This window comes from Streptomyces sp. SKN60, assembly GCF_026236535.1.
Lineage (GTDB): Bacteria > Actinomycetota > Actinomycetes > Streptomycetales > Streptomycetaceae > Streptomyces.
The window spans coordinates 112,570-169,773 of sequence record NZ_JAHTMW010000014.1; the positions used below are offsets into that span (position 1 = coordinate 112,570).

A 57,204-nucleotide genomic window follows, 5' to 3' on the forward strand; every position below is an offset into this window, starting at 1 on the left:
GGCCTGTTCTTCTACGGCGCCTTCGCGTACGTCTACTGGTTCCGCTCCCGCGGTCTGCTGCACGGCCTGGCGACCGGCACCAACTGGGTGTTCCGCGACGAGACGATGCACATGAGCTTCGCCTTCGAGGTCGTGGACACCGTCCGCAAGGAGGAGCCGGAGCTCTTCGACGACGCGCTGCAGCAGCAGGTCACCGAGATGCTGAAGGAGGCCGTCGAGGCGGAGCTCCAGTTCGGCCGCGACCTGTGCGGCGAGGGTCTGCCGGGCATGAACACCGAGTCGATGCGCGAGTACCTCCAGTGCGTCGCCGACCAGCGCCTCACCCGCCTCGGCTTCGCCCCGGTGTACGGCTCGGAGAACCCCTTCTCCTTCATGGAGCTCCAGGGCGTCCAGGAGCTCACCAACTTCTTCGAGCGCCGCCCGTCCGCCTACCAGGTGGCGGTCGAGGGCTCGGTGGACCTGGACGAGGACTTCTAGATGCGCACCCGGCTCGGCACGCGGCTCGTCGCGTGCTGCGCCGCGCTGCTCACCGTCGCCGCGGGCCTGGGGATCAGGTCCGCGGCGTCGGGCGTGGTCGCCAAGTACGCGGGCGACGCGCTCTACACGCTGCTTGTCCTGGCCCTGGTGGTGCTGGTGGCACCCCGGGTGCGGCCGGCCGTGGCGGCCGGGGTCGCCCTCGGGTTCAGCTGCGCCGTGGAGCTGTCGCAGCTGACCGCCGTCCCGGCGGAGCTCGCCGCGCGCAGCACGCTCGCGCGGCTCGTGCTCGGCACGACGTTCAACGCGCCGGACCTGTTCTGGTACGCGATCGGCGCGGCGGTCGGCTGGGCCGTCCACCGCGCCGTGCGTGCGCGCAGGGGCGAGGGTCAGACGTTCGGGACGGTCTCGTAGCGCGGGGTGCCCTCTTCCATCTGGCGGAGGGCGTCCTTGCGGTCCCGCTTCGACAGCTTGTCGATGTAGAGGAAGCCGTAGAGGTGGTCCGTCTCGTGCTGGAGGCAGCGGGCGAAGTAGCCGGTGCCGCGGACCTTGATCGGGTTGCCGTGCATGTCCTGGCCGTTGACCTCGGCGTAGTCCGGGCGGGCCAGCTCGGCGTAGGCGGTGGGGACGGACAGGCAGCCCTCGTTGGAGTCGTCGAGGTGGCGCTGCTCGGCCGGCAGGTCGACGAGGACCGGGTTGATCACGTGACCGACGTGCCGCTTGCCCTCGTCGTCCATGCAGTCGTAGACGAAGACCTTGAGGTCGACGCCGATCTGGTTGGCGGCGAGGCCGACGCCCTCGGCGGTGCGCTGGCTGGTGAACATGTCGTCGATGAGCTGCGCCAGCTCGTCGTCGAACTCGGTGACGTCCTTGCACTCCCGGTGGAGCACGGGGTTGCCCACGACCGTGATGGGGCGCGAGGTGCCGCGCTCGCGGTGGGCGGTCTCGCGGGCCTCGGTGTCCTCGGTGTCGACGATGAAGCCGTCCTCGTCCACGGCGTACACGCCCGTCTGCTCCTGCTCAGTGCCCTGCTGCGACATGTCCGCCGTACGCCTTCTTCCTGAGATCCGAGGGATCCGTCGTAGATATGGGGTACAGCCTACGGGCAGCGGTCAGCAGACTTCCTCCAGATCACGCCATTCCCGGCTGTCCGGGCTGTCCGCCACCCAGCCGTCGAGCAGCCCGCGGACCAGGCCCGCCGGGGCCGCGATGCCGCACTCGCGCTCCGGCACCCACAGCTCGCCGGGCGAGCGGTGGCCCAGCGGACCGGGGTGGCCGGGCTCGCTGTGGTCGTGCGGGTCCAGGTGCTCGCCCTCGCCCTCGGCGCTCGGCATCGTCGACTCGGAGCAGGCGCGGCAGAGCAGCCGGACGGAGGACGACCAGTCCTCGGCGGCGAAGCCCGCGTCGGCGGCCAGCTGCTCCAGGGCGTCCCGGTCGGCCTCGGTGGCCGCCTCCAGGAGAACCACCCAGGTGGGGACCGGGGAGGGCGCCCACAGCTCGATCTCGTCGAAGACCGGGTAGGAGGGTCCGGCGCTGGTGGTGCGCTCGCCGTTGGGCACGCCGTCGTGCAGCACGACCTCGCCCCAGCGGCGGCCGGAGGACGGCAGCGGGATGGACAGCACCTCAATCCGGGCCGGGTCGAGCCGGCGGCCCCACACGACCTCGGCCTCGCCCTCCGGGGAGAGCCGCACGGCCGCGCTGCCCAGCTCCATGCCGGCCGGCTCGCCGGTGCCGGAGGCGGCTCCCGGGACCCGCAGTCCGTAGGCCTGCCAGGCGCGGCGGGCCAGCGGCCAGTCCTGCAGGGCGGTGGCGGCGATGCCCACGTTCCACCAGTCGGGGGCGCCGGTCTCCTTGTCGAGCAGGGCGACGGCGCGCAGGCCGGCGGCCCGGGCCTGCTCCCAGTCGTGCCGGAACTTGTGCAGGAGGGCCAGGTTGAACCAGGACTCGGAGAGCCAGGGCTCCAGGTCCGCCGCGCGGGTGAGAAGCGCGCCCGCGTCCTCGTACCGTCCGTCGCCGATCAGCGTGAACGCGCGGTCGGTGGCCTGCCGCCACGAGGCGGAGGGCCGATGCCGTACCTTCCCGAAGATCCTCACGATTCCCGCCTGCCGGTCGCTACACCCTCTTGTTCGCATCCAACCATGCCCGGTCGGACGCGCGCTCATTACCCATGGGTTACCCCGGAGGAGCTGGGGTGACGCCGCCTCGCGCGAGAACCCGGGCGAGGGACTCGACGACGTCGGGGTGGTAGTCGCGGGCGGTGCCGAGCCGGAGCCGTTCCAGGGCCCCGAGGGCGCCGCCCGCGCGGTCGCCGGCCAGGTCGTCGTAGGCGTTCACGGTCCGTACGATCCGGGCGGGCAGGGGCTGCTCGCGGTACGGGTCGGCCTGCTGCTCGACGATCCGGGCGACGGCCTCGTGGACCCCGGTCCGGCGCACCACGGCGGCGCCGAGCAGGGCGATCCGGCGCTGCTCCGCGGCGGGCAGCGGGGCGGTGGCGCCGCCGTCGACCGGGTCGACCAGGGACAGCTGTCCGATGTCGTGCATGAGCGCCGCGTATTCGAGGTCGGTCAGCGCGGGCCCGGAAAGGCCGAGCTCCCGGCCGACCGCCCGGCTGAGCGCGGCGACCCGGCGGGCGTGCCCGGGCGGGGTGCAGCCGGCGATCTCGGTGGCGCGGGCGAGGGAGGCGATGGTCTGCCGGTTGGTGGTGCGCACGGCGGCCCAGCGGCGCAGCGAGACCTGGGTGAGCAGCAGCGGTACGGCGAAGACGGGCAGCGCCCACAGGCCCGCGACGGCCACCCCGAGGGCCATCACGGCGCCGGTGGCGCACACGGCGGAGCCGATGCCGAGCAGGGCGCGCAGCTCGTCGCGGAGCAGCGGCCCGTAGGGGTGGTGCTGGCGGGCGCGGCGCAGCAGGGCGGCGACGACGGCGCCGCAGAGGGCGGTGAGGAGGAGCAGGAGCAGCAGGAAGAGGGCGTACCGCGGGCCCTCGCCGATCCGGGCGGTGAGGGTGCCCGCGTTGTAGAGGGGCTGGAAGCAGAGCGCGGCGAAGCCGACGGTGAGGACCCGGAGCGCGAGCTGGTCGCGGTCCGGGCCGTGGCCGCGGGCGATGTGCGGGACGCTGCCGACGAGGCCGGCGGCGACGACCACGGCGACGGTCTGGAGCACGCCGTGGGTGGTGGGCCGGCCGGCGCTCTCGCCGAGCAGCGCGTACGCGAGGGCGCCGGCGGCGGCCAGCGGCGCGGGCTCCCTCCCCCATAGCTCTTCGAGCATGGGAGGTACCCCCACGCGCCGGGCGCCCCGGCCGGTGAGCTCGCCGAGCGCGACGAGGACACCGAAGGCGAGGGCGTGACCGGGCTCGTCGAGTCCCTGCCAGAGGGTCCCGGCGAGGCCGCCGAGGGCGAGCAGCAGCGCGGCGCCGTGGACGAGCCCGATGGTGAGGCGCCCGCCGCTCAGGCGTCCGCCGCTCACGCGGGCTCCTGGAGCGCGGCTTCGGGAGCGGGCTCGGCCGGTCCGGGGGCCGTTTCGGGACCGCGTGGGGTGGGGACGGCCGGCTCGTCGGCGGTGACCTCGGTCTGCCAGCCGTGCCGGTGCAGGGCGCGGGCCAGGGCCTCGACCATCCGCGGGTCGAACTGGGTGCCGGCGCACCGCTCCAGCTCGGCGAGCGCGGTCCCGACCGGCCGGGCGCGGCTGTAGCAGCGGGTGGAGGTCATGGCGTCGAAGGCGTCGGCGACGGCGACCACCCGCGCGTACTCGGGGATCTCGTGGCCCTTGAGGCCGTACGGGTAGCCGGAGCCGTCCATGCGTTCGTGGTGGTGCAGGATCGCGGTGCGGGCCTCGCCGAGGAAGCCGATGCCGCGCACCATCTCGTGCCCGTACTCGGGGTGCAGTTCGATGATCCGGCGTTCCTCGGGGGTGAGCGGGCCGTCCTTGCGGAGCACCCGGGTGGGCACGCCGAGCTTGCCGATGTCGTGCAGGATGCCGGCGAACCGCACGACCTCCAGGCGGGGCTCGTCCATGCCGAGTTCGTGGGCGATCAGGACGGACGCGCGACCGACGCGTTCGCTGTGGCCGCGGGTGTAGCGGTCCTTGATGTCGACGGCGTGGACGAGGGCGCGGATGGTCGCCTGGTGGGCGGCGCGTTCGCGGTGGTACTGGGCGAAGCCCCAGCTGGACAGGTACATGGGCAGCAGCGCGAACAGGGCGGCCACCGGCCCGTATCCGCTGCGCCACAGCACCGCCATCATCAGTCCGGCGAGCCCGTGGACGGCGTGCGGGGCGAGGGCCCGGCCGAGCAGTCCGTGCCAGGCGGTGCGCGGCGGCTGCTGTTCGGCGGTGGCGCGGATGCCGCCGTCGAGGGCGGTGAGGACCAGGCAGAAGGTGAGGGCGGTCGCCCCGGCCGGAAGCAGCACGTAGGGGAAGTCGGGGGTCTGCGGGCCGAGCCCGAGGGACTCGTCGCAGCGCAGGGTGCGTCCGACGGCGGCCGCGGCCCCGACGGCGAGGGCGAGTTGGGCGGCCCGCCAGGCCCGGCGGAGGGCGGCGGGCGGCTGGTCGACCCGGGTGAGCACGGCGCCGGGCAGGGCGGTCAGCGCGGCGGCGGAGGGCGGAAGGAGCAGCGCGGCGGCGATGAGGACGGGATAGAAGGAGACGGGGCCCAGGGGCGCGGCTCCGCCGTCGTGGCCCGCCCGGCCGCCGAGGGCGCCGCCGGTGAGCCGGCAGCGGGCGGGCAGTTCGCACAGCGGGTAGAGCGCGGCGAGCAGCAGCACGGTCGGCCAGGGGGTGCCGGCGGCGGGGCGTAACGCGGGCAGGGTGACCGCGGCGGCGGCCAGCAGGGCGCAGCCGATGAACACACGTGCCGTTCGCGGGACCACCATCACGCCGGTCACGCTAGCGAGTTGGGGTCCCCGGGGCGGCCGGGCACGGGCGATTCGCACCATCGGGTGATACAAGCCGATGGGCCGATAGACAGACCGGGAGCCGGGCGAGGTGCTCGCCCGGCTCCCGGTACGCGTCCTGCGTCCTGCGGTCTACTGCTCCTGCGGGGTGGCGGGAGCGGCGGTGGTGGTGGCGTCCTGCTCGGGGAGCAGATGGCCCTCGCGGATCAGCTCGATCCGGCCCATCACCTTGGCGCGCAGATCGATCGGCACGTCATCGCTGCCGCAGCAGCGCTTGACCAGCTTCTTCACGGCCTGCTCGAGCCCGTACTTCTCCAGGCACGGGGAGCACTCCTCGAAGTGCACCTCGAACTTGGTGCAGTCGTTGTCCGGCATCTCGCGGTCGAGAAACTCGTAGAGATGGTCCAGGATCTCCGAGCAGTCCGTCTCGTGCGGATCTCCGCAGCTCATGAGCCCGAGCCTTTCAGATCGTGCGACGACTCACCGGCGCCCGCGGGTACCAGCCCGCGGTCGCGAGCGTAGTCCTCGAGCATGCCGCGCAGCTGGCGGCGGCCCCGGTGCAGTCGGGACATCACCGTACCGATGGGTGTACCCATGATGTCCGCGATCTCCTTGTACGCAAAGCCCTCTACATCCGCGAGATAGACGGCGATGCGGAACTCCTCGGGGATCGCCTGCAGCGCTTCCTTCACGTCGGAGTCCGGCAGGTGGTCGAGGGCCTGCGACTCGGCCGAACGCAGTCCGGTCGACATGTGCGACTCGGCGCGGGCGAGCTGCCAGTCCTCGATCTCCTCGGCAGCCGAGCGCTGGGGCTCACGCTGCTTCTTGCGGTACGAGTTGATGAACGTGTTGGTGAGGATGCGGTACAGCCACGCCTTGAGGTTCGTGCCCTCGCGGAACTGGTGGAAGGAGCCGTACGCCTTCGCGTAGGTCTCCTGCACCAGGTCCTCGGCGTCGGCCGGGTTGCGCGTCATGCGCAGCGCGGCCGAGTACATCTGGTCGAGGTAGCCGAGGGCGTCCCGCTCGAAGCGCGCGTTGCGCTCCGCGGTCGTCTCCTCGGGGCCGTCGTCGGTCCCTGTGTCGGTCCCAGTGACCGGACCCACCTCCTCCAGCGCTGCGGCGAACCCGAACGCGGACCCGCTCGCTTCGGAGGATAGACGAGGAACCGCTCCGCCCGCCGCCCGAACAGGGGCGACCCGCGCCGCGGGCAGCACGGTCCAGTCGAGCTCCGTGTGCTGCGGTCGCTCACGGCAGATGGCAGAACCCATGCGACGGACTCCCTCTTCCTTTGCTCCAAGCACCGATGTCCGTCACAACAGCACCGCCCCGCCCGGCATTCCCGGCCCCCGGCGGGCGGTCAGCGGAGTGACGCGAGCCACTCGGTGACGGCGCCCACCACGGTGTCCAGGGCCTCGTCCTGGGTGATCGGGGCGCGCTTGGGCACGGCGAGGCCGTGGTCGGCGTACGGCACCTCGGCGAGGGTGTGCGGGCCGGCCGGGAACTCCGCCGGTTTCCCGAAGGGGTCGTTGCCGCCCTGCACGACGAGGGTCGGCACACCGGCGCCCAGGAGTTCGTCAGCTCGGGAGCGTTCCGGCTTGCCCGGCGGGTGCAGCGGGAAGCTCAGGGCGAGGACGGCGGCGGCGCCGAGTTCGCCGGCGGTGCGGCAGGCGACCCGGGCGCCGGCGCTGCGGCCGCCGGCGATCACCGGCAGACCGGGTGCGGCGAGCGCGGGCCACAGTCCGCGCCAGCCGGTGTCGAGGGTCTTGGGCGCGGGGGCGACCTTCTTGCCGGCGACCCGCCAGGGCTGCTCGACCAGGGCGACGCTCACGCCCTCGGCGGGCAGCGCGGCGGCCAGGGCGACCAGGTCGCGGGCCTCGATGCCGCCGCCGGCGCCGTGGCTCACCGCGAGCACGGTCCACGGCTTGCGCGCCGGGTGCCAGGTGATCCGGGCGTCCCCGGCGTCGGTGGGAACGGTCTCGCTCTTCGTCACGTCCTTGGTCACCTCCCCATCCTGCCGCGCAGAGGCCGGGGAACGGCGGAGGCGTCAGAACAGGGTCGCCTCCTCCGGGCCCTCCAGCTCCTTCAACAGCTCGGGCCCGTTGTTGCGCACGTTGCTGACCGCCGTCGCCACCGGGTAGGCCCGCATCAGGCCCTCCGGCGGCGGGGCGAGCAGCCCGCCGAGCGCGCCGGGCGTGGTGCGGGCCGGGTCCAGCCAGGCGTCCCAGCGGTCCGGGGTGAGCATCAGCGGCATCCGGGGGTGGATGTCGGCGAGCGAGCGCGGGCCCTCGGCCGGGGGGACGCCGAGCGGCGCGGTCTCGGCCTCGGTGGTGACCACCGAGCAGGTCACCCACCAGGCCAGCGGGTGGGCGTCGGGCAGGGTCCGGTCGCGCCAGAACTCGTAGATCCCGGCCATCGCGAAGACCGAGCCGTCGGCCGGGGTCACGAAGTAGGGCTGCTTACGGGCCCGCTTCCGCTTCCCCTCGACCTCCAGGTCGCGCTCGTCGGCGCCGGTCACCCACTCGTAATAACCGTCGGCCGGCACGATGCAGCGGCGCCGGGCGAAGGCCTCCTTGAAGGACGGCTTCTCGTGCAGGGTCTCCGCGCGGGCGTTGATCATCCGGGCGGCGTTCTCCGGGCCCTGGACCCAGGACGGCACCAGGCCCCACTTCAGGACCCGCATCTGGCGAACCGGGCGCCGCGTTTCCGCGTCTTTGAGAGGACGCTCCAGGATCACGTGGACCTGCTTGGTCGGGGCCACGTTCCAGTCGGGCGCCAGCGTCTCCGCCGGCTCCCACTTCTCGACCCCGAAGGCCGCCGCCAGTTCCTCGGGGCTCCTGCTCGCCGCATACCGTCCGCACATGCGTGCCACACTGCCACGCAACCGTCACCCACCGAGGAGCCCGTCCCCACCATGACCGAATTCCTCGGCCTGTCCCTCGCCCTCGACACGACCGACGTCCTCGGCACCCAGAGCGCCCCCGAGCTGTGGATCGTGATCGTCACGGGGGTCGCCGCGCTGCTCGCCGTCGTGCCCCGCTCCATATGGCGCCTGTCCCGGAACGCGATCACCATCGCGCACGAGGGCGGACACGGTCTGATCGCGCTCGTCACCGGCCGCCGGCTGCAGTCGATCCGGCTGCACTCGGACACCAGCGGGCTGACCGTCTCGCGCGGCCGTCCCACCGGCCTCGGCATGATCCTCACGGCCGCCGCCGGCTACACCGCGGCCCCGCTGCTCGGCCTGGGCGGCGCCGCGCTGCTCTCCTCGCACCGGATCACGCTGCTCCTTTGGCTGGCCACGGCGCTGCTGCTGGTGATGCTGCTGATGGTGCGCAACGCGTACGGGATCTTCACGGTGCTGGTCACCGGCGCGGCCTTCCTCCTGGTCTCCTGGCTGACCGGCCCGGACGTGCAGTCGGTGTTCGCGTACGCGGTGGTGTGGTTCCTGCTGCTCGGCGGGGTGCGCCCGGCCTTCGAGCTGCAGGCCAAGCGCCGGCACGGAGACGCGGGCGACTCCGACGCGGACCAGCTGGGCCGGCTCACCCACGTGCCGCCGACCCTGTGGCTGCTGTTCTTCCACGCGGTCTCGATCTGCTCCCTGATCGGCGGCGGACGCTGGCTGCTCGCCGTGTAGCGGCTGCTCTTCGCCCCCGTAAAGTGAGGGCATGACCGACAGCACCCCGTCCACCGATCCGCTCACCGGCCTGTGGCCCGCCCCGTACGCGGGCGGCGCCGTCGACGCCACCGTCACCGTGCCCGGATCGAAGTCGGTCACCAACCGCGCCCTGGTGCTCGCCGCCCTCGCGGCCGAGCCGGGCTGGGTGCGCCGCCCGCTGCGCTCGCGCGACACCGTGCTGATGGCGGAGGCGCTGCGCACCCTGGGTGTGAAGATCGACGAGGGCGTGGGTCCGGACGGCACCGGCGAGGCCTGGCGGATCATCCCGGCCGGGCTGCGCGGCCCGGCGACCGTGGACGTCGGCAACGCCGGCACGGTCATGCGCTTCCTGCCGCCGGTCGCGGTGCTGGCCGACGGGCCGGTCCGCTTCGACGGCGACCCCCGCTCCCACGAGCGCCCGCTGCACGGCGTGATCGACGCGCTGCGCGCGCTCGGCGCCCGGATCGACGACGACGGGCGCGGCGCGCTGCCGATGACCGTGCACGGCGGCGGCGGTCTGGAGGGCGGTGTCGTGGAGATCGACGCCTCCTCGTCCTCCCAGTTCGTCAGCGCCCTGCTGCTCTCCGGCGCCCGTTTCAACCAGGGCGTGGAGGTGCGGCACGCAGGCGGCCGGCTGCCGTCGCTGCCGCACATCCGGATGACGGTCGACATGCTGCGCGCGGTCGGCGCGCAGGTCGACGAGCCGGAGCACGGCGGGCGCCCCGACGTGTGGCGGGTCGCCCCGTCCGCGCTGCTCGGCCGCGACCTGGTGGTGGAGCCCGACCTGTCGAACGCGCAGCCGTTCCTGGCCGCCGCGCTGGTCACCGGCGGCCGGGTCACCGTGCCGGACTGGCCGGCCAGGACCACCCAGCCCGGTGACGCGCTGCGGGAGATCTTCACCGAGATGGGTGGCACCTGCGAGCTCACCGACGCGGGCCTCACCTTCACCGGCACCGGCCGGATCCACGGCATCGACGTCGACCTCGGCGAGGTCGGCGAGCTGACCCCGGGCATCGCGGCGGTCGCCGCGCTCGCCGACTCCCCGTCCACCCTGCGCGGCGTCGCGCACCTGCGGCTGCACGAGACCGACCGGCTCGCCGCGCTCACCCGGGAGATCAACGGCCTGGGCGGCGACGTCACGGAGACCGAGGACGGCCTGCACATCCGCCCGCGCCCGCTGCGCGGCGGCGTGTTCCACACGTACCACGACCACCGGATGGCGACCGCGGGCGCGATCGTCGGCCTGGCCGTCGAGGGCGTGGAGATCGAGAACGTGAGGACGACCGAGAAGACCTTGCCCGACTTCCCGAGGATGTGGACCGAAATGCTCGGAGTCTGAGCCATGCGGCGTTACGGCAAGCACACCGACGCGGACGACATCCGCCAGCGCCCCAACCGCAAGGGCAGCCGCCCCCGGACCAACATCCGTCCCAAGCACGAGGACGCGGTCGAGGGCATGGTCCTCACCGTGGACCGCGGCCGGCTGACCTGTCTGGTCGAGGACCGGACCGTGATGGCGATGAAGGCCCGCGAGCTGGGCCGCAAGGCCGCCGTGGTCGGCGACCGGGTCTCCCTGGTCGGCGACCTGTCCGGCGAGAAGGACACCCTGGCCCGGATCGTGCGGATCGGCGAGCGCAGCTCGGTGCTGCGCCGCACGGCCGACGACGACGATCCGTACGAGCGGGTGGTCGTCGCCAACGCCGACCAGCTGGCGATCGTGACCGCGCTCGCCGACCCCGAGCCGCGCCCGCGCCTCATCGACCGCTGTCTGGTCGCCGCCTACGACGGCGGGCTCGACCCCTTCCTGGTGCTGACCAAGTCGGACCTGGCCCCGCCTTCGATGCTCCTTGAGCTGTACGGCGCCCTGGACATCCCGTACGTGGTGGTGAACCGCGAGGAGCTGTACGACGGCGGGGCGGCGGACCGGGTGCGGGAGTACCTCGGCGACCGGGTCACCGCGTTCGTGGGGCACTCGGGCGTGGGCAAGACGACGCTGGTGAACGCGCTCGTGCCGGAGGAGCGGCGGCGGCTCACCGGCCATGTGAACGCGGTGACCGGCCGCGGCCGGCACACCACGACCTCGGCGCTCGCGCTGCCGCTCGACAAGGTCGACGGCTGGGTGATCGACACCCCGGGCGTGCGGTCCTTCGGTCTGCACCACGTCGATCCGTCCCGGGTCATCCACGCCTTCCCGGACCTGGAGCCGGGCACCGAGGAGTGCCCGCGCGCGTGCAGCCACGACGAGCCGGACTGCGCGCTCGACGCCTGGGTGGCCGAGGGCCACGCGGACCCGGCCCGGCTGTACTCGCTGCGCCGGCTGCTCGCGACCCGCGAGCGCCGCGAGGGCGACTGACCGCGCACGTTTGCGGGCGGGCACGGTTGGTAAGTGCATAATCGCACCAGGTGATCCACATTGTGATCCATATGGGGCGTGGGAGGCACTGACGATGGCGTGGCTGCTGGTGGTGGTCGCCGGGCTCCTGGAGACGGGTTTCGCGGTGTGCCTGAAGCTCTCGCACGGCTTCACCCGGCTGTGGCCGACGATCGCGTTCGCCGCCTTCGCCCTCGGCAGCTTCGGTCTGCTGACCCTCGCCCTGCGCAAGCTGGACGTGGGTCCGGCGTACGCGGTGTGGACCGGGATCGGCGCGGCGGGCACCGCGATCTACGGGATGGTCTTCCTCGGCGACGTCGTGTCCACGCTCAAGATCGTCTCGATCACGCTGGTGATCGCCGGTGTGATCGGCCTCCAGCTCTCCGGCTCCGCGCACTGAGCGTCCGCGCTCTGAGCGTCGGCGCGCCGCGCGTCCGGGACGGGGACGGCGATCGGGGGCGCCACGACATGGCTGAGCGCGAGCCGTACGGCGAGTTCGCAGCCGGCCGCCCAGCGCTCCCCCGCGCAGGCGGCGGTCTCGGCGACCAGCTCGCCGGGCGCGGGTGGGCCGGCGTCGGCGCGCCGCTGAGCCGGTACGGGTGCGAGCCGGGCGCCGGCCCGGGCGGGCCGCGGCCGGGGCAGGGCGTCGTTCCAGGCGTCGGTGAGCAGGGCCCGCAGGATCGGGCGTTCGGCGGCGCGGGCCACGGTCCACTCGGCGACGGCCACCAGATTGCGCTCGGGCGGGGCCGGGGCGGCGAGCACCCGCCGTACCCCCAGGAGATAGGCGTCGGCCTCGCGCCGGACGAGGGCCCGGGCGAGCCCCTCCTTGCTGCCGAACTCGTTGTAGAGGGTCTGCCGGGACACCCGGGCGCGGGCGGCCACGTCGACCATCCGCACGGCGGACCAGGGCAGCGTGCCGAGGGCCGCGAGGGCCGTGTCGAGCAGGGACTCTCGGGCAGTCGGCATCGTCGCCTCCCAGCCGGATCGGTTCTGCGCTCAGCGTTGACGGACGGACACGCACTGTCAAGGGCCGCCGCGGGGCGACGCGTCTTCGGGGGATAGAGTTTCGAGCATGGCCGATTACCACGACGATCTGCGTCTCGCCCATGTCCTCGCGGATGCCGCGGACGCGGCCACGATGGACCGGTTCCAGGCGCTCGACCTGAAGGTCGAGACGAAGCCCGACATGACTCCGGTCAGCGAGGCGGACAAGGCCGCCGAGGAGCTGATCCGCGGGCAGTTGCAGCGCGCCAGGCCGCGGGACGCGATCCTCGGCGAGGAGTACGGCGTGGAGGGCTCGGGCCCGCGCCGCTGGGTGATCGACCCGATCGACGGCACCAAGAACTACGTGCGCGGGGTGCCGGTGTGGGCGACCCTGATCGCGCTGATGGAGGCCGGCGAGACCGGTTTCCAGCCGGTGGTGGGCGTGGTCTCGGCCCCGGCGCTGGGCCGCCGCTGGTGGGCGGCGAAGGGCCTCGGCGCGTACACCGGCCGCAGCCTGGCCTCGGCGAGCCGGATCGGGGTCTCGAAGGTCGGGCGCCTGGAGGACGCCTCCTTCGCGTACTCCAGCCTGACCGGCTGGGAGGAGCGGGGCCGGCTGGAAGGCTTCCTGGACCTCACGCGCGCGGTCTGGCGCACGCGCGCGTACGGCGACTTCTGGCCGTACATGATGGTGGCCGAGGGCTCGGTCGACCTGTGCGCCGAGCCGGAGCTGTCGCTGTGGGACATGGCGGCCACGGCGATCGTGGTGCAGGAGGCCGGCGGCACCTTCACCGGGCTCGACGGGCGGCACGGCCCGCACAGCGGCAACGCGGCGGCGTCGAACGGACTGCTCCACGGCGAGCTGCTGAGCTACCTCAACACGGAACCGCCGCAGCAGGGCTGACGTTCCGTCACACCTGCCTCACCGTCACCCCCGAGCCCCCGGCGCACGCCCCTCGTGTGCTCCCGGGGGCGCTCCGCGCGCCCCCTTGTCGACCCCCTCCCCCGGTGCCACTCTGAGAATCCCCCCTTTGTGAACTTGTGAAAAAGTTCTCGAAGTCTCCGCATGCGAAGTCTCCGAACCGGAGGTGGTTCCCTCCATGCTCGTCCGTGACGCCATGACCACCGTGATCCTCACCATCGGACCGGCCCACACGCTGCGCCAAGCCGCCCGGCTGATGTCGGCGCGCCGCGTCGGCGCGGCCGTCGTCCAGGACGGCGACGCCGGCGGATTCGGCATCCTCACCGAACGCGACGTCCTCAACGCCATCGGCACCGACCGGAACCCCGACCACGAGACCTGCGACGCCCACACCACCCGCGACGTGGTCTTCGCCGCCCCGACCTGGACCCTGGAGGAGGCCGCGGAGGCGATGACCCGCGGCGGCTTCCGCCATCTCGTGGTGCTCGACGACCACGGGCCGGTCGGCATCGTCTCCGTCCGCGACATCATCCGCTGCTGGCTCCCGGTGCACAGCGCCGCCTGACACCCCCTCGGCCGCACTTCCCCGACCGGACTCCCCCGGCTTGGACTTTGTCCAAGTCGAGGGAGTGTCCGAACTCACACCGGTTCGGGACTCGCCGGGGACGACTGTTACGCTGACCCCCATGAGCGACCTGTTGGAACGACTGCGCGGCCGTGGCTGGCGAATGACCGCGCAGCGCCGTGTCGTGGCCGAGGTGCTCGACGGGGACCATGTGCACCTGACCGCCGACGAGGTCCATGCCCGGGCCGTCGAGCGCCTGCCCGAGATCTCCCGTGCGACCGTCTACAACACGCTCGGCGAGATGGTCACGCTGGGCGAGGTGATCGAGGTGGCCACGGACGGGCGCGCCAAGCGCTACGACCCGAACGCCCACCGGCCGCACCAGCACCTGGTCTGCGCCCGCTGCGGCGCGATCCGTGACGTGCACCCGGCCGGCGACCCGCTGGCCGATCTGCCGGCCACGGAGCGCTTCGGCTTCACCATCTCGAACGTCGAGGTCACCTACCGGGGCATCTGCCCGAGCTGCGCGACGACCGCGTAGCTTCTCGGCGACACACGGAAGCCCCGCCTTCGGGCGGGGCTTCTCCGCGCCCGGCGACAGCTGCCGGCGCATACGACAAAGGCCCGGATCCGAGGATCCGGGCCTTCGTGCTACTGAGTAGCGGGGACAGGATTTGAACCTGCGACCTCTGGGTTATGAGCCCAGCGAGCTACCGAGCTGCTCCACCCCGCGTCGGTGAACACAACCTTACGGGACGGCCCTCACCAGCGCAAATCCATTACGCGGTGAGCTCCTGGTGCAGCGCCTCGCTGAGCCGCGCCGCCCGCTCCGCCACCTCGGCCGGGCCGAGCTCGACCGCGCGGTCGCACCAGCGGCGCCCCTCGGTGAGCTCGCCGCGCCGGGCCGCGAGCAGTGCGAGCCGCAGGGCGGCCCGGCCGTGCCCGGCGTGCGCGGCGCGGGTCCACCACAGGGCGGCCTCGCGCTCGGCGCCCTCGCGGGCGAGCAGCAGACCGAGGTTGAAGGCCCCGTTGCGGGAGCCGGCCTCGGCCGCCTCCCGGTACCAGCGGGCGGCCTCCTCGACGTCGCCGCGCGCGGCGGCGAGCATGCCGACCCGGACCTGGGCGCGGCGGTGGCCCTGCTGGGCGGCCCGCTCGTACCACTCCTCGCACTCGCTCTTCTCCTCGCGCGGTGCGCCGAGGACCGGCGGCCCGGGGGCCGGGCGGCGCGCGTCGAGGACGGTGGCGAGCCGGTAGGCGGCCTCGGCGCTGCCGCCGCCGGCCGCGCAGCGCAGATGACGCTCTGCGGCCTGCTCGTCGCCGTCGCGCAGGTGCGCGATGCCGACCTGGAGGGCGGCCTCGGTGTGTCCGGCGGCCGCGGCCCGCTCGTACCAGGTGAGCGCGGTGCGGTCGTCGTCCCGGCCGGCGTGGAGGATGCCCAGGTTGAAGGCGGCGTCGACGCTGCCGGCCTCGGCGGCCTTGGAGAACCACGGCTCGGCGCCGCCCGCGTCACCGGCCTGGAGCAGCAGCACGGCCAGCGCGTTGGCGGCCTCGCGGTGCCCGGCGTAGGCGGCCCTGCGGTACCACTGCTCGGCCTGCTGGGTGCGCTCCTGGGCGGCGCAGAGCAGCCCGAGGTTGTAGGCGCCGTTGACGTCGCCGGCGTCCATGGCGGCGCGGTACCAGCGCTCGGCGGTCTGCTGCTCGCCGCGGGCGGCGTGCAGCGCGCCGAGCGCGTTGGCGGCGTTGCCGTCGCCGTCCTGGGCGGCGCGCAGCCACCAGACGGCGGCGCTCTCCTCGTCGCCGGCGTCGCGCAGCAGGAAGCCGAGCGCGCGGGCGGCCTTGGCCTCGCCGTCCTTGGCGGAGGTCAGGTACCAGCGGCCGGCCTCCTTGAGGTCGCCGCGCTTCTCCAGGATGGCGCCGAGGTGCAGCGCGGCCCGCCGGTGCCCGCGCGCGGCGGCCTGCCGGAACCACTGCTCGGCCTCGCCGAGCCCGTCCTCGGCGGCGGCCTTGCGGTGCTCGGGGCCCCCAGCCGCCGGGCCCGCGGCCCGCAGGCCCGTACCCGTGCTCGCACCGGTGCCCGCGCCCGTGCTCGTACCCGTGTCGTACGCGTGCGGGCCGCGGGCGGCCGGGCCGGTGGCGCGGCGCTCCAGGGCGAGGGCGAGCCGGTAGGCGGCCTCGCGGTGGCCCTGCTCGGCGGCGGCGCGCAGCCAGCGCTCGGCGCCGACGTCGCTGCGGTGCTCCAGGAGGTCGGCGAGGGCGTACGCGCCCAGGGCGTGGCCCTGTTCGGCGGCCTGGCGGAGCCAGTACTCGGCGGCGGGCTCGTCGCCGCGCTCGCGGTGGTGGCGGCCGAGGGCGTGGGCGGCCGGGGCGGAGCCGGCGACGGCGGCGACCCGCCACCAGCCGGCGGCCTCGTCCGGGTAGCCGCGCTGGTGCAGCAGGACGCCCAGGTTGTTGGCGGCGGCGCGGTCGCCCTGGCCGGTGGCGCCGCGCAGATAGGGCTCGGCGCCGTCCAGGTCGCCGCGGCGCAGCAGCAGCGCGCCGAGCACGCTCATCGACGCGGCCTCGCCCTTCTCGGCGGCGAGGCGGTGGCGGGCCTCGGTCTCGGCCTCGTTCTCCTGGTCGGCGGTGGTGTCGACGGCCGCATCGACGGCCCCCGCGGCCTCGATGATCTCGTCTGCGGCGTTTCCGGCATGCCGCTGCACAAACCGCCCTGTCTCCAACAGAGTTGCCCTGTCCCCCATAAATACCATCGTCGCACCACCCGCAACCCGCGTACACCTGGTATATCGCAGCCAGTGAGGTCACTTCAGCGTTTTGTCGACATGCCCACAGAGAGACAAGTCAAACACGACTCACGCCAACTCCCCCCATCCATACCGCCCTTCGCGCCCGAGGTGGCTCCGGACACACGTCGAGGGCCCGAATCCTTATGGATTCGGGCCCTCGTCGTCAGTAGCGGGGACAGGATTTGAACCTGCGACCTCTGGGTTATGAGCCCAGCGAGCTACCGAGCTGCTCCACCCCGCGTCGGTAGGGAAACCGTATCACGACGCGGGGTGAGGTCTTGACCGATTATCTGCCGGGCTGGGCCGGCTGACTGGGCTGGAGCTTCGCTCCCGCGTCGGCCGCGCGCTGGAGGGCGTCCTGCAGGGCCTCCTGGGCCTTGCCGTACGCCGTCCAGTCGCTCTTCTGGAGCGCCGCCTGGCCGTCGTCGTACGCCTTCTGGGCGTCCGCGATGGCCTGCTTGAGGGCGGCGTCGTTGGTCGGCGGGGTCGTCGGCGTCGTCGGGGGCTTGGTGCCGGGCGGCTGGGTGGCCGGCGGCTGGGTGCCCTCGACCCCGAAGACCGCGTTCAGGGCGTCCGTCAGGTTGTCCGCGAACACCGTGGTGTCCGTGGTGGTGTCGCCCTTCGGCTGGTCCGTGTCCACATGGGACACCGCCACCTTCTTCAGGAGCGGGTACTGCCCGGTGCGGCCCTGCGCGTACACCGGCTCCACGTACAGGAAGCCGCCGTCCAGCGGGACCGTGAGCAGGTTGCCGTAGATGATGTCGGAGTCGGCGCCCTTCATGTCACGCACGAAGGTCGCCACCGACGGGAGGCTGTTGAGCTTGTTCTGCACCTGCTGGGGTCCCGGCACGTTCTCGCCGACCCTGAGCAGCCTTATCCGGCCGTAGTCCTTGCTGTTGGCGTCCGCGTCCACCGCCATGAACCCGCCCAGGTTGGGCCGTCCGTTCGGCGTGAACGTCGTCGTCAGCGAGAACTTCTGCGCGGTGTCCCCGGGCATCTTCATGCTCAGGTAGTACGGCGGGACCGCGTTGCCGTCCTTGCTGGTCGGGTCGTCCGGCACCTGCCAGGCGTCCGAGCCGCTGTAGAACTGCGCCGGGTCCTGCACGTGGTAGCGGGTGAGCAGCTCGCGCTGGACCTTGAACATGTCCTGCGGGTAGCGCAGGTGGGCGAGCAGGTCCGGCTTGATCGCGGAGCGCTCCTTGACAGTGCCGGGAAAGGCCTTCATCCAGGTCTTCAGGACCGGGTCCTGGGTGTCCCACTGGTAGAGGTTCACCGTGCCGTCGTAGGCGTCGACGGTGGCCTTCACCGAGTTGCGGATGTAGTTGACCTGGTTCTGCTGGGCGACGACCGCGCGCTGCTGGTTGCCGACCGTCAGGGCGTCCGCGGTGCTCTCGCCGAGGGTGGTGCGCGAGGCGTACGGGTAGCCGTTGGTGGTGGTGTAGGCGTCGACGATCCACTGGATCCGGCCGTTGACGACCGCCGGGTAGGCGTCGCCGTCGATGGTCAGCCACGGCGCGACGGCCTCGACCCGCTCCTTGGGGGTGCGGTTGTAGAGGATCCGCGAACCGTCGCCGATGGCCCCCGAGTAGAGGATCTGCGGCTCGCTGAACGCGACCGCGTACGCCGCCCGGTTGAAGGCGCTGGAGAGGCTGACCCCGCTGTCGCCCTGGTAGCTGGTGGTCTTCTCGCCGTTCTCCTCGTAGTCGAGCTCCTTCTGGGGCCCGCCGACGATGGAGTACTGGTCGGTCTTCTCGCCGTAGTAGATGCGCTGCTCGTACTTGGGGAGCATGCCCGTCGTCGGCAGGCCCTGCTCGGTGAAGATCGGGGAGCCGTTGCTGTCCGTCTGGGTGCCGGTCGCCATGATGGCGCCGTAGCCGTGGGTGTAGGTGAAGTGGTCGTTGATCCAGTTCCGCTTCGGGATGCCCTTGATGTTGAGCTCACGAAGACCGACCACGGTGTCCTTGCCCGCGTAGCGGTCGACGTCCAGGGTCAGCGGGAACTGGTAGTACTTCCGCTTCTGCTCCAGCTGCTGGAAGGTCGGCGAGACCACGTTCGGGTCGACCAGGCGATAGCTGGCCGCCGTGTCCGAGTCGGTGCGCAGCTGGTCCTTCGCCTTGACCGTCGACTTGCCCGAGTAGTCCTCGGGCTTGGTCGAGTCGATCGCGTAGGCCTTGCGGGTCGCGTCGATGTTCTTCTGGATGTACGGCGCTTCCTTGGCCTGCTCGTTCGGCTGGACCTGGAACTTCTGCACGATGGCCGGGTACAGGCCGCCGATCAGGATCGCCGAGAGCACCATCAGGCCGAAGCCGATCACCGGCAGCTGCCAGGTGCGCCGCCACAGCGTGGCGAAGAACAGCACCGCGCAGATCACGGCGATGCAGAAGAGGATGGTCTTCGCCGGCAGGTACGCGTTGGCGTCCACATAGCGCAGACCGGTCCAGTTGCCGGTGGCCTTGAAGTCGCTGGACTTCACCGCCAGGCCGTACCGGTCGAGCCAGTACGCCACGGCCTTCAGCGACACGAACACGCCGAGCAGCACCGAGAGGTGGCCGGTCGCGGCGGCGGTGGCGCGCGCGCCCGGGCTGGTGATCCGCAGCCCGCCGTACAGGTAGTGGGTGAGGGCGGCGGCGATCAGCGAGAGGATGGTGGCCGCGAAGCCGAAGGCGAGCAGGAAGCGGTACCAGGGCAGGTCGAACGCGTAGAACGACACGTCGAGCTGGAACTGCGGGTCCTTCTCGCCGAAGGACACCCCGTTCACCCACATCAGCCAGGTGCGCCACTGACCGGAGGCGGAGGCGCCGGCGATCAGGCCGACCAGGGCGGTGACCGCGAGCAGCACCCACTTCTTGAAGGGCGCCAGACCCATCCGGTACCGGTCGAGGCTCTGCTGTTCCAGCGACATCGCGCTCAGCGGCGGCCGGAGCCGGTACGCCAGCCAGACGTTCAGGCCGACGGCCAGCGCCATCAGCAGGCCGAACACCAGGAACAGGCCGATCTTGGTCCACAGGGTGGTGGTGAACACGGACGAGTAGTGGACCGAGCGGAACCACAGCCAGTCCGTCCAGAACCCGGCGAACATCACGAACGCCATGGCGAGGACCGCGAGGACGCCCAGCGTCATCAGCAGCGTACGGGCGCGCCGGGACGGCCGGCCGACTCTGATCCTCGGCCCGGAAGGACCTGTGCCGCCGCCGCGGTCCGGCATCTGGAAAGCCAACGTGCGCCCCTCGAGGTTGATGCGTCGAATGCGTCGATAAGCAGGCTCCGCGATCGTAGAGCCCACTGATGCAACTTACTGAGGCTTTACCTAGTTCCCGTCTTCGGGAGAAGACCAGGCAGGATATTGCTCATGTCCAACGTTTCCCCCTCCGGCCCCCCGATGGCCGCGAGCCCCCTCACCCGCGCGGTGCTCGAGATCGACGAGTACGCCTCGGGTCTCGGCTGGGACCGGCCGGCCCGCCTGTTCGCCCTGGTCGACACCGCGCGGCTGCGCGCCCAGGCGCCCTCGCTCGCCTCCCAGCTGGGTGCCGGCGCCGACCAGACCACCACCTACACGCCGATCGAGCAGGAGGAGCTGCCGAAGGGCAAGCCGCTCGACGAGTTCCTCGGCACCATCGCCTGGCCCGACGGCGTGGCCGGCTGCGCGCTGACGGTGGAGCGGCTGATGCTGCCGCCGTCGGCCGAGTCCCAGGTGCCTCAGGGCATGGGCGAGAAGCAGCTCGCCAAGTGGGTGGCCGCGCACCCGGACCGCCAGGAGGTCCGGATGACCGTCGCCGTGCTGCGGGACGGTGCCCGGGAGGCCGCGATCCGGCTGCGCGAGAAGGACTCGCCGAACGAGGTCCTGACCGGCCCCGACCTGGTGCCGGGGCTCGCGGACGCGCTGGCCGCGACCTTCGAGGGCTGAGGCCGCCGAGGTATGCGGAAGGGGGCGCCCTGCGGGGCGCCCCCTTCCGCATCTGCTCTTGGAGATGACTCTCGGAGATCAGCTCTTGGAGCAGCTCGGCAGCGAGCTCGTGTCGCCCTTGCGGAGCTTCTCCAGCGACTTCGTCGCGTCGTCGATGGTGTCGACCTTGATCAGGGTGAGGCCGGCGGGGGTGTCGGAGGCCGCGGCGGCACAGTTGTCGGCGGGGGTGAGGAAGTACTGGGCGCCCGCCCGGCGCGCGCCGACCAGCTTCATCTCGATGCCGCCGATCGGGCCGACCTCGCCCTTGTCGTCGATGGTGCCGGTGCCGGCGATGAACTTGCCGTCGGTGAGCGGCCCCGGGGTGAGCTTGTCGACGATGCCGAGCGCGAACATGAGTCCGGCGCTGGGGCCGCCGACGTCGGCCAGCTTGATGTCGATGGTGAACGGGAAGACGTGGTCGGTGCCGGCCTGGATGCCGACGATCGCCCGGTCTCCCTCCTCCGACTTCACGGTCCTGATGACCACCTGCTGGGTGGCGGTGGCCTCCTTGTGGGCCTTCTCCGCGGCGGCGGCCTCCTTGGCCGGGACGATCGTGAAGACCACGTCCTGGCCGGGCTTGCGCTTGGTGACCTGCTTGGCGACGTCGCCGGGCTCCTTGACGGGCGTGCCGTCCACGGCGCGGATCACGTCGCCCGCGTGCAGCTTGCCCTCGGCGGGGGTGTCCTTGACGACGGTGGCGACGACGACCCGGGTGGTGACCGGGATCTTCAGCTCCTTGAGGGCGGCGACCTTGGCGCTCTCCTGGGACTGGCTGAACTCCTCGGCGTTCTCCTGGCTCGACTCCTCCTCGGTCTTGCCGTCCGGGTAGAGGGTGTCGTGCGGGACGATCACGCTGTCGTGGGCCAGCCAGCCGTAGACGGCCTCGACCGCGTTCATCCGGTAGTCCGCGCCGGTGACCCGGACGGTCGTCATGTTGAGGTGACCGGTGGTCGGGTAGGTCTGGTGCCCGGAGATCTGCAGAACCGGTTCTCCGCGGGCTTCACCGAGGGTGTTCACGGTCGGGCCGGGGCTCATCTCCGCGTACGGGACCGGAATGAGGACGCCGACACAGAGCAGCGTGATCAGGACCAGGGTGGAGGCGAGCATCGTCGCGGTGCGGCGTGGCATGGAACGACAGTACGGGACCGGTCTGTGAGTGCGCCCCTGGGGCAGTCCGTACGTGATCAGCCGGTGGTGGTCACCGGCGCGGCCTCGCGTTCGGGCACCAGCGAAGCGGAAGTGGCGGCGGTCGTGGGGTCGGCGGGGACGGCGTGGGCGCGCTCCATGGCGTCCCTGAACCGCGCGTAGCCCGCGAGCTCGGCGACGTCGCCTGTCGTCTTGTTCCTCGAAGCCCAGCTTCCCCATATCGCCGCGCCGACGACGGCGAAAAGCGGAATCAGCAACCAAGCCAGCGCTGCCATCCCGACCTCCCATCCCCAATGGTCCGCAGTGAGTTGATCAGCAGATTATTCATCCGCGGAATCAACGCTCACGCGCGGGGGCCGGTTACGCAAATCGGGGCGTTCGACTACGGGTCGTCGGCGTGGCTGCTTGCGCCGCGCTGTGCATGCGGAACCACGCGTGGGGTCCGCTCAGCAGGCGCCGACCCACTCCTCGGTGCCGTCGGAAAACGTCTGGTGCTTCCAGATCGGGACCTCGTGCTTCAGGTCGTCGATCAGCATCCGGCAGGCCTCGAAGGCCTCGCCGCGGTGGGGGCAGGAGACGGCGACGACGACCGCGATGTCACCCACACGGAGGTCACCCACCCGGTGGACGGCGGCCAGGGCGCGGACCGGGTGGTTCGCGACGACCTTCTCGGCGACGCGGCGCAGCTCCGCCTCGGCGGTGGGGTGGCAGGAGTAGCCGAGCGCGTCGACGTCGGCGCCGCCGTCGTGGTTGCGCACGGTGCCCACGAAGAGGGTCGTGCCGCCCGCCGCGTCGTCGCCGACCGCGCGGAAGACCTCGTCGAGCGAGAGCGGGACGTCCCGGATCGCGAGGAGCTTGATCGGGTCGTCCGCGACGCGCTCACCGGGGTGGTCGGGGCGGTCGCCGGCGTGGGTGTGGGCGTGCGTGTCTGCCATGCCCTCCATCGTGCCGTACGCCGCCGACAGCGCGGAATAGCGTTTTCGACCGGCGGGCCGGACCCTCCGTAGGAGGGTCCTACAGGCCGCGCCGCTTCCGCATCTGCCGCACCAGGGCCGCCGTGCCGAGCAGCGCCACCGTCGCACCGGCCGCGCCCGCCGCCGTCGCATCCTTGCGGCCGAGCCGGCGCCCGGCGACCGTGTGCCGGCCCTGCACCTCCTCCAGGAGCGCGGCCAGCACCTCCTCGTTGGTCCACTGCGGCCGCCAGCCCGCGTCGTGCAGGCGTCCGACGCTGACCACCCAGGGGTGCATGGTGTAGGCGAGGTCGCCCGCCGGGGACGGGGTGAGGCCGATCCGGTGCAGCCGGGCCGCCGCGCCCAGGGCGACCGCCGAGGGCAGCTCCATGCGCCGGATGCCGGACAGCTCCTCGACCTCCTCCTGCTCCAGCCAGCCGTCGCAACCGACCGCGAACTCGCCGTCGACCTTCTCCAGGGCCGCGTACTCGAGCGCGCTGACCAGGTCGTCGACGTGGCAGAACTGCCAGGTGGGGCGCGATCCGGCGACGACGAGCAGCCGGGGCGACTCGAAGTAGCGGGTGAGCGCCGTGTCCGTACCGCCGACCAGGACCGCAGGGCGGACCACGGTCACCTGGAGCCCGGGGTGTGCGCGCGGGGCGCGCCGGGCGAGCCGCTCGATCTCCAGGAGGTCGCCGACGCCGGTGGCCTCGGCGGTGGCGCGCAGCTCGGCGTCCTCGGAGAGCGGGATGTCGTTGTCGGGCAGCGCGCCGTAGACCATCGCCGAGGTGCACAGCACCACCCGGTGCACGCCGGCCGCCGCCGCGGCGGTGAGCACGGTCTGGGTGCCGCGCACGTTGTACGCGGTGCGCGCGGCCGGGTCGGTCTCCAGGTCGAGGTCGACCGCGAGGTGCACGACCACGTCCGCGCCGCGCAGCTTCTCGGCGATGGCCGGATCGCGTACGTCGAGGATGTGCCACTGCGCCTCGGACACCTCGCCGCGGCGCTCGTCGATCGCGATGACCTGCTTGACCTCCTCGGACGCGGCGAGGCGCCGGGTCAGCAGGTCACCGATGCCGGCCGCGGCACCGGTGACCGCGACGACGGGGCCGCGCGCGGCGGACCGGGTTGAGGGGTTTCGCGCTCCGCGAACCTGAGGATCTGGGGAACTCACCGGGCGTCTCCAGCGGTTGTCTTCAGTACGTACCCGAATGACGCGTACGTACCAGGTGGCGTCCATCCTGCCCCAGGCCACGGCCCGGCGGAGCACCGAGCCCGGATCCGGTGCGGATGTCGGGGCGCTGGCTCGCCGGTCGGCCCGGTCCGACCGGCGAGCCAGCGCCTACGCTGGTGGTGAGAGTCCGCCGTCGGCATCACGCCGGCGGCCCTACGAGCCGAGGAAACCTGTGAGCGACACCCCATTCGGATTCGGCCTTCCGCCGGAGGAGCCGGACGACGGCGACGAGGGCAAGAAGAAGGACCCCGCCGGAGGTGGCCAGGGGTCCGGTGGCCAGGGCGGGGGCAACCCGTTCGGCTTCGGCGGGCTGCCCGGCATGGGCGGGCCGGGCGGCGCGGACAATCCGTTCGCCGCGATGTTCGGTTCGCTGAACCCCCAGGACCTGGGCGCGGCCTTCCAGCAGCTCGGCCAGATGCTCAGTTACGAGGGCGGGCCGGTCAACTGGGACATGGCGAAGCAGATCGCCCGCCAGGTCGTGGCGCAGGGCACTCCGGACGGCACGAAGGACGCGAGCGTCGGCCCCGCCGAGAAGGCGGCGGTCGAGGAGGCGGTGCGCCTCGCCGACCTGTGGCTGGACCAGGCGACCTCGCTGCCCTCGGGCGCGAGCACGGCGGTGGCGTGGAGCCGCGCGGAGTGGGTCGAGGCGACCCTGCCAGCCTGGAAGCAGCTGGTGGACCCGGTCGCCGAGCGGGTCGGCGCGGCGATGGGCGATGTGCTGCCGCAGGAGATGCAGGCCATGGCGGGCCCGCTGATCGGCATGATGCGCTCGATGGGCGGCGCCATGTTCGGCCAGCAGATCGGCCAGGCCGTGGGCGTGCTCGCGGGCGAGGTCGTCGGCTCGACCGATGTCGGCCTGCCGCTGGGCCCGGCCGGCAAGGCGGCGCTGCTGCCGCTGAACGTCGCGGCCTTCGGCAAGGACCTGGGCGTCCCACAGGACGAGGTCCGGCTCTATCTGGCCCTGCGCGAGGCCGCCCACCAGCGGCTCTTCGCGCATGTGCCGTGGCTGCGCTCGCATCTGTTCGGCGCGGTCGAGGGCTATGCCCGCGGGATCAAGGTCGACACCTCCAAGCTGGAGGAGGCGGTGGGCCAGCTCGACCCGACCCACCCCGAGCAGCTGCAGGAGGCGCTCCAGCAGGGCATGTTCCAGCCCGAGGACACCCCCGAGCAGAAGGCCGCGCTCGCCCGTCTGGAGACGGCGCTCGCGCTGGTCGAGGGCTGGGTGGACGCGGTGGTGCACGAGGCCGCGAAGACCCGGCTGACCTCGGCGGACGCGCTGCGCGAGACGCTGCGCCGGCGCCGGGCGACCGGTGGCCCCGCCGAGCAGACCTTCGCCACCCTGATCGGTCTCGAGCTGCGTCCGCGCCGACTGCGGGACGCCTCGCGGCTGTGGGCCTCGCTCACCGACGCGCGCGGTGTGGACGGCCGGGACGGGCTGTGGGAGCACCCGGACATGCTGCCGACGGCGACCGACCTGGACGACCCGGACGGCTTCGTCCACCGCGAGCAGCTGGACTTCTCCGAGCTGGACAAGATGCTGGGCGAGGCGGCCGAGGGCCGCTCCGAGGACGACGGCAAGGACGAGACCGAGAAGTGAGCCTGTACGACGACGCGGTCCTGGTGCTCAAGGAGTACGCGGACCAGCCGGAGCTGCGTGACGTGTATCTGGAGCACCTCGCGGCGCACGGCGAGGGCGGGATGTACAAGCCGTCCTCGGCCGGGCACGTGACGGCGAGCGCCCTTGTGATCGACCCCGAGCGGGGCCGGGTCCTCCTCACCCTGCACAAGAAGCTGAACATGTGGCTGCAGATGGGCGGGCACTGCGAGCAGGAGGACGCGACGGTCGCGGAGGCGGCGCTGCGCGAGGGCACCGAGGAGTCCGGCATCGCGGGCCTGACGCTGCTGCCGGGCGGCCCGGTGCGGCTCGACCGGCATCCGATTCCGGCGCCGTGCAACTGGCACCTGGACGTGCAGTACGCGGCGATCGCCCCGGCCGGGGCGGCGGCGGAGATCAGCGACGAGTCGCTGGACCTGCGCTGGTTCGCGTACGACGAGGTGGCCGGCGTGGCGGACACGTCGGTGGTCCGTCTGATGGAGAACACGCTGAAGCGCCTCTGAGCGGCGCAACGGTAAGGGGCGGTCGCCATGGCGACCGCCCCTTACGCGTGCCCCGTGGGGCGCTGCCTCGGTTCCAGGCGTCAGTTCCAGGCGTTGTTCTGGTTCTGCGCGTGCGCGCCGTGCTGGCCGACGCCGTACTGGGCGGCGATGCCCTGCCCGATCCCGGCGTTCTGCGGCGGCATGACCTCGCTCGGCTGCACCAGGGCGAAGCCCTGACCGAGGAAGCTGAGCTCCCAGCCCTCGCCGGTGTTGCCCCGGCGCTGACGGACGCCCGAGTTGTGCGTCTGGGCCTGCATCTGCACCCGGAGCCCGGTGGACCAGGCGACGATCGCGTCGGCGTCGGCGCTCACGTACTTGTCGGGCGTCACCTGCATCATCAGCGGCTGGCCGGAGGTCATCAGGGCGACCTTGCCGCGGCCGGTGATGTTCAGCTGGTACTTGCCGGTGCCGGACACCCCGTACTGGCTGTCCACCGCGATGACCTCGGTGTGCAGGGTCGAGTCGAGCGCGAGCACATACGCGCTGTCGACGGTCAGGCCCTCGTGGTCCACGTCCACGACGTGGATGTACTGCGCCAGGTTGGCGAAGTAGACCGTGCCCTGCCCGGAGCAGCGCATCAGGTCGAGGCCCTCACCGGTACGGGCGCGGGCCCGGCGCTGGTTGGACGTCTGGTACTCGCCGTCGAAGTCGACCAGGCCCTGGTAGGCGACCATCGCGCCCTTGCGGGCCAGGATGTCGTCCTGGCCGGTCAGGGAGACCCGCAGCATCTGCGGGTTCTGCACGACGTAGCGCTCCTGGCTCTGCTGCTCGGCGTGGTTGAAAAGCGGGCTCTGCATCTGTCTCTCGCTCCCCCTCAGCCCCGGACCCGGAGCCGGTCGCTGCTGTCCTCGCTCGGCTGTACGACGACGATGCCCTGGCCCGAGAAGGCCATCTGGTACGCCTCGCCACTGCCCCGGCCGATCAGGGAGGAGGCCTTGAAGCTGCGCTTGCCCTTCACCTTGAGCGCGGGCGACCAGGCGACCAGGGCGTCCGGGTCGACGTAGGTCTCGTCCTCGCCGCGGCCGCAGTCGACGACGACCGGCGTGCCGCGCGAGGTGATGGCGACCCAGCCGGTGCCCGCGAGCTCGACGTTGAACAGGCCCTGTCCGGCGAACTTCGCCAGGCCCTTGACCCGCTCGACGCCCCACTGGAGGTGCGCGTCGAAGGCGAGCAGGTTGGTGCCGTTCACCGAGAGCGAGTCGTTGTTGAGGTTGATGACGACCACGTCGGCGCCGTAGTCGGCGAGGTAGAGCAGGCCGTCGCCGGTGCACTTCATGATCGGCGCGCCCTCGCCGGTGATCCACTGCTGGGCGACCTGCCGGACGGCCGGCGGGTTGGGCTCGTAGCTGATGAAGCCCTCGTAGGCGACCATCGAGCCGGTGCGCGCGTACAGGTCCTGGCCGGTGGCCATGGCGACCTTGAGCATCGCGCGGCCGTGGTTCTCCATCCGGGCCGCGATCGGGGTCGGGGCGTAGCCCGCGAGTTGCTGGTTCATGGTTCCGGGCTCCCTCAGACCTCGTAGGGCTGGACGACGATGAAGTTGCCGGGGGCGCCCCGGAACTGGAGGTTCACGGTCTCCCCGCTGTGGCCGGGGTAGGCGTTGCGGCGCAGCCGGACCTGGCTGGACAGGATGACCTGGGACGCGGCCGACCAGGCGACGACGGCGTTGCAGTCGGCGAAGGTGGTCGGGGTGACGGGCAGCACCACGGGCGTGCCGTGGGTCTTCACGACGACCGTGCCGGTGCCCTGGAACTGCATGGTGAACAGCGCGCCGCCGGGGATGCCGTGGCCCTCGATGCGCCGCACCTCGTACTGCAGCGACTCGTCGAAGGCGAGCACGTTCTCGGCGGAGACGCAGATGCCGTCGCCCTGGAGCTCGATCGGGTGCAGGTGCGCGCCGTTCTCGGCGAGGAAGACCTGGCCGCGACCGGTGCAGCGCATCAGCTGCATCTCCTGGCCGGTGGCGTTGCCGACGATGCGGCCGGCGAAGCCGGCGCCCTTGTAGGAGAAGTCGACCTTGCCCTGGTACATGACCATGGAGCCCTGGCGGGCGAGGACGGGAGTGCCGCCCATGGCGAGGTCGACCCGCATGAGCTGCTGGTTCTGCGGGGTCCAGCGGACGCCGGTCGCGTTCTCCTTGAACGGCGCGAGCGCGGCGGCGAGCCCGGCGCCGGCGGCCGGCGCGCCCTGCGGCACACCCTGCTGCGGGAACTGGCCGGGGGCCTGACCGGGGACCTGGCCGAATTGCGGCTGCTGCTGGCCGTACGGGGCCGGGGCCTGCTGTCCGTACGGCGCGGGCGCAGGCTGTCCGTACGGCGCGGGCGCGCCGTACGGCGGCGTCTGGCCCGGGACCTGGCCGAACTGCGGGGGCTGCGGCGGCTGTCCGTACGGCGCGGGGGCCGGCGCGGGCGCGGGCGGCGGGGTGGGCGCCTGGGGCGTCATGGGGCCGACCATCGTCGGCGCGGAATGCACCGGCGCGGGCGCGGGCGGCGGCGTCGGAGCGGCCGGGGCACCGAACGCCGGGGCGGGGGCCGGGGCGGGCGCGGGAGCCGGGGCGGCGGGGGCGCCGAAGGCGGGCGGCGCGGCGGCCTGGGCCGGCGGCGCGAAGCCGGGGGCGGCACCCTGCGGCGCCTGCGGCTGCGCGGCGGGCTCCTCCTCGGCGACCTCGCCTCCGAAGTTCTTCAGGAGCGCTTCCAGACCGCCGTCGAAGCCCTGGCCGACGGCGGCGAACCGCCACACGTCCTTCAGGTAGAAGTCGCCGAGCATGACGGCGCGCTCGGTGGAGAACTCCGCGCCGTTGAAGGCGTAGCGGGCCACCTCCTCGCCGCCCGCGACGATCCGGATCCAGCCGGGCCCGACCTGCGACATCTGCCCGGCACCGTCGATGGTGGCGGTGAAGGACAGCTTCTGGATGTGTGCCGGGATCCGGTCGAGCGTCACCCGGAAGGATTCCGTGTCACCGGACTGCGCGCCGAGCAGCTGGATGGACTCCTCGGGCGACTTGGGCTGGTTGAAGAAGACGAAATAGCGGTCGTCCGAGAGCCGCTCGTCGGCGTCCAGACCGAAGCAGCTGATGTCGAAGCTCAGGCCGGGCCCCGCGATCTGCACGCCCACGTACAGATCGGTTCCCGCCGTGAGATCGCTGATCTTGGCCTTGTGGCCGCGTTGGAATTCCCTGGCCATGAGTGACGACCGTCCCCCATCCGATTACGACGATTGCGTCGCGCCAGGCTAACGGGTGGCCGGGACATCGCGGCAGGGCCGTGCCCTTTCGGTACAGAACCGGAGCACACGGCTACGGAGCGGAACAGGCCACTACGGAGCGGAGCACGCCCCCTGCGATCGATGCGCGGTCACTCCTCGCGGTCGCCCTCGCGGGTGGTGTCCGGTGGGTGCGGCAGCCGTGCGGCGGCGGCCACGCCCTCCAGATAGCCGCGGGCCCGCTCGGTGCGCGGGTAGGCGTCCAGGAGGCGCCAGAACCGCGGCCCGTGGCCGGGCACGAGCAGATGGGCCAGCTCGTGGCAGAGCACGTAGTCGACGACGTACTCGGGCATGCCCTGGAGCCGGTGGGAGAGCCGGATGCTGCCCTCGGAGGGGGTGCAGGAGCCCCAGCGGGTGTTCTGGTTGGTGACCCAGCGCACCGAGGTGGGGCGGGCCCGGCCGCCGAAGTACTGCTCGGACAGCTGTGCGGCGCGCTCGGTCAGCGCGCCGTCGCCGAGCACCCGCTTGCTCTCCTGCGCGGCCAGCTTGTCCAGCATCACGGTGACCCAGCGCTTCTCCTCCGCCTCCGACATGCGGGCGGGGATGAGCACGACGGTCCGGTCGCCCTCGCGGTAGGCGGAGACCGTTCTGCTCCGGCGGGAGCTTCTGCGCACCTCGACCGCGCTCGTCCCCGAGCCGCGGGGCGGTCTGCTTGTCACGCTGGGCTGTGGGTCGGCCGGCACGGCCCCGACGTTACCCGTATGCGGCGGCGGAAGTCCCGCACCGCCGCATTCGAATGATTAATGCCTCGGTCCTGTGGACAACTTTCCGCACCGGTCGCCCGGACCGGGCAACCTGACCGTGGAAGCGATGACCGGGGACGACGGGGGTTTGACCGATGCATCCGATGGTGAAGCCGGCGCTGCGGCGCGCCTGGCGCGACATGCAGTCCGTGCAGTTCGGGGTGACGCCCGCGCACGCGGTGGTCCTGGGGCCGATGGACCTCACGACCGGCAGCCTGCTCGGGCTGCTCGACGGGACGCGGGGCCTGGAGCTGCTGCGGGCCGAGGCGGCGGCGCTCGGTCTGCCGGAGGGGCGGCTGGACGCGCTGCTCGACCGGCTCGCCGCCGCCGGGCTGATCGCCGACGCGGCGGTGCGGGGCGACTCCGGACAGGACCTGGATCCGGTGCGCGCCGATCTGGCCTCGCTGTCGGTGGTCCACTCGGCGCCGGACGGGGCGGCGCGCACGCTGGCCGCGCGGCGGGCGGCGCGGGTGCAGGTTCGGGGTGCGGGACGGGTGGGCGCGGCGGTCGCGGCGCTCCTGTCGGCGGCCGGGGTCGGCGGGGTCGAGGTGCTCGACCGGGGCACGGTCCCGCCGTGGGAGGTCGCGCCGGGCGGGCTGCCGGCCGAGGCGGTCGGCGAGCGCCGGACGGTGGCGGCGCGACGCCTGGTGGGCCGGTCGGCGCCGGGCGGGCGGCCGCCGCGGGGCGCGCCCGGCGGGCCGGGTGACGGGAGCGGGGAGCCGGGGCTCGCGCTCGTGGTGGTGACCCCGCGGGACGGTCTTGGCGCCTATGTGCCGGACCCGCTGCCGGCGGAGGCCTGGCTGGCCACGGGGACCCCGCATCTGTATGCGGGGGTGCTCGAAGCCACCGGTGTGGTGGGCCCGTTGGTGCTGCCGGGCGGCACGGCCTGCGCGGGCTGCATGCAGCGGGAGCGGACCGACCGGGAGCCGGTCTGGCCGCGGCTGCCGGCGCAGTGGCGCTCGGGTCCGCCGCACGCCCTGCCGGCCTGCGACGTGGCGCTCGCGGCGGCGGTCGCCGGGCTGGCCGCCGCGCACGCCCTGGCCTTCCTGGACGGGGATCTGCCGGCGAGTACGGGGGCGCGCTGGGAGGTGTCGCTGCCGCTGCTCGAGTGGCGCTCGGCGCCGGTCCGGGCGCACCCGGCGTGTCCGTGCGGGGCGCGCCGCGGCGCCGAGGGGGAGCATGCGACCGCGCCCCGAGGGCCGCACGACACAATGGCGGGGCAGGGTTCCCGAGCGGCACGGCAGTCTGGGACTTGGAGGGCGCATGTCTGATCTTCCCCGGAAGGCGGTCACCCGGACCGCCAAGTTGGCCGCGTTGCCCCTGGGCTTCGCCGGCCGGGCCACCTGGGGCCTGGGAAAGCGGATCGGGGGGAAGTCCGCGGAGATCGTGGCGCGGGAGCTCCAGCAGCGGACGGCCGATCAGCTCTTCAAGGTCCTGGGCGAGTTGAAGGGCGGCGCCATGAAACTCGGGCAGGCGCTGTCCGTGTTCGAGTCGGCCCTGCCGGAGGAGATCGCCGGGCCCTACCGGGCGGCGCTCACCAAGCTGCAGGACGCGGCGCCGCCGATGCCGACCCGGACCGTGCACGCGGTGCTCGAGGAGCGGTTGGGCGAGGGCTGGCGGGAGCTGTTCGAGGAGTTCGAGGACAAGCCGGCGGCGGCCGCGTCGATCGGGCAGGTGCACCGGGCGGTGTGGCACGACGGCCGCGAGGTCGCGGTGAAGGTGCAGTACCCGGGCGCCGGGGAGGCGCTGCTCTCGGACCTCACCCAGCTGAGCCGGTTCGCCCGGCTGCTCGGCCCGCTGATCCCCGGCCTGGACATCAAGCCGCTGATCACGGAGCTGCGGGACCGGGTCTCGGAGGAGCTGGACTACGGTCTGGAGGCCGAGGCGCAGCGGGCGCACGCGGCGGTGTTCGCCGACGACCCGGACGTGGTGGTGCCGGCGGTGGTGCACCAGTCGGAGCAGGTGCTGATCACCGAGTGGATGGACGGCGTGCCGCTGTCGGAGGTGATCGCGGACGGCACGGCGGAGCAGCGCGACCGGGCCGGTCAGCTGCTCGCCCGGTTCCTGTTCTCGGGCCCGGCGCGCACCGGGCTGCTGCACGCGGATCCGCACCCGGGGAACTTCCGGCTGCTGCCCGGCCCGGCGGGCGGGGACGGAGCCGGGGACGGGGACGGGGATTCCGGGTCGTGGCGGCTCGGGGTGCTCGACTTCGGCACGGTGGACCGGCTGCCGGGCGGGCTGCCGGAGACCATCGGCACCTGTCTGCGGATGGCCCTCGCGGGCGAGGCCGAGGAGGTCTACGGGCTGCTGCGGGCGGAGGGCTTCGTGAAGGAGTCCGTGGCGCTCGACCCGGACGCGGTCCTGGAGTACCTGCTGCCGATCATCGAGCCGGCCGAGGTGGAGGCCTTCGGGTTCACCCGCGGCTGGATGCGCGCGCAGGCGGCCCGGATCGCCGACCCGCGCTCCCCCGCCCACCAGTTGGGCAAGCAGCTGAATCTGCCGCCCTCGTATCTGCTGATACACCGTGTGACGTTGAGCACGATCGGGGTGCTGTGCCAGCTGGGCGCGACGGTGCGGCTGCGGGACGAACTCGCGGAGTGGCTTCCCGGCTTCGTCGCGGCGGAGGAGTAGCGCTCACCACCAGGAGGAGTCGAGGCGTCCCTCGATGGCCCTGATGTTGGCGCGGGCACAGTCCTCGCAGAAGTACTGACGGGTGCCGTTCTCCACCGAGCAGGTCCAGGTGACGGGCAGCTCCGGGGCGGTCTTGCCGCAGCGGGCGCAGACGACGGGGGGCTTCTTCGTAGGGGCGTCGTTCACCTTGGTGACGATAACCCGAGGAAGCCCCGCCGGCGGGGCAACGCACCGCGGGGGCCGGTCCGTTCGGACCGGCCCCCGCGGGGTCAGGGTCTGCCTGGCTCTTCAGGTCGTCAGTGCATGACGGCCATGGCGAGCGCGCGGCGGGCGCGCAGCGAGACGCGCTCGGCGCGCCGCTGCATCCGCCGGGCGGCGACCAGGCGCACGGCCTGGCGTTCCGCCTCGGCTTCACGCCGCCTGTCGTGCATATGGGCACGGGCCAGGGCTTCTGGGATGAGTTGCATCTCACGGGTCCTGTTCTGGCGCGAGCGGTTCGCGCCGCTGATCGAAACGTCTGGGGTCGCGGAGCCGGAGGGCTCGTGGGCGGACGAGGTCATCGGGGCCTGCTTCTGGGGATCGTGCGTGAGGGGGCGGTCGATGGTTCCGGAGACGTTCATGCCGCGACCGGGTTCTTGCGCGGACGGCCACGGGGCCGCTTGCGGGCGACGACCACACCCTGGACGAAGAGCTCCCCACCCCAGACGCCCCAGGGCTCGCGACGCTCCTGGGCACCCGCCAGGCAGGCCGCCACGAGCGGGCAGGTCTTGCAGAGGGACTTGGCGTACTCGACGTCGGCCGGGGACTCGGCGAAGAAGACCTCGGGGTCGTAGGAACGGCACGGGACGGGCACGCCGAGGTTCTCGATGGCGTCGTCGAGCGCGGTGAGCGTGGTGAGCGGGGTCAAGGCGGAGTCCTTCGTGAGGCCGGGCGGGGGGATCGTTTCGGAAGGCGGTACGGACGGGGCGTGCGCTTCGAGTTGCACGGGTCTGACTTCCTCGTCTGGTCGTTCCGGCCTGGTGGGCCGGGGTTTCGGCTGGTACCGGGTGTTGCTGGTCCCGAGGCCCCCTCGCTCCGTCGTCCCCGTTCGGGGACAAACAGAAGGGCCGCGGATCCCTGATGGGGTTCCGCGGCCCTGAAGGCGCCGGCCTGATCGTCGATCAGGCTGGATCACTCCAGGGTTCGAGCCCACGGAAGGCCCACATCGTGTGGTGGTGCTGCGTCGTCGTCCGCTGAATGCCGGCACCGGTTGCGGCGAAGCCATAGGCAGCGGCCTTGGCCTTGCCCACCACTCCTGCTTCCAGTGCCTTGGTCGGTCGCTCAGCGCCCTCAAGTCGATCCATCAGCAGGCTGCTGGGCATACCGAGGGACAGACCGGCTCCGGACAGACCGGCTCCGGACAGACCGGTGCCAAAGGCGGCGGGCGAGGCAAAGGCGGTGAGGCCGAGCGGGCAGGCGGAGGCGACGACCGAGAGATCGGTCATTTTGGCGGTGCTGGTCTTGATGTTGGTGATGCTGATCACTGGAATCGCCTCCTCTCGGCGTCTCGGAGGGCTCGGGGTGAGCCGGACCCTCATGTTCATTTGGACAAGTACAGCACGAAGACAGGGCTTCAAAGAAGCCGCTGTGTCGTGGTTAAGAACCTATGGGGCTTGACGGGGCGGGCGCAAACTATTTTTCCCACGAGTTTTCATCAGTCCTCCTCGTCGCTTCCTCCGGGCTCCTCACCTGCGCAGATGGCGAGAACATCGGCGCCGAAGCGGTCGAGCTTGCGGGCCCCCACCCCGGAGATCGAGGAGAGCTCGCCGTCGGAGGACGGGACCCGCTCGGCGATCGCCATGAGGGTCTTGTCGGTGAAGACGCAGTAGGCGGGCTGGCCGAGCTCGCGGGCCTGGACCGAGCGCCACTCGCGCAGCCGCTCGTACAGCCCCTCGTCCATGTCGGAGGGGCAGTCCTCGCAGCGCATCAGCTTCATCTCGCCGGCCTCGGTGAGGGTGGCGCCGCAGACCCGGCAGAGCACCGGTCCGCGGCGCTTGCGCCGGCCGCCGGAGCCCGCGCCCCGCTCGATGCCCCCGCCGCCGCCCGCGCCGGACCCGCCGAGCGGGCCCGAGCCGGGCCGCAGGCCCTTCAGGAAGCGGGTGGGGCGCCGGGAGGCCCGGCCGCCCGGGGAGCGCGAGAGCGCCCAGGACAGCGACAGGTGGAGCCGGGCCCGGGTGACGCCCACGTAGAGCAGCCGGCGCTCCTCCTCGACCTGCTCGTCGGTCTTGGCGTAGGTGATCGGCATCATGCCCTCGGTGAGGCCGACCAGGAAGACGGCGTCCCACTCCAGGCCCTTGGCGGCGTGCAGCGAGGCCAGGGTGACGCCCTGGACGGTGGGGGCGTGCTGGGCGGCGGCCCGCTCGTCGAGCTCGGCGACCAGGTCGGAGAGGGTGGCGCCGGACCTGGCCCGGGCGAAGTCCTCGGCGAGCCGGACCAGCGCGGCGAGCGACTCCCAGCGGTCCCGGACGGCGCCGGAGCCGGCCGGCGGCTCGCTCGTCCAGCCCTTGGTGGAGAGCACGGCCCGCACCTGGGACGGCAGGTCGTCGGCGTCGTCGAGCAGCGCGTCGTTCCCCCCGGCGCGGGCGGCGCCGCGCAGGGCGACGCCCGCCTCGCGCACCTCCTGGCGCTCGAAGAAGCGCTCGGCGCCGCGCAGCTGGTAGGGCACGCCGGCGTCGGCGAGGGCCTGCTCGTAGACCTCCGACTGGGCGTTGATCCGGTAGAGCACGGCGATCTCGCCCGCCGGGACGCCGGCGGCGATCAGGTCGCGGATGCGGCGGGCGGTGCCCTCGGCCTCGGCGGGTTCGTCCGCGTACTCGGTGTAGACCGGCTCGGGGCCGGGGTCGCGCTGGGAGATCAGCTCCAGACGGTGCTCGGCGGCCTTGCCGCGGGCCTGGCTGAGCAGCCCGTTGGCCAGATGGACCACCTGCGGGGTGGAGCGGTAGTCCCGGACCAGCTTGACCACGGTCGCGTTGGGGTGGCGGTTGCGGAAGTTCAGCAGGTGGTCGGGGGTGGCGCCGGTGAACGAGTAGATCGTCTGGCTGGCGTCGCCGACCACGCACAGGTTGTCCCGGTCGCCGAGCCACAGGTCGAGCAGCCGCTGCTGGAGCGGCGACACGTCCTGGTACTCGTCGACCACGAAGTGCTGGTACTGCCGGCGGATCTGGTCGGCGATGTCGTGCCGGTCCTGGAGGATGCCGACGGTGAGCAGCAGCACGTCCTCGAAGTCGATCACGTCGCGGTCGCGCTTCAGCTGCTCGTACATCGCGTAGATCTGGCCGATCTCGGCGGGGTCGCGGGGGGCCTCGCGGACCGACTTGGCGACGGCGGCCGGATAGTCGGCGGGGACGGTCTGGGTGACCTTGGCCCACTCGATCTCGCCGGTGACGTCCCGCAGCTCGTTCCGGTCGAGCCGGACGCGGCAGCGCGCGGCGGCCTCGGCGACCAGCTGGATCTTCCGCTCCAGGAGCCGGGGCAGCTCGCCACCGACGGCTTTCGGCCAGAAGTACTGTAGCTGGCGGAGGGCCGCGGAGTGGAAGGTGCGGGCCTGGACGCCGCCCGCGCCGAGCTGGCGCAGCCGGCCGCGCATCTCGCCGGCGGCCCGGTTGGTGAAGGTGACGGCGAGCACGCTCGCGGGCGGGAGTATGCCCGCCCGCACCCCGTACGCGATGCGGTGGGTGATGGCCCGCGTCTTGCCCGTGCCGGCACCGGCGAGCACGCACACCGGGCCGTGCAGGGCCAGCGCGACCTCGCGCTGCTCGGGGTCGAGCCCGTCGAGCACCGCGTCGGCCGACTCGGGGACCTGCGGGAAGAGAGTGGAGTGCGTTGCTGCTGTCACCCCGCCATGCTGCCAGGTTCCGGGGGGTCGGTGCGGCAGGTTGTCCACAGGCGGGCGGCTCCGGTCATACGAATCACGCACCGCGATTTCCGGGAATGGGCGGGTGACCGCGTACGTTCTTCCTCTCGGCACCGACCCACTCGGCACCGACCCGAGCGACCCCGACCCGAGGAGCACCAGGCCATGCAGGGCACTGTGACGATGTACAGCACGACGTGGTGCGGCTACTGCCGCCGGCTGAAGAGCCAGATGGACCGCGAGGGCATCGCGTACACGGAGATCAACATCGAGCAGGACCCGGAGTCGGCCGCGTTCGTGGAGAAGGCCAACGGGGGCAACCAGACGGTTCCGACGGTGCTCTTCGCCGACGGCTCGACGCTGACGAACCCGTCGCTCGCCCAGGTCAAGCAGAAGGTCGGCGTCTGACCCCGCCTGGCCGAAAACAGCCCCCGTCCGGTCCTGCCGGGCGGGGGCTGTCGCGTGTCAGAGGGCGTCGCCGGGCCTGGGCAGCGGCTTGCCGTACCAGAGCTCGATGAGCCGGGAGGCGATCGAGATCCCGTACGGCGGGAGCACCTCGCCGGACTCGAAGGCGGCCGCAAGGTCCTCGCGGGAGAACCAGCGGGCCTCGTGGATCTCCTCGCCGTCCACATGTATCTCGGCCGAGGTGGCCCGGGCGAAGAAGCCCAGCATCAGGCTGGACGGGAAGGGCCAGGGCTGGCTGGCCACGTACTCGACCTCGCCGACGACGACGCCCGCCTCCTCGAAGACCTCGCGCGCCACGGCCCGCTCGATCGACTCGCCCGGCTCGACGAAGCCGGCCAGGGTCGAGAAGCGGCCCTCCGGCCAGTGCACCTGGCGGCCGAGCAGCGCACGGTCCTGGTCGTCCGTCACCAGCATGATCACGGCCGGGTCGGTGCGCGGGTAGTGCTCGGCGCCGCAGGCCTGGCAGCGGCGGATGTGCCCGGCCGCCGCGATCACCGTGCGCTCGCCGCAGCGCGAGCAGAAGCGGTGCAGCCGCTGCCAGTTCTCCAGGGCCACCGCGTGCGTCATCAGACCGGCGTCGCGCGGCGAGAGCAGCAGCCCCGCCTCGCGCAGCCCGGCCGGGCGGGCCGACTGGTCCATCCGGCCCGGCAGGCTGTCCTTCTGCAGCGCGAAGTAGGACACGCCGTCCTCGTCCGTGCCCAGGAAGTAGCGGTGGGTCTCGGTGACCGGGGCCTCGAAGGCCGGGGTCATGACCAGCTCGGTGCGTCCGTCGGGCGTGTCGTCGATCAGCACCTGGCCGCCGGAGACCACGAAGACCCGGGTCGTCGGGTGGCTCCAGGCGGCCGCGAGCCACGCCTCGTCGAGACGGTGGTGGGCGGCGCGGTCGATCCCGCTCGGGGCGGTGAGCGAGATCGGGCGGTCCGCGAACGCGTTGTTCAAGGTGCTCACAGGTGCTTCCAACTCCCCCGGTTCGGTGTCAGTGAATGCGAAGTTCGGCGGACGGCGTTCAGCGCCGGGCGGTGGCGCGGAGGGCGGCGGGGAGCTCGCCCCACAGGTGCGCGGCCGTCTCGACGCCCTTCATGAGGAGATCAAGCTCGATCTTCTCGTTCGGCGCGTGCCAGCCGTCCGACGGCACCGAGATGCCCAGGAACAGCACGGGCGCGCCGAGCACGTCCTGCAGGTCGGCCGCCGGCCCGGAGCCGCCCTCGCGGGTGTAGCGGACCTTGGCGCCGTCGAAGGCGCGGCTCATCGCACCGGCCACCGCCTTCAGGGCGGGGTGGTCGAGCGGGGTCAGACAGGGCCGGGTCGGGGCGCCGAAGGCGATCTCGTGGCGGACGCCCGCCGGGACCAGGCCGGCGAGCCAGTCCCGTACCGCGGTCTCGATCCGCGCCGGGTCCTGGCCGGCGACCAGGCGGAAGGACAGCTTCAGATGGGCGGCGGCGGGGACGATGGTCTTGCCGCCGGGCCCCTGGTAGCCGCCGCCGATGCCGTTGACCTCGGCGGTCGGGCGGGCCCAGACCCGCTCCAGGGTGGAGTAGCCGGTCTCGCCGAGGGTGCCGTGCGACTTGGCGGTGGCCAGCCAGCCGGCCTCGTCGAAGGGCAGCTCGGCGATCAGCTCCCGCTCGGCCTCGGTGAGCTCGGTCACGCCCTCGTAGAACCCGGGGATCGCGACCCGCTCGTCGGCGTCGTGCAAGGCGGCGACGATCCGGCCGGCGACGGTGGCCGGGTTGGGCACGGCGCCGCCGAAGGAACCGGAGTGGATGTCCTGGTCCGGCCCGTACAGATCGATCTCGCAGTCCGCGACCCCGCGCATGCCGGTGCACACGGTCGGGGTGGTCTCGGACCACATGCCGGTGTCGGAGACGATCACGGCATCGGCGGCGAGCCGGTCGGCGTGCTTCTCCACCAGGGCGCGGAAGTGCGGCGAGCCCGACTCCTCCTCGCCCTCCACCACCAGCTTCAGGTGGACGGCGGGCGCGGTGCGGCCGGTCGCGGCGAGGTGGGCGCGGACGCCGAGGGTGTGGAAGAACACCTGGCCCTTGTCGTCGGCGGCGCCCCGCCCGTACAGCCGCCCGTCGAGCACGGTCGGCTCGAACGGGTCGGTGTGCCAGCCGTCCTCGCGGGCGGCGGGCTGCACGTCGTGGTGCCCGTAGACGAGGACGGTCGGCGCGTCCGGGGCGTCGGACGGCCACTCGGCGAAGACGGCGGGCGCGCCGTCCGTCTCCCACACCTCGACGGTGGGGAAACCGGTCTCCGTGAGTTCGGCAGCGAGCCACTCGGCGCTGCGCCGCACGTCCCCGGCGCGCTCCGGCTGCGCCGACACCGAGGGGATCCGCAGCCACTCGGCGAGGTCGCCGAGGAAGGCGCTGCGGTGCTGCTCGACGTACGCGCGTACGGCAGCGGTCGGTCCGGCGTGGACGGCGTTGTCCGGGGTCTCGCTCATGCCACCGAGCCTATCCGGCGCCGGAAGCCGCGCCGTCCCCGGTGGGAGTGCCGAGCAGCACAGTTTCCAGCTCGGCCCGGCCGGGCAGCCGCCGCGGCCGGACGATCTCCCCGGTCCGTACGTACACGAAGGCGGCGGCCACCTCCTCCGGGTCGAGGCCGTACTGCTCGGCCCAGGCGAGGCGGTAGATCGCCAGCTGGAGCGGGTCGGCGTTGCGCAGGTGGCTGGTCTTCCAGTCGACGATCTCGTACGCGCCGGTGTCCGGGTCCCGGTACACGGCGTCGATCCTGCCGCGGACCACCCGGCCCGCGAGGGAGAGGTGGACGGGGACCTCGACCTTGTACGGGGTGCGGCGGGCGTACGGGGTGCGGTCGAAGGCCTCCTTGAGCGACTCCAGGTCCCGCTCGTCCAGGATCTCCGGCTCGCCCGCGAACTCCTCGCCGCCCGGCAGCTCGTCCGGGCCGAGCAGCGGCAGCGGCAGTTCGTCGAAGCGGGACTCCACCCAGGCGTGGAAGCGGGTGCCGCGCCGGGCTGCCGGCTGCGGCGGCTTCGGCATCGGCCGGGCCAGCTCCTTGGCGAAGCCCTCGGGGTCGGCGGCGAGGCGCAGCACCTGGGAGGCGGAGAGGTACGCGGGCAGCAGGACGTCCCGCGTGGTCGCGCGGGCGCGCCGGAGCTCGGCGGTGAGGGCGGTGAGGTCGCGGTCCCAGGAGGCGATGGTGCGGCGCTCTTCCGGTGTGAGGGGGTTCGGCTCCGCGCGCGGCGCGGGCACGTGGGGCTCGTCACACTCCGGTTCGTACGGGGGCTCTTCCTCGGGCTCCGCCAGGTCCTCCGGGAGCCAGAGGTCCTCGGGGTCGGGGGCCGGTTCCGGGCCCGGGTCCGGGTCCGCCGGAACGGAAGCAGGGGCGGGGGCGGGGGCGGGGGCGGGGGCGGGAACCTCGCGGGACCACAGCCGGTCCAGGACCAGCCGGGCCGCCTCCCGGCGCCGCGCCAGGCCCTCCTTGTCCAGCGGCAGCGGCCACGCCTGGTCGCGGAGTTCCGCCGCGAGGACCGGGTTCTCGGCGCCCTCCTCCGGCGGGTCCGCCCAGGCCTCGATCTCGCCGTGGCCGGCGGCGCAGTGCTCGTACAGCGCGAGGAGGAAGTCGGAGGGGCCGCGGGGCTTCTTCTGCGCCGGGCCCCACCAGTGGGCGGAGCCGAGGAGCAGGGAGCGGGGCCGGGTGAAGGTCACATAGCCGAGGCGGAGCTCCTCGGTGTGCTGGTGGTCGCGCATGGCGCCCTTGAAGGCGGTGAGCGCCTTGGCGTCCCAGGTGTCGAGCGCGGGCAGGGTGGCCGCGTCGCCGCGCAGGGCGTGCGGGAGGACCTGCGGCTGGGCGGTCCAGGACTCGCGGGCGCGGGCCGACGGGAACTGGCCGGTGACCAGGCCGGGCACGGCGACGACGTCCCACTCCAGGCCCTTGGACTTGTGCGCGGTCATCACCTTGACCGTGTTCTCGCCGCCCGGCAGCGCGTTGTCCAGGCCCTTCTCGTACTGCGCGGCCGTGCGCAGGAAGCCGAGGAAGGCGAGCAGGGTGGCCTCGCCGTCGAGGGAGGCGAAGCCGGCGGCGATGTCCAGGAAGTTGCCGAGGGTCTCGCGGCGGCGGGCGGCCAGGGCGTGCGGGGAGGCCGACAGCTCGACCTCCAGGCCGGTGGCGGCGAGCACCCGGTGCAGCACGTCCATCAGCGGATCGGCGAGGGAGGTGCGCAGCGCGCGCAGTTCGGCGGCGAGACGTGCGAAGCGGACCCGGGCCTCGGCGGAGAAGGGCAGCTGGTCGTCCTCGGTGCCGGTGCCGCCGGAGTCGAGGAAGGTGTCGAGCGCGTCGGCGAGGGAGATCACCTCGGCCGGGTCGACGCCCTCGACGGCGGCGGCGAGCCGCTGGTCGGCGTCGTCCGCGTCCGCTCCCGGCCGGTGCACGAGGAGCCGGGCGCGGCGGCCGAGGAGGGCCAGGTCGCGGGGGCCGATCCGCCAGCGGGGGCCGGTGAGGAGCCGTACGAGGGAGGCGTTGGCGCCGGGGTCCTGGAGGACCTCGCAGATGGCGACCAGGTCGGCGACCTCGGGCAGGTGGAGCAGCCCGGACAGGCCGACGACCTCGACCGGCACGTCACGGGCGACCAGGGCGGCCTGGATGGCGGGGAAGTCGGTGGCGGTGCGGCACAGGACGGCGATCTCGCCGGGCTCGGTGCCGGTGCGGACGAGGTGGGCGAGGCGGTCGGCGAGCCAGTCGAGCTCCTCGGCGTAGGTGGGCAGCAGCGCGATCCGCACACTGCCGTCCCGTTCGGCGCCGGGCGCGGGCCGCAGTGCCTCCACGCCCGCGTGCATGGCGCGCAGCGGTGCGGCGAGACCGTTGGCGAGGTCGAGGAGGCGGCCGCCGCTGCGCCGGTTCTCGGAGAGCGCGAAGCGGGTGGCGGGCCGGCCGTCCTCGTACGGGAAGTGTTCGGGGAAGTCGTCGAGGTTGGCGACGGACGCGCCGCGCCAGCCGTAGATCGCCTGGCAGGGGTCGCCGACGGCGGTGACGGCATGGCCCGTGCCCTGGCCGAAGAGGCCGGAGAGCAGCAGCCGCTGGGCGACGGAGGTGTCCTGGTACTCGTCGAGGAGCACCACCCGGAACTCGTCGCGGAGGATCGCGCCGACCTCGGGCCGGGTGGTGGCGAGCTCGGCGGACAGCGCGATCTGGTCGCCGAAGTCGAGCAGGTCGCGGGAGCGTTTGGCGGCGCGGTAGCGCACGACGAGGTCGAGTAGCTCGCGCCGTGCGGTCGCCGCCTCGGGGAGTTTGCGCAGGTCGGCGTTGGTGAGCTTGGCGCCGGCGAGTTCGGTGAGCAGCTCGGAGTCGTACGCGAGGAGGCGCTCGGGCCGTACGAGGTGTTCGGCGAGCTCGGCGTCGAGCGCGAGCAGGTCGCCGACCAGGGTGGGGAAGGAGCGGGTGAGCGCGGGGTACGGACCGGGGGCCTCGCGCAGCACGCGGGCGGCGAGCTGGTAGCGGGTGGCGTCGGCGAGGAGCCGGGAGGTGGGCTCCAGGCCGAGGCGCAGGCCGTGGTCGGTGAGGAGCTGGCCGGCGAAGGCGTGGTACGTGGAGATGCGCGGCTCGCCCGGGGGCTCGTCCGGGTCGATGACGTCGGGGTCGGTGACGCCGGCCCGGACGAGGGCGGTGCGGACGCGCTCGGCGAGCTCGCCGGCGGCCTTGTTGGTGAAGGTGAGGCCGAGGACCTGCTCGGGTGCGACCTGGCCCGTGCCGACCAGCCAGACCACCCGGGCGGCCATCACCGTGGTCTTGCCGGAACCGGCTCCGGCCACGATGACCTGCGGGGCGGGCGGCGCGGTGATGCAGGCCGTCTGCTCCGGGGTGAACGGGATGCCGAGCAGCTCCTTGAGCTGCTCGGGGTCGGTGATGCGTGCGGTCACCCGAAAGAGGCTAACGGGACGCACTGACACTCCGGACCGAGTGCCCGGTCGGGGTGGGGGCCGTCAGGCCGGGGTGCCCTGGTCCAGCTTGGTGAGGTCCACGGTCTGGTCGGCCGGCGGGGTGACGACCTTCACGGGCTTGTCGTAGTCGGAGAGGACCACGCTGCCGGGGTCCGTGCCGCCCGTCTTCACCGTCTTCAGGATGTAGGGCTTGCCGCGCTCGGAGACGGAGACGGTGGTGGTGGTCGTGGTCCCGCCCTCGGTCTTCCGCTTCACCAGGGTGGCGACGGGGGTGCCCTTCACCTCGCCGTCGGGGCCGCGGACCAGGCCGGTGCGCTCTTCCTTGTTCCGGCCGAGGTCGGCGAGGAGCGACTTCAGGTCGCAGACGCTGCCGAGGTCCTCGGTGCCGGGCTGTCCCTGGGGGATCTTCAGCCAGCGCCCCTTGAGAAGCTCGATCGTCGCGTCGATCTGCGCCGGGGGCATGCCCTGCGAGGTCATGGAGGCGCGCCAGAAGGCCTCGTCGCCCTTCATGTACGTGACGCCGCCGGCGCGGCGGAGTTCGGCGGTGCCGCCCCGGAGCTTGATGGCGCCCGTGCACTCGCTCTTGTCGCTGACGGAGAAGTCCACGTCCAGCGGCTGCCCGCCGGAGGAGACCCGGCCGGTCATGCGCAGGGAGGTCGCGGACTGGGTGGCGGCGACGGCCTTGTCGCCGATCTGGTCGGCGGTGAGGCCCTTGAAGGGGTCGGGGGCGGGGGTGGGGCTCGGAGCCCGTACGGATACGGGTGGGGGCGCGGCGTGGGCGGCGGGTGCCAGGGCGACGGGCGCGGCGCCGACGAGCAGGGCGGCGGCGACGATGCCGGTGGCGCGGAGCGTGGTCGTATGGGACGCCATGCGAGCCTCCTCGCGGACTTCTCCCCGAAATTCCAGGGTGCCGGAGGCGGCCGGGGGTCGCGACTTCTCGGTGCGCGGTCAGTCCACGACCTGGCGGCCCTCCGGGCGGGCGCTGCAGGAGGCGCGGAAGGAGCAGGTCGTGCAGTGCTGCCCGGCGGTGGGCGTGAAGCGCTCGTCGAGGACGCGGCCGGCGGCGCCGGCGAGCAGGTCGCCGATCCACGCGCCGTCCGGCGGCTCCTGCGCCTGCACCTTCGGCAGGGCGTCGCCGCCCTCCTTCTTGGGGGCGGCCTGGCGGAGGTGGACGAGTTCGGCGCCGCCGGGTTCGGGGGTGCGGCCGCCGAAGACCTCGTCGACGGCGCCCTCGCGGACGGCGAGCTGGTAGACGGCGAGCTGCGGGTGGTGGGCGACCTCGTCCTTGGTGGGCGCGGACTTGCCGGTCTTGAAGTCGACGACGTAGGCGCGGCCGTGCTCGTCGGCCTCGACGCGGTCCATGGAGCCGCGGATGCGGACCTGGTACGGGCCGGCGCCGAGGGTGACGTCGAAGTCGTGCTCCGTCGCGGCCGGGGTGCGGCCCGCGCCGCGGTCCATGACGTGCCAGTGCAGGAAGCGTTCCAGGGCGACCCGGGCGTTCTGCTTCTCCTGCGCCGACTTCCACGGCGCGTCGAAGGCGAGGGCGTCCCAGACGGAGTCGAGCCGGGCCATGAGGACGTCGAGGTCGGCGGGGGTGCGGCCGGAGGCGACCTCGTCGGCGAGGACGTGCACGACGTTGCCGAAGCCCTGGGCGGCGGTCGCCGGGGCGTCCGCCTTGACCTCGCGGCCCAGGAACCACTGCAGGGCGCAGGTGTTGGCGAGCTGGTCGAGCGCGGAGCCGGAGAGCGCGACGGGGCGGTCCCGGTCGCGCAGCGGCACCTCGCTGCGGGTCGGCTCGGCGAGGCCCCACCAGCGGTCCGGGTGGGCGGCCGGGACGAGCGGGTGGCCGTCCTCGTCGGCGAGGGCGGCGAGCGTGGCGAGGCGTTCGGCGGCGGCGGCGCGCAGCTCGGGCGAGGCGGCCGGGTCGACGGTGGTGGCGCGCAGCTCGGCGACGAGCGCGGCGACGGCGAGGGGGCGGCGGGGGCGGCCGGTCACCTCCTTCGGCTCGACGCCGAGTTCGGTGAGGAAGCGGGAGGGCTGGTCGCCGTCCTCGGCGGGGGCCTTGACGGCGGTGACGACGAGACGGTCGCGGGCGCGGGTGGCGGCGACGTAGAAGAGCCGGCGCTCCTCCGCGAGGAGGGCGCCGGGGGTGAGCGGCTCGGCGAGCCCGTCGCGGCCGATCCGGTCCGCCTCCAGGAGCGAGCCGCGCCGTCGCAGGTCCGGCCACAGGCCCTCCTGCAGGCCGGCGACGACGACGAGGCCCCACTCCAGGCCCTTGGAGCGGTGCGCGGTCATCAGGCGTACGGCGTCGGGGCGGGTGTGGCGGCGGGTGAGGGTGTCGGCGGCGATGTCCTGCGCGTCCAGTTCCTCCAGGAAGTTCAGCGCGCCGCGGCCGCCGACCCGGTCTTCGGCCCGCGCCGCCGTCTCGAACAGCGCGCACACCGCGTCCAGGTCCCGGTCCGCGTTCCGCCCGGCGGGCCCGCCCCTGAGCGACGCCCGCTCAAGCCGCCCGGGCCACGGCGTCCCGTCCCACAGCAACCACAACGCCTCCTCCGCGGTCCCCCCGGCCGCCAGCCTGTTCCGTGCCTGCTGCAACAACAGCCCGAGCCGCCGGGCCCCCCGCGCATACGTCTGGTCATGCGCCACCAACCGCTCCGGCTCCGCGAGGGCCCGCGCGAGCAGCACGTCCGACGGCGCGGGCACCTTGTTCCCCCCGGCCCGCTCCTCATCGCGCAGCGCCCGCCCGAGCCGCCGCAGATCCGCGGGATCCATCCCGCCGAGCGGCGAGGCGAGGAGAGCGACGGCGGTCTCGGTATCGAGCCAGGACGCGGGGGCGGCGGGCGCGGCGGGGCTGGTGCCGCTGCCGCCGGCAGGGCCCTCGGGCTCGCGGCCCGCACCCGGCGCCGCGCCGGCGGGCGAGGCGAAGCCCGCGCCATCCGTCTCCGCCGCGAGCGCGGTCTCGCCGCCGGCCGAGGCCTCAGGCCTCTGGCCCGCACCCGGGCCGCCGCCGGCCCGGGACTCCGCGCCGGGTGGCCTGCCATCGGCAGACGCGTCGGCAGCGCCGCCGGACACCTCGTCGCCGACGGGGACACCGGGCCTGTGGCCCGTGTCCGAACCGGCAGGCGCGTCGAAGACGGCGCCGACCGTCGCAACGGCGGCGGCCGTGCCGTCGGCGGAGACCTCCGGGCCCTGGCCCGCGCCCGGGCCGTCGGCGACACGGCTGCCAGCAGGGGCATCGGACCCCAGGCCCCCACCCGGCGCCGCGCCGGCGGGCGCCTGGGCTCCGCCCGTGCCGGGGACACCGGGCCTGTGGCCCGTGTCCGAACCGGTGGGCGCGTCGAAGACGGCGCCGACCGTCGCAGCCGCGCCAACAACAGGGGCCTCCGGGCCCTGGCCCGCACCCGGCCCCGCGCCGGCGGGCGCCTCTCCCCCCGCAGGCGCGGCGAAAACGGCGCCGACCGTCGCGGCCGCGCCCTCGCCCTCGCCCTCGTCCAAGGCGTCCGCCTCGCCCGCCTCCTCCTGCACCCCCGCCTCCACTCCGCCCGCCGCCGCCCGCAACGCCAGCAGCAGCGGCGCCACCGCCGGCTCGTGGCGGAGCGGGGTGTCCGCGGCGTCGGTCTCCACGGGGACACCTGCGGCGGTCAGAGCGCGGCGGAGGGAGGGGAGGGGGGTGGCGGAGCGGGTGAGGACGGCCATGTCGTGCCAGGGGGTGCCGTCTTCGAGGTGGGCGCGGCGGAGGAGGTCGGCGATGTTGTCGGTCTCGGTGGAGGGGGTGGGGTAGGTGTGGACCTCGGCGCGGCCGCCGTCGCGGACCGGGGTGAGGGCGCGGTGGGCGCGGACGCGGTCGGCGGGGAGGCGGGGCAGCGGCATGCGCTGGGTGAGGAGGCGGGTGGCGGTGAGGAGGGCGGCGCCGGAGCGGCGGGAGGTGTCGAGGACGCGGACGGCGGCGCCGAAGGTGGCGGGGAAGTCGAGGATGCCGTTCACGTCGGCGCCGCGGAAGGCGTAGATGGACTGGTCCGGGTCGCCGAAGGCGACGACCGTGGCGGCGGTGCCGGCGGTGAGCCCGCGCAGCAGCCGGACCTGCGCCGGGTCGGTGTCCTGGTACTCGTCGACGAAGACCGCGTCGTACGCGGGAAGGGCGCCGGGCGCCGCGGACTCCGTCAGGAGCACGGCGCGGTGCACGAGCTCGGTGTAGTCGAGGACGCCCTGGAGGTCCAGGACGTCGAGGTACTCCGCGAGGAAACCGGCCGCCGCGCCCCAGTCGGGCCGTCCGACGCGCCGGGCGAAGGCGTCGAGGGCGTCGGGGCCGAGGCCCAGTTCGCGGGAGCGGGCGATCACCGCGCGGACCTCGTCGGCGAAGCCGCGCGTGGTGAGGCAGGCGCGCAGTTCGTCGGGCCAGCGGACGTGCCCGAGGCCGAGCTTCGCCAGGTCGATCTGGCCGGCGAGCAGCTCCCGTACCGCCAGGTCCTGCTCGGGCCCTGACAGCAGCCGCAGCGGTTCGGCGAACAGGTCGGCGTCCTGGTGGGCGCGGACGAGGGCGTAGCAGTACGAGTGGAAGGTGGTGGCCTGCGGCGGGCGCCGTCCGCCCAGCCGGGCCGCCATCCGGTCGCGGAGTTCCACGGCCGCCTTGCGGCTGAAGGTGAGGACGAGGAGGCGTTCCGGGTCCGCGCCCGCCTCGACCCGGGCCGCGACCGCCTCGACCAGCGTCGTCGTCTTGCCGGTGCCGGGTCCGGCCAGGACCAGAAGTGCACCGTCCGTGTGGTCAACCACCGCGCGCTGGCTTGCGTCAAGCACAGGGGGCCGCACCGGTGCCGGCACGGCCCGCACCAGCCGGTACGCGCCGGTGCCCCGCGTATACCGAAGGGTGGAGGAGGAAGTCACGTGGGTCGCCGGTCCTGCTGCTGGGTCTGTCGGGTTCGTGCTCGCGCGGTGTGTCGTTCCGCACGGGGAGCGCTCGGGTGAGGAGCGCGACCCTCGACGTTACGCGATTCCGGGCGCGGACCCGGGTGTCCGACCCGAACCGGGTTTCCGGACCGAGCCGGGTTTCCGGACCGAACCCGGTGTCCCGCCCGAACCCGGTGTCCGGACCGAACCCGGTGTCCGGCCCGCGCCATCGCGCGCCCTCACTCCGGCACCGCCGCGCCGTCCCACCGCGCCCGCCGCATGTCGAGGCGCAGCGCGCCGCCGCCGGCCGGCTGGCGCAGCGGGGTGCCCTCCGCCCGGTAGTGGCCGAGCGCGCGGAGCTCGTGGCCGGGCAGCGGGACGCCGTCCGCCCGCACCACGCGCCACCACGGCACGGAGCCTCCGTACAGCGCCATCGCGCGGCCGACCTGCCGGGGGCCTCCCTCGCCCAGCCACTCGGCGACGTCGCCGTAGGTCATCACCCGGCCGGGCGGGATCTCCTCGGCGACCTGAAGGACCCGTTCCGCATAGTCGGGCAGCTCGGGCAGCTCCTGCGTCTCCATTCGGCCCATCCTGCCTCACCCCACCGACAACCCCCTGATGCCTCCGAACGGCCCCGCTTCGTGCCACCATCGTCCGGGCGGTGACTGGTGATACGAGATCAAGAACAAGATCAAGAACACATTCGAGAACGAACGACGAAGATTGACCCGAAGACAGAACAGACGACGGAACCGATGACCGAGACGGACAGGGTGATGGCTCACGACAGCCCGCCGGAGCGCGCTCCCGAGCGCGTGTCCGGCGACGAGCCGCTGCTCGCCGCGCGGGTGCACCGGCCGTCGGATCTGATGCGGCTGCTGATCGGCGTCCTCGCCATCGCCGTCGTCCTCGGCATCGCCGCCTTCGCCCACGGCACCACCTCCGGTCTGGAGCAGGACATCAACAAGGGCGCCGGCGGCGCCCCGGACGTCTTCGTCAAGATCGCCGGTCTGGTGTCGTCGATCGCCGTCCTCCTCGTCCCGGTCGCCTTCGCCATCGAACGCCTGGTCAAACGGGACGGGCTGCGGATCGCCGACGGCGTGCTCGCCGCCGTCCTCGCGCACGGCGTGACCCTCGCCACGGACCTGTGGGTGGCGAAGGCCGCGCCCGGCACCATCGCGGACGCGCTGACCCAGCCGCAGTCCGGCGGCGGGCTCACCGACCCGGTGCACAACTACCTCGCGCCCGTCATCGCGTACATGACCGCCGTCGGCATGGCCCGGCGCCCGCGCTGGCGGGTGGTGCTGTGGGTGGTGCTGCTGCTCGACGCGTTCACCATGCTCGTCGCGGGCTACACCACCGCCTTCTCGATCATCCTCACCGTGCTGATCGGCTGGACCGTGGCGTACGGCACGCTGTACGCGGTCGGCTCGCCGAACGTCCGGCCGACCGGGCAGACCCTGCTCGCCGGCCTGCGCCGGGTCGGCTTCCGGCCCGTGACGGCGCTGCGCGCCGAGGGCGTGCCGGACTCGGCCGACAGCGGGGACCGGGGCCGGCGCTACATCGTGACCCTGGAGGACGGGCCGCCGCTCGACGTCACGGTCGTCGACCGCGAGCAGCAGGCGCACGGCTTCTTCTACCGGGCCTGGCGCCGCCTCACCCTGCGCACCATCACCACCCGCCGGTCGATCGTGTCGCTGCGCCAGGCCCTGGAGCAGGAGGCGCTGCTCGCGTACGCGGCGATCGCGGCGGGCGCGAACGCGCCGAAGCTGATCGCCACCTCCGAGCTCGGACCGGACGCCGTGATGCTCGTGTACGAGCACCTGGGCGGCCGGACCCTGGACTCGCTGGACGACGACGAGATCACCGACGAGCTGGTGCGCAGCGCCTGGCGCCAGGTGAAGGCGCTGCAGTCGCGCCGGATCGCGCACCGCAGGCTCGCGGGGGACGCGATTCTGGTGGATCGTTCCGGCAGGGTGATCCTCACCGATCTGCGCGGCGGCGAGATCGCGGCGGGCGACATCGTGCTGCGGATGGACATCGCGCAGCTGCTCACCACCCTCGGTCTGCGGGTCGGGGCGGAGCGGGCGGTCGCGGCGGCCGTGGAGATGCTCGGCCCGGACGCGATCGCCGACTGTCTGCCGCTGCTCCAGCCGATCGCGCTGAGCCGGTCGACCCGCGGGGAGCTGCGCCGGCTGGCCCGTGAGCGTTCCGCGCGCGAGCGCGAGGCGGTGCTCGCGGCCTCCGAGGCGGCCAAGCAGGCCCGGGCGGAGGCGCGGGCCCAGGCCAATCTGGAGACCGACCGGAAGGCGGCCCGGGCGGAGAAGCAGGCCGACAAGAAGGCGGAGAAGCGGGCGCTCGACTCGGCCCTGGACGAGGCCCGCGAGGAGGATCTGCTCGCGCAGATCCGCCAGCAGGTGCTGCTGATCCGGCCGCAGGCGCCGGTGGAGCCGGTCCGCCTGGAGCGCATCAAGCCGCGGACGCTGATCTCGCTGCTCGCGGGCGCGGTCGCCGCGTACTTCCTGCTCTCGCAGATCGCCCGGACGCCGCTGTCGACGGTCAGCGAGGCGGACTGGCGGTGGGTGGCGGCGGCGGTGGTGTTCTCCGCCCTCAGCTATGTGGCGGCGGCGATGAGCCTGCTCGGCTTCGTGCCGGAGCGGGTCGGGTTCTGGCGGACGGTGGTGGCGCAGGTCGCCGGTTCGTTCGTGAAGATCGTCGCCCCGGCGGCGGTCGGCGGAGTCGCCCTCAACACCCGGTTCCTGCAGCGCTCGGGCGTGCGCCCGGGGCTCGCGGTGGCGAGCGTCGGCGCCTCGCAGCTCTTCGGGCTCGGGGCGCACATCCTGCTCCTGCTCGCCTTCGGCTATCTGACGGGCACCGAGAAGTCGCAGTCGTTCTCGCCGTCGAGGACGGTCATCGCGGGGCTCCTGACGGTCGCGGTGCTCGTCCTGGTGATGACGGCGATCCCGTTCATGCGGAAGTTCGTCTCGACCCGGGTGCGCTCGCTCTTCGCGGGCGTGGTGCCGCGCATGCTGGACGTGCTCCAGCGGCCGATGAAGCTGGTCACCGGCATCGGCGGGATGCTGCTGCTCACCGGTGCGTTCGTCTTCTGCCTGGACGCGTCGATCCGCGCGTTCGGGCACGGGAACGCGACGATCAGCTACGCGAGCGTGGCCGTGGTCTTCCTCGCGGGCAACGCGCTCGGCTCGGCGGCCCCGACGCCCGGCGGTGTCGGCGCGGTCGAGGGCGCGCTCATCGGTGGTCTCGTCGCGGTGGGCCTGCCCATCGACGTCGCCACCCCGGCGGTGCTGCTCTACCGTCTGCTGACCCTGTGGCTGCCGGTGCTGCCGGGCTGGATCTGCTTCAACTGGCTGACCAAGCAGGAGGCGCTCTAGCCGGGCAGGCCGCCCCCCGTGCGGCCACGGGCGCCCCGCACGGCCCCTGCGCCGGCTACCCGTACACCGCCACCACGAAGCCGAGCAGCAGCAGCGAGCAGCCGACCTCCACCGCGCCCACCACCGGCACCTTCAGGCCCCGGCCGGGCAGGACGACCGCGCGGGCGAGGTAGACCGCGAAGGGCAGGGCGAGCCAGGGGTTCAGGAGGGCGGCGGCGAGCAGCGCCGCCGCGTGGTAGACGACCGAGCCCTTCCGGTACGCGGCCGAGTTCTTCTCGCGGATCATCGTCTTCACGTACGGCACCGTGCCGGCGAAGTAGAGCAGGCAGACGAGCGCCGGGGCGAGGCCCTCGGCGAGGGTGCCGCCGCCGAGCCGGAGGGCGACGAGGAGCATGCCGCAGGCGGGGACGACCGCGGCGAGGCCGTTGAGCAGCGCGCGTTCCCGGTTCACGCGCGCGTGCCAGGCGTTGACCGCGAGGAACGGCGCCATGGCGGCGGCCCCGAGCAGCAGCCACGGGTACGCGACGGCGAGCGGCACGCCGAGGACGGCCGTACAGGCTCCCGGCACGACGGCGGGCCGGACGTGCCGGGCGGCGGCGCGGGGGTTGCGGGACAGCCGGCGGAGCCGTAGCCACTGCTGGGCGTGGAAGGCGGCCACGTACGCGGCCAGCCAGGCGGCGAACAGGGGCAGTTGGGCCCACACGGGGTCGCCGAGCAGCACGCCCGCCGCGTAGGGCACGGTCAGCATCGCCCAGGCACCGTGCTGGTTCGGGATCCATCGTCCGGCAGCGCTCACCCTCACACCGTCACACACCATCTGCCGGGACAACTACGGGATTTGGTCACCCCACGGAGGGACCATCGGCCCCCTTCCGCGCCCTCCCGCCGGTTCTAGCCTCGAAGCACAGATCGAACAGATCTCACAGATCTCACGGATCGCGCAGATCGCAGCGACGTGCCGCCGGTCGTGAAGGAGTCAGCCGTGCAGCAGAGGCCCCACCCCGCCGAAACCCTCCTCCGGGCGGGCGGTTTCTTCGCCCGCGCCTCCGGCGCCGAGGTCTCCGAGGACCTGCGCACCGTCCACCGCACCGGCGGCCGCGAGGGCGAGGCCTTCTACCGGGACCGCTGGAGCCACGACAAGGTCGTGTACTCGACGCACGGGGTGAACTGCACCGGTTCGTGCCGCTGGAAGGTGTACGTCAAGGACGGCATCATCACCTGGGAGACCCAGGCCACCGACTATCCGTCGGTCGGCCCGGACCGCCCGGAGTACGAGCCGCGCGGCTGCCCGCGCGGGGCCTCCTTCTCCTGGTACAGCTACTCCCCCACCCGGGTCCGCCACCCCATGGTCCGGGGCGCCCTCCTGTCGATGTACCGGGAGGCGAAGCAGCGCCTGAAGGACCCGGTCCTCGCCTGGGCGGACATCCAGCGCGACCCGGAGCGCCGCCGCACGTACCAGCGGGCCCGGGGCAAGGGCGGTCTGGTGCGGGCTAGTTGGGACGAGGCCCTGGAGATCGCGGCCGCCGCGCACGTGCACACCATCAAGGAGCACGGGCCCGACCGGGTGGCGGGCTTCTCGCCGATCCCGGCGATGTCGATGGCCTCGCACGCGGCCGGCGCCCGCTTCCACTCGCTCATCGGCGCGCCGATGCTGTCGTTCTACGACTGGTACGCGGATCTGCCGGTGGCCTCGCCGCAGGTGTTCGGCGACCAGACCGACGTACCGGAGTCGGGCGACTGGTGGGACGCGGCCTATCTGCTGATGTGGGGCTCGAACGTGCCGGTGACGCGGACCCCTGACGCGCACTGGATGACGGAGGCCCGCTACCGCGGCCAGAAGGTCGTCACGGTCTCCCCCGACTTCGCGGACAACACCAAGTTCGCCGACGAGTGGATGCACCCGCACCCGGGGACGGACGGGGCGCTCGCGCTGGCGATGGGGCATGTGGTCCTGAAGGAGTTCTTCGTCGAGCGGCAGACGCCGTTCTTCCTGGACTACGTCCGCACGTACACCGACCTGCCGTTCCTGGTCTCCCTGCGGGAGACGGAGCGGGGCCTGGTCCCGGGGAAGTTCGTCACCGCCGCCGACCTCGGGCAGGACGTCGAGAACGCCGCCTGGAAGACCGTCCTCGTCGACGACGCCACGGGCGAGCCGGTCGTCCCGAACGGCACCCTCGGCCACCGCTGGGCCACCGACGGCAAGCCGGAGTGGAACCTCGACCTCGGCGACACCGTGCCGCGCCTGAGCCTGCTCGGCGAGGGCGGGGGCGAGGGCGGGGACACCGCGGAGATCGTGCTGCCGCGGTTCGACGAGGAGGGCGAGGTGCTGCGGCGGGGCGTGCCGGTGCGCCGGCTCACCGAGGACGGCCCGCTGGTCACCACGGTGTACGACCTGCTGCTCGCCCAGTACGGGGTGGGGCGCCCCGGCCTGCCGGGCGAGTGGCCCGACTCGTACGAGGACGCCGGCGCGCCCGGCACCCCGGCCTGGCAGGAGACGCTGACCTCCGTCCCCGCCGCCCAGGCGGCCCGCGTGGCACGGGAGTTCGCGGACACCGCCGAGCGCTCGCGGGGCCGCTGCATGATCCTGATGGGCGCGGGCACCAACCACTGGTTCCACTCGGAGACGATCTACCGCGCCTTCCTCGCCCTGCTGACACTGACCGGCTGCCAGGGCCGCAACGGCGGCGGCTGGGGCCACTACGTCGGCCAGGAGAAGTGCCGGCCGGTGACCGGCTGGGCCACCCTGGCGAGCGCCTCCGACTGGGGGCGCCCGCCCCGGCACATGATCGGCGCGGGCTGGTTCTACCTCCACACCGGCCAGTGGCGGTACGACACGCTGCCGGCCGACGCGCTGGCCTCGCCGCTCGGCGCGGGCCGGTTCGCGGGGATGACGGGCGCCGACTGCCTGGCGGCGGCGGCCCGGATGGGCTGGATGCCCTCGTACCCGACCTTCGACCGCAATCCGCTGGACCTGGGCGCGCAGGCCGACCCGGTCGGCGACACCGTACGGGCGCTCCAGGACGGCACGCTCGGCTTCGCCGGGGAGGACCCGGACGCGCCGGAGAACTGGCCGCGGGTGCTCAACGTATGGCGGGCGAATCTCTTCGGCTCGTCCTCCAAGGGCAACGAGTACTTCCTCAAGCATCTGCTCGGCACCCACTCCAACCTGCCGTCCGACGGCCCGCGTTGCACGCCGAGGGACGTACGGGCACCGGCCGCCGACGTCGAAGGGAAGCTCGACCTTCTGCTGTCGCTGGACTTCCGGATGACGAGCACGACGCTCCTGAGCGACATCGTCCTGCCGGCCGCGACCTGGTACGAGAAGCACGACCTGTCGTCCACCGACATGCATCCCTTCCTGCACGCCTTCACCCCGGCCGTCGACCCGCCCTGGCAGGCCCGCTCCGACTACGACGCCTTCCTCGCCCTCGCCCGCCGCTTCGGCGAGCTGGCGAAAGAGCACCTGGGGGTGCGCAGGGACCTGGTGGCGACGGCGCTCCAGCACGACACGGCGGGCGGCGAGATGGCGCAGCCCGGCGGGGTGGCGCTCGACTGGTCGAAGGGCGAGTGCCCGGCGGTGCCGGGGCAGAGCATGTACAACCTGACGGTCGTGGAGCGCGACTACGGCGCGGTGGGCGAGAAGTTCGCGGCGCTCGGCCCGCTCGTCGACACCCTCGGCGTCACCACGAAGGCGATCACCTTCGACGTCGGCGAGGAGGTCGCGTACCTCGGTGAGAAGAACGGGCGGGTACGGGGCGGGGTCGCCGACGGCCGGCCGCGGCTCGACACCGCGCAGCGGGCCTGCGAGGCGATCCTCTCCCTCTCCGGCACGTCGAACGGGCGGCTCGCCACCCAGGGCTTCGAGAAGCTGGAGCAGCGGACCGGGCAGGAGATGGCGCATCTGGCGGCGGAGGCCGAGGGCAAGCGGATCACCTTCGCCGACACGCAGGCCCGGCCCGTCCCCGTGATCACCTCGCCGGAGTGGTCGGGCAGCGAGTCCGGCGGGCGCCGCTACACCGCGTTCACCGTCAACACCGAGCAGCTGAAGCCCTGGCACACCCTCACCGGGCGCCAGCACTTCTTCCTGGACCACGACTGGATCCACGAGGTGGGCGAGGCGCTGCCGGTCTACAAGCCGCCGCTGGACATGCACCGGTTGTACGGGGAACCGGAGTTGGGGTCCGTACAGGACGGTCGCGACGGGCGGGACGGCCGGGAGGTCGCGGTCCGGTATCTGACCCCGCACAACAAGTGGGCGATCCACTCCCAGTACCAGGACAACCTCTACATGATGACGCTCGGCCGGGGCGGGCAGACGGTCTGGATGTCGCCGCAGGACGCCGACGCGATCGGGGTCCGGGACAACGACTGGATCGAGGCCGTGAACCGCAACGGCGTGGTCACCGCCCGCGCGATCGTCTCCCACAAGATGCCGCCCGGCACGGTGTACATGAACCACGCGCAGGAGCGCACGGTCGGCGTCCCGAAGACGGAGAAGACGGGCCGCCGGGGCGGCATCCACAACTCGCTCACGCGCGTGATGCTCAAGCCGACCCATCTGGTGGGCGGTTACGCGCAGCTCACCTGGGCCTTCAACTACCTGGGCCCGACCGGCAACCAGCGCGACGAGGTGACGGTGATCCGCCGCCGCGACCAGAAGGTGGAGTACTGATCCCATGCGCGTGATGGCTCAAGTGGCGATGGTCATGAACCTCGACAAGTGCATCGGCTGTCACACCTGTTCGGTCACCTGCAAGCAGGCGTGGACCAACCGGCAGGGCACCGAGTACGTCTGGTTCAACAATGTCGAGACGCTCCCCGGGCAGGGCTACCCGCGCCGCTGGGAGGACCAGGAGCGGTGGAAGGGCGGCTGGGAGCGCACCCGCTCCGGGAAGCTGCGACTGCGGGCCGGCGGGCGGCTCAAGCGGCTCGGGCAGATCTTCGCCAACCCCGAGCTGCCGGAGCTCGACGACTACTACCAGCCGTGGACGTACGAGTACAGGAACCTCACCGAGGCGCCGGCGGGCGACGACCTGCCCGTCGCCCGCCCGGTCTCCCAGCTCACCGGGGCGCCGCTCGACAAGGTCGAGTGGGGACCCAACTGGGACGACAACCTGGGCGGGGCGCCCGAGCACGGGCCGAAGGACCCGCTGGTGGAGAAGGTGCGGGCGCAGGTCGGGGAGAAGATCCGGTTCGAGTTCGAGCAGAGCTTCCTCTTCTATCTGCCGCGGATCTGCGAGCACTGCCTCAACCCGGCGTGCGTCTCGTCCTGCCCGTCCGGCGCGATGTACAAGCGGGAGGAGGACGGGATCGTCCTGGTGAACCAGGACCAGTGCCGGGGCTGGCGGATGTGCGTGACCGGCTGCCCGTACAAGAAGGTCTACTTCAACCACGCCACCGGCAAGGCCGAGAAGTGCACCTTCTGTTTCCCGCGCATCGAGGTCGGCATGCCGACCATCTGCTCCGAGACCTGCGTCGGCCGGATGCGCTACCTCGGCGTGATGCTCTACGACGCCGACAAGGTCGCCGAGGCGGCGGCCGTGGAGGACGAACACGACCTCTACCCGGCCCAGTTGGAGTGCTTCCTCGATCCGGCCGACCCGGCGGTCGCGGCCGCCGCGCGGGCGTCCGGGATCAGCGAGGAGTGGCTGGACGCGGCCCGCCGCTCCCCCGTGTACGACCTGATCGCGACCTACCAGGTCGCCCTGCCGCTGCACCCGGAGTACCGCACGATGCCGATGGTCTGGTACGTGCCACCGCTCTCCCCGGTCGTCGACGCGGTCGCCGCGACCGGCAGCGACGGCGAGGACGCGGGCAACCTCTTCGGCGCGATCGACGCCCTGCGCATCCCCGTCGAGTACCTCGCCGAACTCCTCACCGCCGGGGACACCTACCCGGTGGAGGCGGTGCTGCGCCGGATGGCCGCCATGCGCTCCTACATGCGGGCGGTCAACCTCGGCGAGGCGAAG

At 73.1% G+C, this 57,204-nt stretch carries 49 protein-coding genes and 2 tRNA genes (2 of these 51 cut by a window edge); 18 read left to right on the forward strand and 33 right to left on the reverse strand.

Features of this window, described 5'->3' with window-relative positions; genetic code table 11:
* Both KV205_RS23730 and KV205_RS23735 read left to right on the forward strand, forming a co-directional pair.
* A protein-coding gene (locus KV205_RS23730; RefSeq protein WP_265866583.1) for a ribonucleotide-diphosphate reductase subunit beta crosses the window boundary here: on the forward strand, positions 1-477 show its final stretch. It extends 540 nt beyond the left edge of the window; 477 of the gene's 1,017 nt are visible here — the last part of the coding sequence; the start codon falls outside the window, past its left edge; it ends in the stop codon at positions 475-477.
* Positions 478-888, forward strand: a complete 411-nt coding sequence (locus KV205_RS23735; RefSeq protein WP_265866584.1) for a DUF2809 domain-containing protein — start codon at positions 478-480, stop codon at positions 886-888. It abuts the gene before it with no gap.
* On the opposite strand, the gene def is transcribed toward KV205_RS23735, so the two are convergent.
* From def to KV205_RS23775, 8 genes are all read right to left on the reverse strand, one after another.
* Positions 864-1,514 carry a peptide deformylase gene (gene def, locus KV205_RS23740; RefSeq protein WP_265866585.1) on the reverse strand — a complete coding sequence of 217 codons (651 nt, stop codon included), beginning with the start codon at positions 1,512-1,514 and terminating at the stop codon, positions 864-866. The genes KV205_RS23735 and def overlap by 25 nt on opposite strands.
* Before the next feature lie 72 nt (positions 1,515-1,586).
* Positions 1,587-2,567: a hypothetical protein gene (locus KV205_RS23745; RefSeq protein ID WP_265866586.1), complete on the reverse strand. Its 981-nt coding sequence runs from the start codon at positions 2,565-2,567 to the stop codon at positions 1,587-1,589.
* Positions 2,568-2,646: 79 nt separating this feature from the next.
* Positions 2,647-3,939, reverse strand: a complete 1,293-nt coding sequence (locus KV205_RS23750) for an HD-GYP domain-containing protein (protein ID WP_374214717.1) — start codon at positions 3,937-3,939, stop codon at positions 2,647-2,649.
* The gene (locus tag KV205_RS23755; protein WP_265866587.1) at positions 3,936-5,345 is read right to left on the reverse strand and encodes an HD-GYP domain-containing protein; all 1,410 of its coding nucleotides are present in this window, start codon (positions 5,343-5,345) and stop codon (positions 3,936-3,938) included. The genes KV205_RS23750 and KV205_RS23755 overlap by 4 nt, the downstream gene beginning before the upstream one ends.
* A gap of 150 nt (positions 5,346-5,495) precedes the next feature.
* Positions 5,496-5,813, reverse strand: a complete 318-nt coding sequence (rsrA, locus tag KV205_RS23760; RefSeq protein ID WP_265866588.1) for a mycothiol system anti-sigma-R factor — start codon at positions 5,811-5,813, stop codon at positions 5,496-5,498.
* Positions 5,810-6,466 carry a sigma-70 family RNA polymerase sigma factor gene (locus KV205_RS23765; RefSeq protein WP_265866716.1) on the reverse strand — a complete coding sequence of 219 codons (657 nt, stop codon included), beginning with the start codon at positions 6,464-6,466 and terminating at the stop codon, positions 5,810-5,812. Before KV205_RS23765 ends, rsrA begins: the two co-directional genes overlap by 4 nt.
* A gap of 254 nt (positions 6,467-6,720) precedes the next feature.
* A complete protein-coding gene (locus tag KV205_RS23770) occupies positions 6,721-7,353 on the reverse strand; it encodes an alpha/beta family hydrolase (protein WP_265866717.1) in 633 nt (210 codons plus the stop codon).
* A 54-nt stretch (positions 7,354-7,407) separates the two neighbouring features.
* Complete coding sequence (locus tag KV205_RS23775; protein ID WP_265866589.1) at positions 7,408-8,223, reverse strand: SOS response-associated peptidase; 816 nt, start codon at positions 8,221-8,223, stop codon at positions 7,408-7,410.
* Positions 8,224-8,274: 51 nt separating this feature from the next.
* Here KV205_RS23775 and KV205_RS23780 point away from each other — a divergent pair, with 51 nt between their 5' ends.
* The 4 genes from KV205_RS23780 to KV205_RS23795 all read left to right on the forward strand — a co-directional run bounded on the left by KV205_RS23780 (position 8,275) and on the right by KV205_RS23795 (position 11,789).
* Positions 8,275-8,997 carry a M50 family metallopeptidase gene (locus KV205_RS23780; protein WP_265866590.1) on the forward strand — a complete coding sequence of 241 codons (723 nt, stop codon included), beginning with the start codon at positions 8,275-8,277 and terminating at the stop codon, positions 8,995-8,997.
* Between the two features lie 31 nt (positions 8,998-9,028).
* Positions 9,029-10,357 carry a 3-phosphoshikimate 1-carboxyvinyltransferase gene (gene aroA, locus KV205_RS23785; RefSeq protein ID WP_265866591.1) on the forward strand — a complete coding sequence of 443 codons (1,329 nt, stop codon included), beginning with the start codon at positions 9,029-9,031 and terminating at the stop codon, positions 10,355-10,357.
* Positions 10,358-10,360: 3 nt separating this feature from the next.
* Entirely contained in the window at positions 10,361-11,371 is a 1,011-nt protein-coding gene (gene rsgA / locus KV205_RS23790) for a ribosome small subunit-dependent GTPase A (RefSeq protein WP_265866592.1), read from the forward strand.
* A 94-nt stretch (positions 11,372-11,465) separates the two neighbouring features.
* The gene (locus tag KV205_RS23795) at positions 11,466-11,789 is read left to right on the forward strand and encodes a multidrug efflux SMR transporter (protein WP_128982996.1); all 324 of its coding nucleotides are present in this window, start codon (positions 11,466-11,468) and stop codon (positions 11,787-11,789) included.
* Here KV205_RS23795 and KV205_RS23800 read toward each other — a convergent pair.
* Positions 11,681-12,355: a TetR/AcrR family transcriptional regulator gene (locus KV205_RS23800; protein ID WP_265866593.1), complete on the reverse strand. Its 675-nt coding sequence runs from the start codon at positions 12,353-12,355 to the stop codon at positions 11,681-11,683. The genes KV205_RS23795 and KV205_RS23800 overlap by 109 nt on opposite strands.
* Positions 12,356-12,461: 106 nt before the next feature.
* Between KV205_RS23800 and hisN the strand changes: the two genes are divergently transcribed.
* From hisN to KV205_RS23815, 3 genes are all read left to right on the forward strand, one after another.
* Positions 12,462-13,274 (forward strand): histidinol-phosphatase, encoded by an 813-nt coding sequence (hisN, locus tag KV205_RS23805; RefSeq protein ID WP_265866594.1) that lies wholly within the window; start codon positions 12,462-12,464, stop codon positions 13,272-13,274.
* 196 nt (positions 13,275-13,470) lie between these two features.
* A complete protein-coding gene (locus KV205_RS23810; RefSeq protein WP_265866595.1) occupies positions 13,471-13,857 on the forward strand; it encodes a cyclic nucleotide-binding/CBS domain-containing protein in 387 nt (128 codons plus the stop codon).
* Between the two features lie 121 nt (positions 13,858-13,978).
* Positions 13,979-14,398, forward strand: a complete 420-nt coding sequence (locus KV205_RS23815; protein WP_265866596.1) for a Fur family transcriptional regulator — start codon at positions 13,979-13,981, stop codon at positions 14,396-14,398.
* Positions 14,399-14,516: 118 nt separating this feature from the next.
* On the opposite strand, the gene KV205_RS23820 is transcribed toward KV205_RS23815, so the two are convergent.
* From KV205_RS23820 to KV205_RS23835, 4 genes are all read right to left on the reverse strand, one after another.
* Positions 14,517-14,590: transfer RNA gene (locus KV205_RS23820), tRNA-Met, on the reverse strand.
* 46 nt (positions 14,591-14,636) lie between these two features.
* Positions 14,637-16,604 carry a tetratricopeptide repeat protein gene (locus KV205_RS23825; RefSeq protein WP_265866597.1) on the reverse strand — a complete coding sequence of 656 codons (1,968 nt, stop codon included), beginning with the start codon at positions 16,602-16,604 and terminating at the stop codon, positions 14,637-14,639.
* Between the two features lie 203 nt (positions 16,605-16,807).
* Positions 16,808-16,881, reverse strand: a tRNA-Met gene (locus tag KV205_RS23830).
* Between the two features lie 45 nt (positions 16,882-16,926).
* Positions 16,927-19,845: a UPF0182 family protein gene (locus KV205_RS23835; RefSeq protein ID WP_265866718.1), complete on the reverse strand. Its 2,919-nt coding sequence runs from the start codon at positions 19,843-19,845 to the stop codon at positions 16,927-16,929.
* 144 nt (positions 19,846-19,989) lie between these two features.
* On the opposite strand from KV205_RS23835, the gene KV205_RS23840 reads away from it, so the two are divergent.
* Entirely contained in the window at positions 19,990-20,544 is a 555-nt protein-coding gene (locus KV205_RS23840) for a PPA1309 family protein (RefSeq protein WP_265866598.1), read from the forward strand.
* Positions 20,545-20,622: 78 nt separating this feature from the next.
* On the opposite strand, the gene KV205_RS23845 is transcribed toward KV205_RS23840, so the two are convergent.
* The 4 genes from KV205_RS23845 to KV205_RS23860 all read right to left on the reverse strand — a co-directional run bounded on the left by KV205_RS23845 (position 20,623) and on the right by KV205_RS23860 (position 23,853).
* Positions 20,623-21,711 carry a PDZ domain-containing protein gene (locus KV205_RS23845; RefSeq protein ID WP_265866599.1) on the reverse strand — a complete coding sequence of 363 codons (1,089 nt, stop codon included), beginning with the start codon at positions 21,709-21,711 and terminating at the stop codon, positions 20,623-20,625.
* A 56-nt stretch (positions 21,712-21,767) separates the two neighbouring features.
* A complete protein-coding gene (locus tag KV205_RS23850; RefSeq protein ID WP_265866600.1) occupies positions 21,768-22,004 on the reverse strand; it encodes a hypothetical protein in 237 nt (78 codons plus the stop codon).
* 171 nt (positions 22,005-22,175) lie between these two features.
* The gene (locus tag KV205_RS23855) at positions 22,176-22,664 is read right to left on the reverse strand and encodes a molybdenum cofactor biosynthesis protein MoaE (protein ID WP_265866601.1); all 489 of its coding nucleotides are present in this window, start codon (positions 22,662-22,664) and stop codon (positions 22,176-22,178) included.
* Between the two features lie 79 nt (positions 22,665-22,743).
* Positions 22,744-23,853, reverse strand: a complete 1,110-nt coding sequence (locus KV205_RS23860; protein ID WP_265866602.1) for an SDR family oxidoreductase — start codon at positions 23,851-23,853, stop codon at positions 22,744-22,746.
* A gap of 232 nt (positions 23,854-24,085) precedes the next feature.
* Between KV205_RS23860 and KV205_RS23865 the strand changes: the two genes are divergently transcribed.
* Together KV205_RS23865 and KV205_RS23870 are read left to right on the forward strand one after the other, a co-directional pair.
* Positions 24,086-25,510: a zinc-dependent metalloprotease gene (locus KV205_RS23865; protein WP_265866603.1), complete on the forward strand. Its 1,425-nt coding sequence runs from the start codon at positions 24,086-24,088 to the stop codon at positions 25,508-25,510.
* A complete protein-coding gene (locus KV205_RS23870) occupies positions 25,507-26,031 on the forward strand; it encodes an NUDIX hydrolase (RefSeq protein ID WP_265866604.1) in 525 nt (174 codons plus the stop codon). The genes KV205_RS23865 and KV205_RS23870 overlap by 4 nt, the downstream gene beginning before the upstream one ends.
* Before the next feature lie 80 nt (positions 26,032-26,111).
* On the opposite strand, the gene KV205_RS23875 is transcribed toward KV205_RS23870, so the two are convergent.
* The 4 genes from KV205_RS23875 to KV205_RS23890 form a co-directional block, all read right to left on the reverse strand.
* Positions 26,112-26,867: an AIM24 family protein gene (locus KV205_RS23875; RefSeq protein ID WP_265866605.1), complete on the reverse strand. Its 756-nt coding sequence runs from the start codon at positions 26,865-26,867 to the stop codon at positions 26,112-26,114.
* Between the two features lie 17 nt (positions 26,868-26,884).
* Positions 26,885-27,565 (reverse strand): AIM24 family protein, encoded by a 681-nt coding sequence (locus KV205_RS23880; RefSeq protein WP_265866606.1) that lies wholly within the window; start codon positions 27,563-27,565, stop codon positions 26,885-26,887.
* 14 nt (positions 27,566-27,579) lie between these two features.
* Complete coding sequence (locus KV205_RS23885) at positions 27,580-29,253, reverse strand: TerD family protein (RefSeq protein WP_265866607.1); 1,674 nt, start codon at positions 29,251-29,253, stop codon at positions 27,580-27,582.
* A gap of 170 nt (positions 29,254-29,423) precedes the next feature.
* Positions 29,424-30,014, reverse strand: coding sequence for a M48 family metallopeptidase (locus KV205_RS23890; protein WP_265866608.1), 591 nt, complete (start codon positions 30,012-30,014; stop codon positions 29,424-29,426).
* A gap of 155 nt (positions 30,015-30,169) precedes the next feature.
* Here KV205_RS23890 and KV205_RS23895 point away from each other — a divergent pair, with 155 nt between their 5' ends.
* Positions 30,170-31,345, forward strand: a complete 1,176-nt coding sequence (locus tag KV205_RS23895; RefSeq protein WP_265866609.1) for a TOMM precursor leader peptide-binding protein — start codon at positions 30,170-30,172, stop codon at positions 31,343-31,345.
* A complete protein-coding gene (locus KV205_RS23900) occupies positions 31,338-32,705 on the forward strand; it encodes an AarF/ABC1/UbiB kinase family protein (protein ID WP_265866610.1) in 1,368 nt (455 codons plus the stop codon). The genes KV205_RS23895 and KV205_RS23900 overlap by 8 nt, the downstream gene beginning before the upstream one ends.
* Before the next feature lie 3 nt (positions 32,706-32,708).
* On the opposite strand, the gene KV205_RS23905 is transcribed toward KV205_RS23900, so the two are convergent.
* The 5 genes from KV205_RS23905 to KV205_RS23925 all read right to left on the reverse strand — a co-directional run bounded on the left by KV205_RS23905 (position 32,709) and on the right by KV205_RS23925 (position 36,579).
* Complete coding sequence (locus KV205_RS23905; protein WP_265866611.1) at positions 32,709-32,891, reverse strand: hypothetical protein; 183 nt, start codon at positions 32,889-32,891, stop codon at positions 32,709-32,711.
* A gap of 110 nt (positions 32,892-33,001) precedes the next feature.
* Complete coding sequence (locus tag KV205_RS23910; RefSeq protein ID WP_265866612.1) at positions 33,002-33,325, reverse strand: hypothetical protein; 324 nt, start codon at positions 33,323-33,325, stop codon at positions 33,002-33,004.
* Positions 33,322-33,690 carry a WhiB family transcriptional regulator gene (locus tag KV205_RS23915; RefSeq protein ID WP_265866613.1) on the reverse strand — a complete coding sequence of 123 codons (369 nt, stop codon included), beginning with the start codon at positions 33,688-33,690 and terminating at the stop codon, positions 33,322-33,324. Before KV205_RS23915 ends, KV205_RS23910 begins: the two co-directional genes overlap by 4 nt.
* Positions 33,691-33,865: 175 nt before the next feature.
* Positions 33,866-34,228 (reverse strand): hypothetical protein, encoded by a 363-nt coding sequence (locus KV205_RS23920; RefSeq protein ID WP_374214718.1) that lies wholly within the window; start codon positions 34,226-34,228, stop codon positions 33,866-33,868.
* A 170-nt stretch (positions 34,229-34,398) separates the two neighbouring features.
* Positions 34,399-36,579: an ATP-dependent DNA helicase UvrD2 gene (locus KV205_RS23925; protein WP_265866614.1), complete on the reverse strand. Its 2,181-nt coding sequence runs from the start codon at positions 36,577-36,579 to the stop codon at positions 34,399-34,401.
* A gap of 183 nt (positions 36,580-36,762) precedes the next feature.
* Between KV205_RS23925 and KV205_RS23930 the strand changes: the two genes are divergently transcribed.
* The gene (locus KV205_RS23930; protein WP_149547526.1) at positions 36,763-37,005 is read left to right on the forward strand and encodes a mycoredoxin; all 243 of its coding nucleotides are present in this window, start codon (positions 36,763-36,765) and stop codon (positions 37,003-37,005) included.
* A gap of 57 nt (positions 37,006-37,062) precedes the next feature.
* On the opposite strand, the gene nudC is transcribed toward KV205_RS23930, so the two are convergent.
* The 6 genes from nudC to KV205_RS23960 form a co-directional block, all read right to left on the reverse strand.
* Positions 37,063-38,010 (reverse strand): NAD(+) diphosphatase, encoded by a 948-nt coding sequence (gene nudC / locus KV205_RS23935; protein WP_265866615.1) that lies wholly within the window; start codon positions 38,008-38,010, stop codon positions 37,063-37,065.
* Positions 38,011-38,068: 58 nt separating this feature from the next.
* Complete coding sequence (locus KV205_RS23940; RefSeq protein ID WP_265866616.1) at positions 38,069-39,505, reverse strand: dipeptidase; 1,437 nt, start codon at positions 39,503-39,505, stop codon at positions 38,069-38,071.
* 10 nt (positions 39,506-39,515) lie between these two features.
* Positions 39,516-42,938 (reverse strand): ATP-dependent DNA helicase, encoded by a 3,423-nt coding sequence (locus KV205_RS23945; protein WP_265866617.1) that lies wholly within the window; start codon positions 42,936-42,938, stop codon positions 39,516-39,518.
* Between the two features lie 63 nt (positions 42,939-43,001).
* Positions 43,002-43,829 (reverse strand): hypothetical protein, encoded by an 828-nt coding sequence (locus KV205_RS23950; protein WP_265866618.1) that lies wholly within the window; start codon positions 43,827-43,829, stop codon positions 43,002-43,004.
* A gap of 78 nt (positions 43,830-43,907) precedes the next feature.
* Positions 43,908-47,786, reverse strand: coding sequence for an ATP-dependent DNA helicase (locus KV205_RS23955; protein ID WP_265866720.1), 3,879 nt, complete (start codon positions 47,784-47,786; stop codon positions 43,908-43,910).
* Between the two features lie 296 nt (positions 47,787-48,082).
* On the reverse strand, positions 48,083-48,433 hold the full coding sequence (locus KV205_RS23960; protein ID WP_306806340.1) for an MGMT family protein: 351 nt from the start codon (positions 48,431-48,433) through the stop codon (positions 48,083-48,085).
* 165 nt (positions 48,434-48,598) lie between these two features.
* On the opposite strand from KV205_RS23960, the gene KV205_RS23965 reads away from it, so the two are divergent.
* Complete coding sequence (locus KV205_RS23965; RefSeq protein WP_370414760.1) at positions 48,599-51,235, forward strand: flippase-like domain-containing protein; 2,637 nt, start codon at positions 48,599-48,601, stop codon at positions 51,233-51,235.
* 55 nt (positions 51,236-51,290) lie between these two features.
* Here KV205_RS23965 and KV205_RS23970 read toward each other — a convergent pair whose 3' ends face one another.
* The gene (locus KV205_RS23970; protein ID WP_265866621.1) at positions 51,291-52,031 is read right to left on the reverse strand and encodes a YwiC-like family protein; all 741 of its coding nucleotides are present in this window, start codon (positions 52,029-52,031) and stop codon (positions 51,291-51,293) included.
* A 186-nt stretch (positions 52,032-52,217) separates the two neighbouring features.
* Between KV205_RS23970 and KV205_RS23975 the strand changes: the two genes are divergently transcribed.
* Together KV205_RS23975 and narH are read left to right on the forward strand one after the other, a co-directional pair.
* Positions 52,218-55,907, forward strand: coding sequence for a nitrate reductase subunit alpha (locus tag KV205_RS23975; protein WP_265866622.1), 3,690 nt, complete (start codon positions 52,218-52,220; stop codon positions 55,905-55,907).
* Between the two features lie 4 nt (positions 55,908-55,911).
* Positions 55,912-57,204, forward strand: the 5' portion of a protein-coding gene (gene narH, locus KV205_RS23980; RefSeq protein WP_265866623.1) for a nitrate reductase subunit beta. Its footprint extends 234 nt past the window's final position; 1,293 of the gene's 1,527 nt are visible here — the first part of the coding sequence; its start codon is at positions 55,912-55,914; the stop codon falls past the right edge of the window.

Excerpts from the sequence above, each read along its gene's own strand:
- KV205_RS23910 (WP_265866612.1), bottom strand. The coding sequence starts at position 33,325 with ATGAACGTCTCCGGAACCATCGACCGCCCCCTCACGCACGATCCCCAG.
- KV205_RS23795 (WP_128982996.1), top strand. The coding sequence starts at position 11,466 with ATGGCGTGGCTGCTGGTGGTGGTCGCCGGGCTCCTGGAGACGGGTTTC.
- KV205_RS23835 (WP_265866718.1), bottom strand. The coding sequence starts at position 19,845 with ATGCCGGACCGCGGCGGCGGCACAGGTCCTTCCGGGCCGAGGATCAGA.
- rsrA (WP_265866588.1), bottom strand. The coding sequence starts at position 5,813 with ATGAGCTGCGGAGATCCGCACGAGACGGACTGCTCGGAGATCCTGGAC.
- KV205_RS23895 (WP_265866609.1), top strand. The coding sequence starts at position 30,170 with ATGCATCCGATGGTGAAGCCGGCGCTGCGGCGCGCCTGGCGCGACATG.
- KV205_RS23855 (WP_265866601.1), bottom strand. The coding sequence starts at position 22,664 with ATGGCAGACACGCACGCCCACACCCACGCCGGCGACCGCCCCGACCAC.
- KV205_RS23960 (WP_306806340.1), bottom strand. The coding sequence starts at position 48,433 with ATGGGCCGAATGGAGACGCAGGAGCTGCCCGAGCTGCCCGACTATGCG.
- KV205_RS23840 (WP_265866598.1), top strand. The coding sequence starts at position 19,990 with ATGTCCAACGTTTCCCCCTCCGGCCCCCCGATGGCCGCGAGCCCCCTC.
- KV205_RS23800 (WP_265866593.1), bottom strand. The coding sequence starts at position 12,355 with ATGCCGACTGCCCGAGAGTCCCTGCTCGACACGGCCCTCGCGGCCCTC.
- KV205_RS23930 (WP_149547526.1), top strand. The coding sequence starts at position 36,763 with ATGCAGGGCACTGTGACGATGTACAGCACGACGTGGTGCGGCTACTGC.
- KV205_RS23940 (WP_265866616.1), bottom strand. The coding sequence starts at position 39,505 with ATGAGCGAGACCCCGGACAACGCCGTCCACGCCGGACCGACCGCTGCC.
- KV205_RS23845 (WP_265866599.1), bottom strand. The coding sequence starts at position 21,711 with ATGCCACGCCGCACCGCGACGATGCTCGCCTCCACCCTGGTCCTGATC.
- KV205_RS23950 (WP_265866618.1), bottom strand. The coding sequence starts at position 43,829 with ATGGCGTCCCATACGACCACGCTCCGCGCCACCGGCATCGTCGCCGCC.
- KV205_RS23900 (WP_265866610.1), top strand. The coding sequence starts at position 31,338 with ATGTCTGATCTTCCCCGGAAGGCGGTCACCCGGACCGCCAAGTTGGCC.
- KV205_RS23815 (WP_265866596.1), top strand. The coding sequence starts at position 13,979 with ATGAGCGACCTGTTGGAACGACTGCGCGGCCGTGGCTGGCGAATGACC.
- KV205_RS23875 (WP_265866605.1), bottom strand. The coding sequence starts at position 26,867 with ATGCAGAGCCCGCTTTTCAACCACGCCGAGCAGCAGAGCCAGGAGCGC.
- KV205_RS23825 (WP_265866597.1), bottom strand. The coding sequence starts at position 16,604 with ATGGTATTTATGGGGGACAGGGCAACTCTGTTGGAGACAGGGCGGTTT.
- hisN (WP_265866594.1), top strand. The coding sequence starts at position 12,462 with ATGGCCGATTACCACGACGATCTGCGTCTCGCCCATGTCCTCGCGGAT.
- KV205_RS23885 (WP_265866607.1), bottom strand. The coding sequence starts at position 29,253 with ATGGCCAGGGAATTCCAACGCGGCCACAAGGCCAAGATCAGCGATCTC.
- KV205_RS23810 (WP_265866595.1), top strand. The coding sequence starts at position 13,471 with ATGCTCGTCCGTGACGCCATGACCACCGTGATCCTCACCATCGGACCG.
- KV205_RS23780 (WP_265866590.1), top strand. The coding sequence starts at position 8,275 with ATGACCGAATTCCTCGGCCTGTCCCTCGCCCTCGACACGACCGACGTC.
- aroA (WP_265866591.1), top strand. The coding sequence starts at position 9,029 with ATGACCGACAGCACCCCGTCCACCGATCCGCTCACCGGCCTGTGGCCC.
- KV205_RS23850 (WP_265866600.1), bottom strand. The coding sequence starts at position 22,004 with ATGGCAGCGCTGGCTTGGTTGCTGATTCCGCTTTTCGCCGTCGTCGGC.
- rsgA (WP_265866592.1), top strand. The coding sequence starts at position 10,361 with ATGCGGCGTTACGGCAAGCACACCGACGCGGACGACATCCGCCAGCGC.
- KV205_RS23880 (WP_265866606.1), bottom strand. The coding sequence starts at position 27,565 with ATGAACCAGCAACTCGCGGGCTACGCCCCGACCCCGATCGCGGCCCGG.
- KV205_RS23965 (WP_370414760.1), top strand. The coding sequence starts at position 48,599 with ATGACCGAGACGGACAGGGTGATGGCTCACGACAGCCCGCCGGAGCGC.
- KV205_RS23775 (WP_265866589.1), bottom strand. The coding sequence starts at position 8,223 with ATGTGCGGACGGTATGCGGCGAGCAGGAGCCCCGAGGAACTGGCGGCG.
- KV205_RS23735 (WP_265866584.1), top strand. The coding sequence starts at position 478 with ATGCGCACCCGGCTCGGCACGCGGCTCGTCGCGTGCTGCGCCGCGCTG.
- def (WP_265866585.1), bottom strand. The coding sequence starts at position 1,514 with ATGTCGCAGCAGGGCACTGAGCAGGAGCAGACGGGCGTGTACGCCGTG.